The sequence below is a fragment of the Leisingera sp. M527 genome (assembly GCF_025141525.1).
Classification (GTDB): domain Bacteria; phylum Pseudomonadota; class Alphaproteobacteria; order Rhodobacterales; family Rhodobacteraceae; genus Leisingera.
Window position 1 is genome coordinate 1 of record NZ_CP081037.1, and the last position, 56591, is coordinate 56591.

Below are 56591 nucleotides of genomic sequence, written 5' to 3' on the forward strand. Positions count from 1 at the left end.
ATGACAGAAGAAAAATGGGGACAGCTCAGAAACCGGCTGTTGAAGACGGTCGGCCAGAACAATTTCACAACTTGGATTGAGCCATTGGAGTTTGACACCGTGGACGGCGGTGTTGCCGTCTTCAAGGTGCCGACGAATTTCATGGGGAACTACGTCAGCCAGAACTTTGCGGATCTGATTCTGCATGAGCTGGCCATGTCCGGTGAGCCGGTCCAGCGCCTGGCCTTCCGGGTTGCTGCCAACAGCCCGGCACGTCCTGCAGACACCGCCGGAGCGGCTGATGCCTATGGCGGCGCACAGGGCGACGTGGCGGTGATGACAGCACCCGCTGCTGTTCCGGCATCGGCGGGTGGCAAGGACACGCTTGAAGCGCTGCAGGCGGCTCCGCTGGACCCGCGCTTTACCTTCGACAGTTTTGTCGTGGGCAAGCCGAACGAACTGGCTCATGCTGCCGCGCGCCGCGTTGGCGAAGGCGGCCCGGTCACCTTCAACCCGCTGGTGCTTTATGGCGGAGTCGGTCTGGGTAAGACCCACCTGATGCACGCCATCGCCTGGGAGCTGAAGGAAAAGAACCCGTCCCTGAACGTGCTGTATCTGTCGGCGGAACAGTTCATGTACCGCTTTGTGCAAGCGCTGCGCGAGCGCAAGATGATGGACTTTAAACACCTGTTCCGCTCGGTTGACGTGCTGATGGTGGATGACGTGCAGTTCATCGCCGGCAAGGATTCCACCCAAGAGGAATTCTTCCACACCTTTAACGCGCTGGTGGATCAGAATAAGCAGATAATCATCTCTGCCGACCGCGCCCCGGGCGAGATCAAGGATCTGGAAGACCGGGTGAAATCCCGCCTGCAGTGCGGCCTGGTGGTGGATTTGCACCCGACCGACTATGAGCTGCGCCTGGGCATCTTGCAGACCAAGGTGGAGCACCAGCGCAAAACCTATCCGGACCTGTGCATCGCCGCTGGCGTGCTGGAATTCCTGGCACACCGCATCTCGACCAATGTGCGCGTGCTCGAAGGCGCTCTCACCCGCCTGTTCGCCTTTGCCTCGCTGGTAGGCCGCGAGATCGACATGGATCTGACCCAGGACTGCCTGGCCGATGTGCTGCGTGCGTCTGAACGCAAGATCACTGTCGAAGAGATCCAGCGCAAGGTGTCCGAGTACTATAATATCCGCATGTCCGACATCATCGGCCCCAAGCGCCTGCGTTCTTATGCCCGCCCGCGTCAGGTGGCGATGTACCTGTGCAAGCAGCTGACCAGCCGCAGCTTGCCGGAAATCGGCCGTCGCTTTGGCGGGCGCGACCACACCACTGTCATGCATGGTGTGAAGCGCATCGAGGAGCTGAAGACCACTGACGGCCAGATCGCCGAAGATGTGGAGATGCTGCGCCGGTCGCTTGAAGCCTGACGGGCGGTTTTAGCCCAAACTGCTCACCCCAATTTGCACTGCGGCCCCGGTTTCCGGGGCCGTTTTGTTGCGCAATGAGTCCGGAACGGCATGCCGGCAGACCCATAAAGGCAGCGAATACCCGTTATCACGGAAACAAAGTTTCAACCCGGTCAAAACCAGCCATAACAGTGTCCTGGACAGGAACTTCTGCATGACACAGCCGGTCTTCGAAAACACAGACACGCCCCGCCGGCTGGCTTTTGCCATTGCGGCCTACCTGATGTGGGGGTTTTTTGCGTTTTTCAAAGAATCGCTGCCGATCGGCCCCAATCAAGGCTTCTTGCTGGAGGTATTGATCCTGCTGTTCCCGGCGCTGGGCTATTTCGCCTATCTCGCCGCGACCGGCAGCAGCAGCTTTGGCGCCTCTTTCAGCGACACCTCGCTGCTTCTGGGGTGCGGTGTTGTCACCGCGGTGCCGTTGATCATCTAAGCCAACGGGGCCAAGCTGGTGCGGCTGTCGACCATGGGAATCCTGCAATACATCGCACCGACTATGATCATGCTGGCTGCGGTGTTGCTGTTTGGCGAGGAATTCGGACGTGCCAGGATGATCGCCTTCCCGATGATCTGGGCGGCTTTGGTTATCTACTCGATTCCGATGGTGCGGCAGATGAGAAAACGTCCGGGTTAAGAGGTCTATTCGCCGGCAGCTGCGTCCTCGACCACACCCACAACAGGCCCCATCATGAAGCCCGCATCGCTGCGGCCCAGCTCAGGCGCGTGCAGGCGCGAGATATTGCCGTCGAAATACAGCGCGTTTGGCAGCTTCAGGTAATCCCGGAACAGGCTTCCGAACTGGTGAAACGTCACCGCATTGCGCGAGATGGCAAAGACGGCGCGGCGGCCATCGGCTGAGGTGCCGACCCCGTTCCTCACATAATAACTGTCCGAATCGGGCAGGAAGCGCGGATGCAGCTCTCCATCGATCACCAGCATCGGCCCGGATTGGGTGGCATAGGCGCAGGCGGGGGCGGCTTTGCCGAAAGCAAATGTTTCGAAAACATCAGCCCGGCCCTCGCGGATGCAGAAGACGCCATTGGGAAGCAGGCCGAAGTTGCCAGGACCTGCATTGGTTACCAGCCGCATTTCCTCGGCGCCGTCTTCGACATAAAGACCCACGGGCGAGCGGTCGCGGTGATACATCCCGGCATTGGTGGCAAATACCAGCGCTTTGCCGTCTTCAGCCAGCGCCGTGTCCAGCGTGGAAAAATGCCCGTAGACTTGCCCGTCGCCATCGCGCAGGAACAGCCGCAGCTGCTCCCGTGATGCATCCACTTCGCAGATCGAATACCGGTTGCCTTCATAGGCCGCATCGCTGCATTCCACCGCGCCTGCGGTCGGGGCGGCCCAGAGCGCGGCCAGCAGCAAGGCGGCCTTTCGGATCACTCTTCCGTGTCGCGGCGCACCGCGTCCTGGGACAGCATCCGGCGGGTATCGTCCATCTGATCAAAGGTTTCATCCAGCCGGAAGCGCAGATCCGGGGCGAACTTCAACCCCAGCTTCTTGCCGACCGCGCGGCGCAGCTCACCCTTGTTCCGGGCGAGGAGCTTCAGCACGTCCTCCTGTCCCTTGCCGCCCAAAGGCAGTACAAAGGCAGTGGCGATTTTCAGATCCGGCGAGGTGCGCACCTCGCCTACGGTGATCGACATGCGGTTCAGGTCCGGGTCATGCACATCCCCGCGTGCCAGCACCTCAGAGAGAGAGCGGCGGATCAGTTCGCCGACGCGAAGCTGGCGCTGGGAAGGGCCGGGACCATCTTGGAATTTGTTCTTTGCCATATTTCCGATCTATGCCGGATTGCGGGCTTTGCCAAGCGCTGCCCGGCAATGTAGGACAAATCCAGCTTGAACCAGATTGAAAAAGGAATGGGCCAATGACCCGCAAACCAGGGATCGTGATTACCGGCGCATCAGGCCGCATGGGGCAGATGCTGATCAAGACGGTGCTGGAAAGCGATAAGGCCAGGCTGACCGGCGCGGTGGAGCGTGAAGGGCATGCCTGGGTTGGCCGCGATGCGGGCGAAGCAATGGGTGGGGCGCCCGTTGGCGTCACCGTCACGTCGGATGCGCTGGAGGCTTTTTCCAACGCGCAGGCGGTGATTGATTTCACATCGCCGGAAGCGACGTTGAACTTTTCCAAGCTGGCAGCCCAAGCGCGCGCGGTGCATGTGATCGGCACCACCGGCATGACGAATGCGCAGATCGCCCAATTGGAGCCGGCCTCCCGGCACGCAGTGATCGTGCGCGCCGGCAACATGAGCCTTGGTGTGAACCTGTTGGTACAGCTGACCAAAAAGGTCGCCGCGGCGCTGGACGAGGATTTCGACATCGAAGTGATCGAGGCGCATCACCACCACAAGGTCGATGCCCCGTCTGGCACTGCATTGATGCTGGGCGAAGCCGCAGCCGAAGGCCGCGGCGTTCATCTGTCAGATGTGCGCGATTCCGGACGTGATGGCATCACCGGCGCCCGCAAGCGCGGCGACATCGGTTTCACCGCCATCCGCGGCGGTGACATCGTGGGCGAGCATGACGTGCTGTTTGCCGCCGCTGGCGAACGCATCGTGCTGCGCCATATGGCGACCGACCGCGCCATCTTTGCCCGCGGCGCGCTGAAGGCTGCGCTTTGGGGCCAGGACAAGGCGGCGGGACAATATGACATGGTGGATGTGCTGGGGCTCTGAGGACTGAAATGCGGCCCCGAGGGGCCGCTCCTCGCCTCTCGGCGGCAAAGCCGCCTGCCGGCAGCGGGACGTGAGTATTTTTGAAAAGATGAAGGTCATTCACCTTTGGGAAAATACTCTGGGGGTGAGCAGGCAGCGCCTGCGAGGGGGCAAAGCCCCCGGCCGCGGCTCAAAAATCGACAGCGATGCCTTTTTTCTCCCAATCGCCATAGCGGGCTGGATCGGGTCCATCGCGTCCGCCCAACTCCTTAGGGAGCGGCTCCTGCAGCGCAGCGGCCTTGCGGCGCTCTTCGGCTTCAGCCAATGCGCGCAGGGCGGCGGGAGGCAGGCCATTTGTACCAAGTGGAGTATCGTCGCTCATCGCGGGTTCCTTTATGCTTGGCCCATGATATACGCCCCTGTCCCGCGCAAACAAGCCGCGCCCTGAGGAGTTGCCAGATGTCAGACGCCAATCACGCCCGCCGCACCGCGGTACACCTGCTGGATCAGGTTATGGGAGAGGGGCGGCTGCTGGCGGAATGCTATGGCGCAGGTGTCCTGGAGAAGCTGGCGCCGGAAGACCGGGCACGGGCGCAGCGTCTGGCTGGGGAAACCCTGCGCAACCTGGAACGCGCTGACCGGGTGCTGAAGAAACATCTGAAGAAAACACCGCCAATAACTGTGCTGAATGTGTTGCGGCTGGGAACGGTGGAACTGTGTTCGGGCGGCGCGGCGCACGGTGTCGTGAATGCTATGGTGGCCATCGTCTCCAAGCACCGCCGCCACGGGCAGCTCAAGGGGCTGGTCAATGCGGTCTTGCGCAAGGTGGCAGAGGACGGTCCGGCGGAATGGGCCAAGCTGCGTGTGCCGCGCCTGCCGAACTGGTTGCGCAAACCATTGGTGCAGGCCTGGGGAGCGGAGGCGATGCTGGGCATGGAGGCCGCGCATTACGCAGGTGCCGCGCTGGATGTGACGGCTAAACCCAATTCGGACTTGAGCGCTTTGTGCGGGGAAATCTTGCCCACCGGTTCTGTGCGGATCGCAAATGCCGGGCAGGTGTCGGCGCTTTCGGGATATGAGACCGGCGACTGGTGGATCCAGGATGCTGCCGCCGCGTTGCCCGCCCGCATTCTGAATGTTCGCCCAGGCGAGCATGTGCTGGAACTTTGTGCAGCGCCGGGCGGTAAAACCATGCAGATGGCGGCCGCGGGTGCCAAGGTGACCGCAGTGGATGTCTCCCAAAACCGGATGTCCAGGCTCCAGGAAAACCTGACCCGCACTGGACTGCAAGCGGAGCTGGTTGTGGGCGATGCACTGGAACAGCAGGGCCAGTTCGATGCCGTGCTGCTGGATGCCCCCTGTTCGGCCACCGGCACAATCCGCCGCCACCCGGACTTGCCGCAGGCCAAAGATGGCAGTGACTTTGGCGCCCTGATCGAACTGCAGGCGCAGATGCTGGCCCACGCCTGGACCCTGGTGAAACCTGGCGGGCGGCTGATGTTCTGCACTTGCTCCCTGCTGCCGGATGAGGGCGAATGCCAGGTGGAGGAAGCGCTGGACATGTTCCCGGAGATGTCAGTCGACCGCGAAGGATTGCAGGTGCCCGGCGTGGTTCCGGACTGGATCAGCGAAGAGGGCGGCCTGCGCTTGCGCCCCGACTACTGGCCGGAACGCGGCGGTATGGACGGGTTCTACATGGCCCTTTTGCGCAAATCCGCGTGACCCTGGGGCGTCCCCGGTATTCGCCGGTGACTTGATCCGCCCCTCGCGTTATGCTCGCGCCAAAACGCCCTGGCAAAATCCGGCGTGAGGCAAAAAGAGCATGTCCACTTTTGACAGAATGGCCGGCCGCGGCACCCGGCTGCTGAACAGCTATTACGCTTGGCGGGCGCGCAGCCAGCCGGCTGCAACCGGCTTTGTCTCGCAGCCCGAGCCGCGCACCATCGGCAGCTTTGCCCGTGGCCGTCAGCTGGTGGCTGGCAACCTGCTGTTTGCCGGGTACCTGGTCGAATCGCCTGACACCGGATTGTGGGAGGTTGCCGCCCCGGATGCGGCTTTCGATGCGGAGCGGCACGGTTTTTCCTGGCTCGATGACCTGGCAGCGGTCGGGGATTTCAAGGCCCGCGCCAAAGCGCAGAAATGGGTCTGGGGTTGGATCCAACAGCACGGACGCAGCGGCGGGCTGGCGTGGCTGCCCGATCTGACCGGGCGGCGGGTGATCCGCTGGATCAACCACGCGCTGTTCCTGCTCAGCGGCAAGGAAAAAGACGAGACCGAAGCCTTTTATCATTCGCTGGCACAGCAGACCTGGTTCCTGGCACAGCGCTGGCAGGGGGCCGCGCCGGGCCTGCCCCGGTTCGAGGCATTATGCGGCTTGATCTATGCGGGTCTTGCCCTGCAGGGGCGCGAAGAGCTGGCGGACCCGGCGGTCCGCGCGCTGGCAGCAGAATGCGGGGCGCAGATTGATGACCAGGGCGGGCTGCCAACCCGCAACCCTGAGGAACTGCTGGAGGTTTTCACCCTGCTGACCTGGGCTGCGGCTGCCCTGCATGAAGCCGGTCGCGCAGTGCCGCCTGCGCATATCAATGCGATCGAGCGGATCGCCCCCACTTTGCGCACCCTGCGCCACAGCGATGGCGGGCTGGCACGGTTCCATGGCGGCGGCCGCGGATTGGAGGGGCGGCTGGACCATGCCCTCGCGGCCAGCCATGTGGCTGAGCGCCATGCGGACGGGCTGGCAATGGGGTTTGCCCGGCTGTCTGCGCGGCGGACCTCGGTACTTGTCGATGCCTCGGCGCCGCCCAAGGGCAAGGCGTCGAACTATGGCCACGCCTCGACCCTGGCGTTTGAGCTGACGTCAGGGCGGCGGCCTCTGATTGTGAATTGCGGATCGGGCGAAACTTTTGGCGTCGAATGGCGCCGGGCCGGGCGCGCCACGCCGTCGCATTCCACGCTGTGTATTGAGGGGCACTCCAGCGCCCGGCTGGCCGCGCCGCACAAGACCACTGGCCATGAAGAATTGATCGAAGCCCCTGATGAGGTGCCGCTGGAGGTCAGCGACCTGGCAGATGGCTGCCGTTTTCAGGGCGGGCACAATGGCTATACTTCTCATTTCGGGCTGACCCATGCGCGCACCCTGGATTTGTCGTTTGACGGGCGGGCCCTGAGCGGCGAAGACATGCTGGTGGCGCTGGACGATGCTGCCAAGCGTCAGTTCACCAAGGTGCGGGATTCCAGCGCTGAGGGCGGCATCGGCTTTGACCTCCGCCTGCATCTGCACCCTGAGGTGGACGCGGCCCTTGACTTGGGCGGCGCCGCGGTATCCATGGCGCTCAAGAGCGGGGAAATCTGGGTGTTCCGCCATGACGGAATCTGCCGGCTGCGGCTGGAGCCGAGCGTTTTCCTGGAAAAGACCCGCTTGAAGCCGCGTGCGGCAAAGCAGATCGTTTTATCCGGACGCGCGATGGGTTATGCGACGCGTATCCGGTGGACGCTCAGCAAAGCGCAGGAGACTGCCGTTGCCGTGCGAGACCTGAACCGGGACGAACCCGAGACGTTTGACTGAGCCTTTGAAAAGGACCGCCCTGCCATGACCGACCTTCACCCCGTACGCCGTGCGCTGCTTTCCGTATCCGACAAGACCGGCCTGATCGAGCTGGGCAAGGCGCTGTCTGCGCGCGGTGTTGAGCTGCTGTCGACCGGCGGCTCTGCCAAGGCGCTGCGCGAGGCGGGCCTAACGGTCAAGGATGTCTCGGAAGTGACCGGTTTTCCGGAAATGATGGACGGACGCGTAAAGACACTGCACCCGATGGTGCATGGCGGCCTGCTGGCGCTGCGCGACAATGATACCCATGTCGCCGCGATGAACGAACATGGCATCGGTGCCATCGACCTGCTGGTGGTGAACCTCTACCCGTTCGAAGCGGCCCTGGCGCGCGGTGCCGGTTATGACGAGATGATCGAGAACATCGACATCGGCGGTCCCGCGATGATCCGTGCGGCCTCCAAGAACCACCTGTTCGTGAACGTTGTGACCGACGTTCAAGACTATGAGGCACTGCTGGCAGAGCTGGACGCCAACGATGGCCAGACCTCCTACGCCTTCCGTCAACGCCTGTCGCAGACTGCCTATGCCCGCACCGCAGCCTATGATGCAGCTGTGTCGAACTGGATGGCCACGGCAATCGAAGAAAAGACCCCGCGCCGCCGCGCCTTTGCCGGCGAGCTGAAGCAGACCTTGCGTTACGGTGAAAACAGCCACCAGGAAGCGGCCTTCTATACCGATGGCTCCAACCGTCCCGGCGTGGCCACCGCAGTTCAGCTCCAGGGCAAGGAACTGAGCTACAACAACATCAACGATACTGACGCAGCCTATGAGCTGGTGGCGGAGTTCGACCCGGCCGACAGCGCCGCTGTCGCGATCATCAAACACGCCAACCCCTGCGGCGTGGCCAAGGGTGCGACCCTGGCCGAGGCCTATCAAAAGGCTTTCGACTGCGACCGCACCTCCGCATTCGGCGGCATCGTCGCGCTGAACCAGCCGCTGGACGCCGAAACCGCCGCCAAGATCACCGAGATTTTCACCGAAGTGGTGATTGCGCCCGGTGCTTCGGAGGAGGCTAAGGGGGTCTTTGCCGCCAAAAAGAACCTGCGCTTGCTGCTGACGGATGGTCTGCCCGAGCCGCGCAAAGCCATCACCGCCTACAAACAGGTGGCCGGCGGTATGCTGGTACAGGACAAGGACGTGGGCTACGTCGGCATGGAGGACTTGAAGGTGGTGACCGAACAGGCTCCGTCTGATGCCCAGATGCAAGACATGCTGTTTGCCTGGAAAGTCGCCAAACACGTCAAATCCAACGCCATCGTCTATGTGAAAGACAGCGCCACCGTTGGCGTCGGCGCCGGCCAGATGAGCCGCTTGGACAGCGCCAATGTGGCGGCCGCCAAGGCAGGCCGCATGGCCGCCGAACTGGGTCTGGAAGAAAGCCTCGCCAAGGGCTGCGCAGTCGCGTCGGATGCGTTCTTCCCCTTTGCGGACGGGTTGCTGGAAGCTGCGGCTGCAGGCGGGGCCTGCGTCATTCAGCCGGGCGGCTCGATGCGTGACGACGAGGTGATCAAGGCGGCCAACGAGGCGGGCCTGGCCATGGTCTTCACCGGCATGCGCCACTTCCGCCACTAAGCAGGCAGAGCTAAGACAATGGCAGCACGTTGGATGATCTGGGGCGCCGGCCTTTCGTTTCTGGCGGATCAGGCAAGTAAATACCTGGTAATCCACTGGATGGGGCTGGACCAGCGCCACCGGATCGACGTGCTGCCGCCGTTTATTAACTTCCGCTACGGAGAGAACACCGGCATCAACTTCGGCCTGTTCGGCGGCGGAGATGACGCGTCGCGCTGGATTCTGATCGGGATGTCACTGGCGATCTGCCTGGCCCTTGTGATCTGGATTGCACGCGCACAGAATGCGTCGCGGGGCATGCAGCTCTCGGCCGGGCTGGTGATCGGCGGCGCGCTGGGCAATGTCGCAGACCGGCTGCTGTACGGATACGTGCTGGATTTCCTGAACACATCGTGCTGCGGCATCCAGAACCCGTTTGTGTTCAATGTCGCCGATATCTTCATCTTTGCAGGCGCAGCAGGGCTGATCTACTTTGACGGGCGGCGCAAAAAGCCTGCGTAGACCTCGCAGGGCAATTGCGCTAGAAGCGCTAAGAAACAGGCAGGAGTTTGGGGTAATGCGGATCCCGTTCGGAGTGATTGTTCTGGCAGGCGCGCTGGCGGTGGCCGGCTGCGGGCAAAAGGGGCTGCGCCTCATCCAGAAGCCCGGCACCGGCCCGGATGAATTCCTGGTTCTGCCCTCCAAGCCGCTAAGCACGCCGGAAAGCTACAGCAGTCTGCCGGCCCCGACGCCGGGCGGCGCCAATCTGACGGATCCCAATCCGCAGGCAGAAGCAGTTGCTGCCCTGGGCGGCAAACCTGGCGCATTGGTTCCTGGCAGCGGCATTCCGTCCAGCGATGCGGCTCTGGTGACAGCATCCAGCCGCTATGGTGTGGAACCGGGCGTGCGCGAAACGGTCGCCGAAGAGGACGCCAAATTCCGCCACCGCAACCGCCGTGTGGGCCGGATCAAACTGTTGCCGGTGGATCGCTACGAGCAGCTTTACAAAAAGCAGACGCTGGACCCGCATGCCGCCAACGAACAATTCCGCCGTGCCGGGGCTGCTACCCCATCCGCACCGCCGGTTGACGGTTTCTGATCCTCACTTTTCTGCCAGCCAGTCTTGTAAGACGCCAGCAGCAGCGTAGGTTGACAGCAGTCTTTCTGCTGGCAATGGGTGGCGAATTGTGGCTGCATTAAATAAACGAGCAGTAACCGCACTGTGCCAGGCAAGGGCAAATGTGCAGAAATTGGAGGATGCCAGATGATCCAAAGGATCACATTGGCCGCCGCAGCGCTGACTGCTGCCCTGAATGGCCCGCTATGGGCCGAAGATGAGGCGGTGACCGCGTTCACCCTGGACAACGGCATGGAAGTGGTGGTGCTTGAGGACCATCGCGCGCCGGTGGTGCAGCAGATGGTCTGGTACCGGGCCGGCTCCGCGGATGAGCCGCCGGGCCAGTCCGGGGTTGCCCACTTCCTGGAGCATTTGCTGTTCAAGGGCACCGACAAGCTAGCCCCGGGTGAGCTGTCGGCCACCGTGCGCGCCAATGGCGGCCAGGACAACGCCTTTACCAGCTATGACTACACCGCCTATTTCCAGCGCGTCGCCGCCGACAGGCTGGAGCTGATGATGCAGATGGAAAGCGACCGGATGACCAATCTGCGGCTCGGCGAAGAAGATATCGCCACCGAGCGTGAGGTCATCCTGGAAGAGCGCAACCAGCGCACCGACAATGACCCGGTGGCCCTGTTTCGCGAACAGTTGCAGGCGGTGCAATATCTGAATCACCGTTACGGCCAGCCGGTGATCGGCTGGCGCCACGAGATGGAAAGCCTGGATATGGAGGACGCGCTGTCCTTTTACCGCACCTATTATGCGCCCAATAACGCCATCCTGGTGGTCTCCGGCGATGTGGAACCGCAAGATGTTAAGGCGCTGGCTGAGCAGTATTATGGCGCGATCCCAGCCAACCCTGACTTGCCGGAACGCTTCCGCAGCCAGGAGCCGCCGCAGACGGCAGCCCGCCGCATCACCTTTCAGGATCCGCGGGTTGCCCAGCCCTATGTGCAACGCTCCTATCTGGCGCCTGAACGCGACAGCGGCGCCCAGCAAAAAGCTGCAGCACTTTACCTGCTGGCCGAACTCTTGGGCGGCGGCAGCACTTCTTACCTGGCCAATGCGCTGCAGTTCGACCAGCAGGTCGCCGTCTACTCCGGTGCCTTTTATTCGGGCAGCTCGCTGGATGATACGTCCTTCACCTTTCTTGTGGTTCCGGCTGAGGGTGTCAGCATGGATCAGGCCGAGGAGGCGCTGGATGCCACTATCGCCCGCTTTCTGGAAGCAGGAGTGGACGAAGCCCAGCTGGAGCGCATCAAGCTGCAGCTGCGCGCCGCTGAAATCTATGACCGCGATAACGTGAACGGAATTGCCAACCGCTATGGCCAGGCGCTCAGCATTGGGCTGACAGTGCAGGATGTGCAGGATTGGCCGAAGATCCTGCAATCGGTCACCGCAGATGAGATCATCGCCGCTGCCAATGAGGTTCTGCGGCCTGAAACGTCAGTCACCGGCTGGATGACGCGCGGCCAGGAGGTAACCCAATGACCTTGCTGAAACTAATCGCCGCGTCGTTGCTGGCCTGCTGCTTGGCACTGCCTGCCATGGCCGGGATCAAGATCGAAGAAGTCACCTCACCCGGCGGTATCACCGCCTGGCTGGTCGAGGACCACGCGATTCCCTTCTCCGCTCTTGAGCTGCGCTTTCGCGGCGGCACCTCATTGGATGCACCCGGCAAACGCGGGGCGGTGCACCTGATGACGGGATTGCTGGAGGAAGGCTCCGGTGATCTGCGGGCGCAGGATTATGCCCGCGCACTGGAATCTTTGGCGGCTGAGTTTTCCTATGATGCCGATAAGGATTCAGTGTCCATTTCCGCCCGCTTCCTGACCGAAAACCGCAACGATGCAGTGGCCCTTTTACGCCAGACCCTGTTTGAGCCGCGGATTGACCAGGATGCGCTGGACCGGGTCCGGGCCCAGGTGCTGGCGGGATTGCGGTCTGATGCCAAGAACCCGAACACAATCGCAGGCGAGGCTTTCTCGCGGATGGCCTTTGGCGACCACCCTTATGCCAGTGACGGCAAGGGAACGCAGGAGACTGTTTCCGCGCTTGGCCGGCAGGATATTTTTGACGCGTATGAGGCGGTTTTTGCCCGTGACAGGCTGTACGTCAGCGCGGTGGGCGATATCACCGCCGAGGAGCTTGGTGTGCTCCTGGATGAGCTGCTGAGCGCCTTGCCGGCAGAGGGCGACCCGATTCCGGGCCCGGCTGAGGTTACTATCGCGGGCGGTGTCACTGTTGTGGATTTCGACACACCGCAATCTGTGGCACTGTTCGGCCAAAAGGGGATCAAGCGCGAGGATCCGGATTTTTTTACTGCTTATGTGATGAACCAGATCCTGGGGGGCGGTTCCTTTGAAACCCGGCTGATGACCGAGGTGCGGGAAAAGCGCGGGCTGACCTATGGGGTTTACTCCTATCTGGTGCCGCGTGATCTGGCGGCGGTTTATATGGGATCGGTGGCGTCGGCTAACGGTAAGATGGCCGAAGCGGTCGAGGTGATCCGCAATGAATGGCGCCGCATGGCCGAACAAGGCGTGACGGAGAAAGAGCTGAAGGATGCGCAGACCTATCTGACTGGCGCTTATCCGCTGCGCTTTGACGGCAATGGCCGTATTGCCTCAATTCTCGCGGGTATGCAGATGGACCATTTGCCGATCAGCTATGTGGAAACCCGCAACGACCGTATCAACGCGGTCACGCTGGAGGATGTGAACCGCTTTGCCGCGGAATTCATGGATCCTGACGGTTTGCATTTCGCCATTGCCGGACGCCCTGAGGGGTTGGAATCCACCAACTGATAGCTTTCAGGCGGGGCCGCGACGCCCCGCCAAGGAACCCGCACAGCACACTGCTGCCCAGGGTGGCTGACGCTTGCCGCTTTCCCTTTCAATTTACCCCAAACTCATGTATGCGCGGGCTTGTCTGAGACGATGTGCCAGGCCCCGGCACGCGAAAGCAAGATAGAGGGGGCCGGCGGCAATGGGGCCGCCACGCAAACGGGAGACCCGGAGGGCCGGGAGTGCTCCCAATTAGGATACGCTAGATGTTTAACGTTTCGAAAAAATCGATGCAGTGGGGCGAAGAGACGCTTACACTGGAAACCGGCAAGGTTGCCCGCCAGGCTGATGGCTCTGTGATTGCCACGCTGGGCGAAACCTCGGTCATGGCCAACGTGACCTTTGCCCGTCAGCAGAAGCCCGGCCAGGACTTCTTCCCGCTGACCGTGCATTACCAGGAAAAATACTATGCTGCGGGCAAGGTGCCCGGCGGCTTCTTCAAGCGCGAAGCGCGCCCGACCGAAAAAGAAACCCTGACCGCGCGTCTGATCGACCGTCCGATCCGCCCGCTGTTTGTCCCCGGCTTCAAGAACGAAGTGCTGGTGATGTGCACCGTGCTGTCGCACGACCTGGTCAACGACCCGGACATGGTTGCAATGATCGCCGCCTCCGCTGCGCTGACCCTTTCGGGCGCGCCGTTCATGGGCCCGATTGCCTGTGCCCGCGTTGGTTTCGAGGATGGCGAATACATCCTGAACCCGACCGTTGACGACATGCAGGACCTGCGCCTGAACCCCGAGCAGCGTCTGGACCTGGTTGTTGCCGGCACCAAAGACGCCGTCATGATGGTGGAATCGGAAGCTTACGAGCTGTCCGAAGCAGAAATGCTGGGTGCGGTGAAATTTGCCCACGAGCAGATCCAGCCGGTTATCGACCTGATCATCTCGCTGGCCGAAGAAGCCGCGAAAGAGCCGTTCGATTTCCAGGCGCCGGATTACTCCGAGCTGTACGGAGCTGTCAAAGCGGCTGGCGAAACCGAGATGCGCGCCGCCTTTGCGATCAGCGACAAGCAGGAGCGCACCGCCGCTGTTGCTGCCGCCCGTGAAACCATCAAGGGTGCTCTGTCCGAAGAGCAGCTGGGCGATGCAAACCTGGGGTCCGCGCTGAAAAAGCTGGAAGCCGGCATTCTGCGCGGCGATGTTGTCAAAACCGGCAAGCGTATCGATGGCCGTAAAACCGACGAGATCCGCGCGATTGAGTCCGAAACCGGCCTGCTGCCGCGGACCCATGGTTCGGCGCTGTTCACCCGTGGTGAAACCCAGGGTCTGGTTGTGACCACGCTGGGCACCGGCGACGACGAGCAGTTCATCGACGCGCTGCACGGCAACTTCAAGTCCAACTTCCTGCTGCATTACAACTTTCCGCCCTACTCGGTGGGTGAAGTTGGCCGTGTTGGCGGCCCCGGCCGCCGCGAAATCGGCCACGGCAAGCTGGCTTGGCGTGCGCTGCAGGCGGTTCTGCCCGCGGCAACCGACTTCCCCTACACCATCCGCCTGGTCTCCGAGATCACCGAATCGAACGGTTCGTCCTCGATGGCTTCGGTCTGCGGCGGCTCGCTGTCGATGATGGATGCAGGCGTGCCGCTGAAAGCACCGGTTGCCGGTGTTGCGATGGGCCTGATCCTGGAAGACGACGGTTCTTACGCGATCCTGTCCGACATTCTGGGTGACGAAGACCACCTGGGCGACATGGACTTCAAAGTGGCAGGCACCGAAAACGGCATCACCTCGCTGCAGATGGACATCAAGGTCGCAGGCATCACGCCCGAGATCATGGAGAAAGCCCTGGCCCAGGCCAAAGACGGCCGTATCCACATTCTGGGTGAGATGGCAAAAGCCCTGACCGAAGCGTCCGACTTCTCGGTCCACGCTCCGCGCATCGAGACCATGCAGATCCCCACCGACAAGATCCGTGAAGTGATCGGCTCCGGCGGCAAGGTGATCCGCGAGATCGTTGAAGTGTCCGGCGCCAAAGTCGACATCAACGACGATGGCATCATCAAGATCGCCAGCCCGAACGGCGAAGCCATCAAAAAGGCCTATGACATGATCTATTCGATCGTGGCAGAGCCGGAAGAAGGCCAAGTCTACACTGGTAAGGTTGTGAAGATCGTCGACTTCGGCGCCTTCGTGAACTTCTTCGGCAAGCGCGACGGCCTGGTGCATGTCTCCCAGATCGAAAACCGCCGCCTGAACCATCCTTCGGACGTTCTGAAGGAAGGCCAGGAAGTGAAGGTCAAGTTGCTGGGCTTTGATGATCGCGGCAAGGTCCGCCTGTCGATGAAAATCGTCGATCAGGAAACCGGCGAAGAAATCGCGCCGGAAGCGAAAGAAAAAGCAGAGCAGGACTGATCCCAGTCTGACTGCACATAAACAACCCGGGGCGCGCGATCCGCGCCCCGGGTTTTCCATTTCCGCCGGGACGCTTATGGAACAGTCTTTGCCTCCCCGTGTGACCATCATTACGGTCACCTACAACTCTTCAGCCGTAGCTGAGAACCTGTTGCGCTCCATTCCAGCTTCGGTGCCTTGCATTCTGGTCGATAACGCCTCCCGGGATGCAGAAGACACCCGTGCGCTGGCCGCAGCACATGGCGCCCGGTTCATTGAAAACCCGGAAAACACCGGCTTTGGTCCGGCCTGCAATCAGGGGGCTGCACAGGCAGGCACTGAGTTTCTGTTTTTTGTGAACCCCGATGCCGAACTGTTCGAGGACACGCTGGAGCGTCTGTTAGAAGCCGCCGATGCACACCCCGAAGCTTCCGCTTTCAATACCCGCATTGTCAAAGGTGACGGATCGCTGTTCTTCAAGCGCCGCAGCAAGCTGATTGCAAAATCGCTGTGGCTGGGGCGGGATGCCGCGAAACAGGACGGCGAGGTGCCGGTGCTTTCGGGCGGTGCCCTGCTGGTGCGTAAATCCGCTTTTGACCAGGTCGGTGGCTTTGACCCCAAAATATTCCTGTTCCACGAAGACGACGACCTCAGCCTGCGGCTGAAGGCGGAATGCGGGCCGCTGCGTTATGTTTACGCAGCGCAGGTCCGGCATCTGCTGGGCCACTCCACCGAGCGCTCCGCCAAAACCGCGGCTTTGAAAGCCTGGTACATGGGCCAGTCGCGCGTCTATGGCGCCCGCAAACACGGCTTGCCTTTTGGGTTTCTGCGGGCCTTGGGGGAGGCGTCGCTGCAATTGATCTCACCGCTGAACCTGTTGTCGGCGCGTAAACGGTCCAAGAACTGGTATTACTTCCGTGCGGTTCTTAGCAGTGCTGTCCAGCAATCCGCAGACCTCCCTCCGCCATGGCAGCAAGACTGACCGGGCTGGCCTTCCAACAGTTTAAAGTTACAGGTGTCCCGCATGAGACGGTCCCCGTTTTGGAAAATCACCCGCGAGCTGAAACGCCCGTTTCAGCAGATCACTCAGCTGCCCAGCCGCCTCGGATCGCTGCTGCTGGGGCGCTGGTATTATGACGCGTTCCTGGCCCGCAACATCCGCTGCACCGAAGGCGCCATTCCGGCCGGTCCGCAGCCTGCGGTCTACTTGATTTTCCCCAGTCAGGGACTGCAAGCCTCGCATTTCATCGCGCTGCGCTATCTGATCGCCAGCGGCTGTGCCCCGGTTGTGGTCTCCAACATCCCGCTTAGCGAGGAAGACCGGCAACGGCTGAGCGACGTCTGCTGGCTGTGCATGGAACGCCCGAATTTCGGATATGACTTTGGCGGCTACCGCGACGGGCTGCTGGCGGCGCGCGCGCGGCTGGAACAGATTGACCGGCTGGTGCTGCTGAATGATTCCTCCTGGTTTCCGCTGCCAGGGGCAGGCGACTGGCTGACGGAAGCACAGGCGCTGGATGCGGATTTTGCGGCTGCCGCCTGCAGCTACGGTCACCCGCGGGTGGATGCAGAAAATTTCCGCAGCATCAATTGGGGGTATTCCACCGCCAGCCGCAATTTCCAGTACTGCTCTTATGCGCTGATGCTGTCAGGGCGGTTGATGGAGGATCCGGGCTTTCTCAGGTTCTGGAAGCGCTTCCCGCTGACCAACAACAAGAAATTCATCGTCCGCCGCGGTGAAACCGGCCTTACCCAATGGGTTCTGGCACATGGTTTTTCGCATGGCGCCGTGCTAAAGACTGCAGATTTGGATCAGCGGCTGGCGCAGCTGCCACGGGAGGAGATCCGGCGTATCGCCAAGGAAACCGTCATCTTTGGCCGCCCCAGCCTGGCGGCGCTGAAGGCCAGGCTGCTGTCAGACGGCGCCCAGGCAGAGGACTACCTGGCTTTCATCCTGACAGCGGTCGCAACCCAAGGGGTCAGTTATACGTTGCCCGCCTACCTGCATACCGAGTCAGGGTTCACCTTCCTCAAGAAGTCGCCGTGCTGGTTGACCCGGGACGGGTCGGACATAACCCTGCGATTTGCTGCCAGACTGAAGGGCGAGGCCGGCCAAGCCATAGCGGCAGAGGCGCGGCAATTGCGTCAAAGCCGGGCACCGGATTTTCCACCGGCACCGGACGGGCATTAGTAAGTAAAGACAAAAAACAAGCCGCCCGAAGGCGGCTTGTAATCACTGCGATGGAAAGCGCCGGTTACTCAGGTGCTTTGGTCTTGCGCAGGTAGGGGAAGATGGTCTCGAATTCGCCGAACTTCGCCTTGGCGTCTTCGTTCGACACCGTCGGCGGAATGATCACATCCTCGCCGGGCATCCAGTTCGCAGGGGTGGCAACGCCCTTGCCCAGCGACATCTGCAAGCCGTCCAGCGCCCGCAGGATCTCGGCAAAGTTGCGGCCCACGGTCATCGGATAGGTCATCGACAGTTTCAGCTGCTTGTCCGGGCCGATGATGAAAACCGACCGCACTGTGGCGCTGTCTGCAGGGGTGCGGCCATCGGGCAGATACGCCTCGGCGGGCAGCATGTCGAAAGCTTTGGAAACTGCCAGACCGTCATCAGCGATGATCGGGAAGCCCGGCGCGGCCTTGCCGTATTCCTCGATGTCCTTTTTCCATTTCTTATGGTCCTCAACCCCGTCAACCGAAACGCCAAGGACTTTGGTGTTGCGCTTGCTCCATTCCTCGCTCAGCTGCGCCACGGCGGAAAATTCGGTGGTGCAGACCGGGGTGAAATCCTTGGGGTGCGAGAACAGAATCGCCCAGCTGTCGCCGATCCAATCATGGAAGGTGATGGTGCCCTGATCCGTTTCCGCAGTAAAATCCGGGACCGTGTCGTTAATGCGCAAACCCATGGCGGTATCTCCTTGTCAGATGTGTTTTGAGTCGTCTTGGTTGCAACCTAAGTAGTCTAGCGCAACGATACAGCCCCCGTGCCGGGAAACCACGATAAATTGCTGCAAGCAGTCATGGCGAAAGATTGCAACCGGTCCAAGCGGCCATTGACAGAGCCTGCAATAATTTGATCAAATTATGCAGCAAAGACCCTTGCTCCCTGTGAGGTGCAGTGACAGAGTGACCGCAAAACCGGCAAGCCGATACCGGAAATACGTCTGAATTGGGAGTTCCCAGATGATCGAGAAACGCGAATTTTACATCAACGGCCAGTGGGTCGCCCCTTCTGCCGCCAATGACTTCGAAGTAATTGACCCCTCGACCGAGGAACCCTGCGCGGTGATCTCGCTGGGGTCCGAGGCCGACACTAACGCCGCCGTTGCCGCGGCCAAGGCAGCGCTGCCGGGCTGGATGGCGACCCCGGTGGCAGAGCGCATCGCGCTGGTGGAAAAGCTGGTCGATGTCTATGAAGCCCGCGCCGAGGACCTGGCCCAGGCGATGTCTTTGGAAATGGGCGCGCCGATCGACATGTCGCGCAGCTCGCAAGTCGGTGCCGGCAGCTGGCACCTGCGCAACTTCATCGCTGCGGCCAAAGAGTTCGACTTTGACGCGCCGCTGAACGACCGCAGCCCCAACGATCGCATCATCCACGAGGCGGTGGGTGTGTGCGCGCTGATCACGCCGTGGAACTGGCCGATGAACCAGGTGACGCTCAAGGTCGGCGCTGCAGCTGTAGCCGGCTGCACGATGGTGCTGAAACCGTCGGAGCAAAGCCCGTTGAATGCGATGATCTTTGCCGAATTGATGGACGAGGCCGGCTTCCCTGCGGGTGTGTTCAATCTGGTGAACGGTGACGGTATGGGCGTTGGCTCGCAGCTGACCACCCATCCGGATGTGGACATGATCTCCTTCACTGGCTCCACCCGAGCGGGTATTGCAATCACCCAGGCTGCCGCGCCGACCCTGAAGAAGGTGGATCTGGAGCTGGGCGGCAAAGGCGCCAATGTGATCTTTGAGGACGCCGATGAGAAGGCGGTGAAGCGCGGTGTGCTGCACATGATGCAAAACACCGGTCAAAGCTGCAACGCGCCCAGCCGGATGCTGGTGCAGAACAGCATCTACGACCGGGTGGTTGCCGAAGCCGCAGAAGTGGCAGCCAAGATCGAGGTCGGCCCGGCCAGCCAGGAAGGCCGTCACATCGGCCCTGTGGTGAACGAGATGCAGTGGACCAAGATCCAGGATCTGATCCAGCAGGGCATCGATGAAGGCGCCAAGCTGATTGCCGGCGGCACAGGGCGCCCGGACGGATTGAATAAGGGCTACTATGTAAAGCCCACGGTCTTTGCCGATGTGAACAACCAGATGACCATTGCGCGCGAAGAGATCTTTGGCCCGGTTCTGTCGATCATTCCCTTCGAGAATGAGGAAGATGCGATCGGGATCGCCAACGACACGCCTTATGGCCTGACCAACTATGTGCAGACCCAGGACGGGGCCCGCGCCAACCGCATGGCTCGCGCGCTGCGCTCTGGCATGGTCGAGATGAACGGCAAGTCGCGCTCGGCCGGTTCGCCCTTCGGCGGCATGAAGCAGTCCGGTAAAGGCCGTGAAGGCGGTAAATGGGGCATTGAGGACTTCCTGGAAGTGAAGGCCGTCGGCGGCTGGGCGGCTGAATAAGTCTGCAACCTTCGAAGTCATAGAGAGCCGCCCGCCCGGGCGGCTTTCCTTTTTGCGGCGTTGTATTTGGGGCATCGGCAGTGCTCCCGCGTCTTCAATCCCCCCGGCTGCGCCGGGCGGCCCTCAGCCTTGGGCGTGGCCCGTGCTGCGCACGGGCAGGGGGCCTGCACGGGGTTGGTCAGAAATAGGCTCTAAGCAGGCAGATTGCAGCTATTCCGGCAGCCATGGTCAGGGGCAGGCTGCGGGTGGCAAGAGCCACTGCCAGGGCCACCGTTCCGGCTGCCCATTCCTGCGGGCCGCCTTGCATCAAGAGGTAGGTGACCAGCGACAGGATCAGGCAGCCCGGCAGCGCCTGCAGACCGCGCGCCCAAGGGCCGTGATCCGGCAGCCGTTGGCCTAGGAGATAACCGGACAGCCGTACCGCAAAAGTAGCCGCTGCCAGCCCGAAAATCAGGAACCATGTTTCAGTCATTATTCAGCACTCCGGCAAGGACCGCTCCGCCCAGACCGCCCAGGATCAGTGTCCAGGTAGGGTCCAGCGGCGTTAACAGGCCGGTCAGCAAAACGATGGCCGCAGAACCGGCCCAGGGCAAAACCATGGTTGAGCCGCTCCACAGCGACCGGAGAATGGCGATGAAAGCTGCGGTGAAGGCAAAATCCATGCCCAGGGCCTTGGGTTCAGGCACAGTGCTGGCAAATCCCGCGCCTGCCACTGTGGACAGCACCCAGACTGCAATCAGCCCGATGCCGCCGCCAATCAAGTACCAGTAACCGGCTTGATGGCCGCGGGCGCGCATCGCGTGCATCAGGGCCCAATTCTCGTCGGTGGCCAGATGGACCCCTAGAAGCACTTGCCACCAGGGCCGTCCGGAATACTCATCCCGCAGCGAGGCGGTGATCAGAAGCAGCCGCAGGTTCAGTGCCAGCCCGGCCAGAATGGCGGCACCCGCGCCGGTGCCGGCAACCAGCCGCTCCACTGCGATGATCTGTGAAGATCCGGCAAAGACGATGGTGCCCATTACTCCGGTCTGCAGCCCGTCCATGCTTGCCTGTGCTGCGAGCAGGCCGAATGCCAGCCCATAGACGGCAACGCCGGCAGCCAATGGCAGGATATCCTGCAGTCCGGAAGTCAGTTGGCTGAAGGCGGGGGACCGGGCGGAGATGTTCTGGATTGCCATTGAGGGCAGTTCCTCTGGAAACGGGGCATGATTTCGCTTAAACCGAACGCGGGTTTTGTATACCGAACGACACGGTCGTTCGTCAAGTCGAACAAAAGGGTGAAATACCGAACATGTCAGCGCCCCATCAAATGATTGCAGCCGCCATCCAGCGTGAACGCAGCCGTGCGGGAATGTCGCTGTCGGGGCTGGCCGCACAGGCTGGAATTGCAAAATCAACCCTTTCGCAGCTTGAGGCCGGGAACGGGAATCCCAGTGTCGAGACGCTTTGGGCACTGGCCGCAGCGCTGGACGTCCCGCTGAGTTTGCTGTTTGAAACGGAGGCACCCGCGACCAAGCTGATCCGCGCAAGCGAAGGTGAAGTGCTGGAGTCGGAGCAGTCAGACTTCGCTGCCGTTTTATTGTCCCGCAGCCCGCCGAATGTGCGCCGGGATATCTACCGCGTGGTGATGCAGCCGGGAGAGATCCGCCGCGCCGCGCCGCACCCGCGCGGCACAGTGGAGCATATGCTGGTCTGTTCCGGGCAGATGCGGGCAGGGCTGGAAGGGCAGGAGGAGCTGCTGTGGCCGGGCGATTACTACAGCTTTCCCGGCGATCACCCGCATAGCTATGAGGCGACGCGGTCCGGCACATTGTTCCTGATGGTGATGGAGGCGCCCTGACCAGGGCCTCAGAACTCCGGCTTCACCCGGAATTTCAGCGACTCGCCGCTGTCCGGGTGTTTGATCCGCAGCTCCTGGGAATGCAGCATGAGCCTGGGATACTCCATTGCTGCACCGCTGGCATAAAGCGGGTCGCCCAGGATCGGGTGGCCCAGCGACAGCATATGCACCCGCAGCTGATGCGTGCGCCCGGTCTTCGGTGTCAGCCGCACCCGCGTCGCACCGTCCTCGTATTTCATGACCCGCCAGCCGGTGACGGCAGGCTTGCCGCTCTCATTGCAGACCATCTGCTTGGGCCGGTTCGGCCAATCCACAATCAGCGGCAGATCCACCGTGCCGCTGCGCGGCTCCAGCCTGCCAGCCACCCGCGCCACATAGGCCTTTTTCGCCGTGCGCTTTTCAAACTGCATTGACAGATGCCGCTGCGCATGCGGGGTGAGGCCGAACACCATCACACCTGACGTATCCCGGTCCAGCCGATGAACCAGCAGCGCCTCGGGGAATACGGCCTGAATGCGGGTGATCAGGCAATCGGCCAGATGCGCGCCGCGGCCAGGTACCGACAACAGCCCGGCAGGCTTGTTTACTGCCAGCAGCTCGGCGTCGTGGTGCAGGATCTCCAGCGGGTCCTGCGGCGGGGTGTATTCGCTTGAAACGGCCATGACCGCCTGCCTAGCGCCACTGGCTGGCAGGGGCAAGCTCTGGCCTGTACCGGTCTCTATCGTACTTCTTTCCGGGCTTTCCTTCGGGACCTGGCATTTGCTAAATTGACACTGTCCCGGCGATCCGGTAACTGGCGCGCCTCACATACACATGGGGACTAGGCATGGCACGCAAACGCAAAGGGCGCGATATTTCCGGCTGGCTGGTGGTGGACAAGCCCGCGGGGCTGACCAGCACGGCAGTTGTGAACAAGGTGCGTTGGGCGCTGGATGCCAAGAAGGCAGGCCATGCGGGCACCCTGGACCCCGAGGCAACCGGTGTTCTGGCCGTGGCGCTGGGCGAGGCAACCAAGACTGTGCCCTATATAACCGACGCGTTGAAGGCCTATACCTTCACTGTGCGGCTGGGTTCTGCAACCAATACCGACGATGCCGAGGGCGAGGTGATTGCCGAAAGCGCCGAGCGCCCCACAGACGAACAGATCAAGGATGCGCTGTTGCCGTTCCTGGGCGAGATCATGCAGGTGCCGCCCAAGTTCTCCGCGGTGAAGATTGATGGCCAGCGTGCCTATAAACTGGCGCGTGACGGCGAAGAGGTAGAGCTTTCTGCCCGCCCGCTGTGGGTCGAAGAGCTGATCCTGCTGGACCGTCCCGACGAAGACCACGTGGTGCTGGAGATGACCTGCGGCAAAGGCGGATATGTGCGTTCAATCGCCCGCGATCTGGGTGCGGCGCTGGGCTGCCATGGCCATGTGAAACAGCTTCGGCGGACCTGGTCCGGCCCGTTTGATGCCGAAGACGGCGTCTCGTTGGAACTGGTGGATGAGTTGGCGAAATCCACTGATCTGGACCAATATTTGCGGCCTCTGGAAGAAGGGCTTGCCGACCTGCCCGAGCTGAAATGCACCCCGCAGGGTGCAGTGCGCTTGCGCAATGGCAACCCGGGCATGGTGATGGCCGCAGATGTGGAGTACGGCGATGAAGCCTGGGCTTCGCTGGACGGGCAGGCGGTGGCTGTGGGGATCTACAAGGCTGGTGAATTGCACCCGAGCCGGGTGTTTGTGCAGCCGGAATGACCTGCCTGCAACCGGTCCAGACCGCTAGGGTCAGGACCCATTGATTTCGATTGATCGTCATGATTCACCGGTCGAAAAATCGAGCGGTGACATGTCTGATCTCTTTTGGCTGAGCGATGCGCAGATGGCCGGCTGGAGCCTTATTTCCCGAAGTCCCATAGAAAGCCATGTGTTGATGACCGGCGTGTCTTGAGTGGAGTTATCTTCATAAACCGCAATGGCTTAGGGTGGATGGATGCACCAGAGGAATACGGCCCGCACAGTGAGGCAGGACCGTCGCCCCAGTGGGGCGGCGTAAGCCCGGGGAACGCTTTACAACCGTTGGAAACGCTGGAGTGACAAGGGTATCTTTGCGCAGCAATGTCCCGAGAGGGGCCGGACCAAAGATGGCATGAATACCAAGCTGCATGCCATCTGCGACAGCCAGGGCTACCCGCCGAGCCTGTTCGTCACCGCTGGACAGGTCAGCGACTGCATCGGGGCACGGGCGCTGCTCAGCTGTTTGCCGGATGCCGACTGGATGCTTGGAGATCGCGGCTATGACGCCGATTGGTTCCGGGAAGCATTGAAAGACAAAGGGATACGCGCCTGCATCCCGGGCCGGAAGCAGCGCAAGACACCGGTCAGATACGACAAAGGCCGCTACAAACGGCGCAACCGCCCCTCTCGTGACATTGCTGCGCAATGCACTGCTGGGCAGTGATCGAGATCATGTTTGGCAGGCTCAAAGATTGGAGGCGTGTGGCAACGCGATACGGCAGATGCCCGAAGGTCTTCCTCTCCGCTATCGCTCTCGCCGCAACCGTCATCTATTGGCTATGAGGCCTGACCCTAGGCTTGCGTCTTTGCGAACAGCGCGAGCCCGCTGCGGCGCCCGCGCAATTGCTCCGCCGGCAGCGCGGTCCAGCCGCCGCGCGCGGGTTCTGTGCCGGCTTCCTGCAGCAAGGTTGCAGACGTGATCAGCGCCATGCCACTTGTCTTGGTCAGCTGCTCCAGCCGCGCCGCTGTGTTTACCGTGTCTCCGAACACGGAATACTCCAGCCGAGCCGGTGTGCCGGTGACACCCGAAAACACCTCACCCCAATGCACACCGATCCCTGCGGCCAGACCGGTCTCTCCAGTAGCCTCCCGTTCCTGGCGCCAAGCCTCCATCTCCACAAGCAGCCCTTCGGCGCAATCCAGCGCCCGCGCTGCAGCCCGCTCACCCTCAAACAGGATCATCGCTGCGTCGCCGATGTATTTGTCGATCAGACCGCCAGTCCGGCCCGCCACCAATTCGACACGGGTACGGAACTCGGTGATCAGTCTGCTGACATCTTGCGGCTCGCGGCCCTCGCACCAGCTGGTAAAACCGCGGATATCAATGAATAGGATCGCCATTTTCTGCTGGCGGCCTTCCTGCAACGCCTCCAGCCCGCCGCCGGCAAGACGGCCCGCCATCTGGGCCGGCAGATAGCGGGTCAGATTGGCCTTCTGCCGCGTTTCTTCTATGGAGCGGTGCAGCAGTCCCCGCATCCGAAGCGCTGCAACCATCAGCACCAAACCAGCCAGCGCCACCATCAGCACCCGCATCAGATTGGGGGGTGTGGCCATGGCCAGATGCACCCGCTGCATGGCAGCGTCAGAGACGATCGCCGGTTCCCAAAGAACCAGCCACAAAAGTCCGGCCGCAACCAGCAGCACTTGGTATCCCAGCAGCAGCGGGTTGAAACGCAACACGCCAAAAGCCAGGATCAGCGGTGCCATCCAGGCCGAAGGCATGGCAAAGACAACTTCGCCGGACAGCCCGGAATTCACCAAAGACAACCAGGAATTCAGGAAAAGAAAAACACCGTCCGCGGTCACTGCTGCCCAGATCATCCAGTGCCGGAACACGCCTTTGCGGATAGCCGCAAAACTCAGGACACCAACCGTAAGATAGGCAAGTAGAGTTGCCGCCGCCAGGCCGACTTGGTGCCAAAGGTAGTCCTGGCCCACCGTCTGCACTGCATCAACCGCAAGAACCAAGGCCGCCAGCAGCCCGGCAGACACGGCAATCCGCAACAGTGCCACAATGCGCTCGGCTTCTAATTCCGCCGCACGCAGCAGCACCGCCCCGCCGGGGTTGATGTTGCCCGCGCCTGAAACCAGCGGCAACCGCATCTACTCCTCCGCCAGCAGCGCCACCTGGCGCGGCTCGACTTCCACCTGGCCAGGATCTTCCAGTTCCGCGCCGTTGGCCACCACGCCCATCGCCTCGAACCGGCGGGCCGAGGGCAGCACCCGGGCTTCCAGCGAGCCAACGGCCTTGTTGTAGTTGTTCACCGATGACGACAGTGACTTGCCGACGGAGGCGAGGTTCTTGGAAAACGTCGCCAGCCGGTCATAGAGCTCCTTGGCAGTCTTTTGCACTTCGATTGCGTTTTCCGCCATCTTCTCCTGCTGCCAGCCATAGGCTATGGACTTGACCAGCGCCATCAGGGTGGTCGGCGTGGCGATCAGAACCTTGTTTTCAAAGGCATATTCAATCAACCCCGGATCCGCCTCCACTGCCGCGGACACAAACGTCTCACCGGGGATGAACATCACCACAAAATCCGGTGTCTCTCCCAGCGCGCTTTGATAGGATTTCGAGGCAAGCTGGCGCACATGGGTTTTGACATGGCCCGAATGGCGCAGCAGTGCCTGCTGCTGCTGATCGGGCGTCTCGGCCTCCAACGCGTCCAGATAACCCTCCAGCGGGGTCTTGGCGTCCACTACGATGCTCTTGCCGCCAGGGATGCGCACTATTGCGTCGGGGCGGCGCAGACCGTCATCGGTGCCGACGCTTTTCTCCAGCTCATAGTCAACATGCTCGGCCATCCCGGCCATCTCAAAAACCTGGCGCAGCTGCATCTCGCCCCAGCGGCCGCGGGTCTTGGGCGCGCGCAGGGCCTGCACCAGTTTGCGGGTCTCGCCGCCCAACGCCGCCTGGCCATCGGCCAAATGTTTCACCTGCGTCTGGATCGCGCCATAGGCCTCGTTGCGGGCCTTCTCGATTTCCTTGATCCGCTCACCAAACTGACCCAGCTTTTGATCCAGCGGCTTTACCAAGCCTTCAATCGCTGCGTGGCGCTTGGCCAGATCCGCATCAGCGGTTTTGCTATGTGCCTGAAACCGTTCGCTGACCAGGCTCAGGAAACTTTCCGAGTTCTGCTTCAGCACGCCCGAGGCCAGCGCCGCAAATTTGTGCTCCATCTGCGCATTCATCTGCTTGAGCTCTTCCAGCCGCGCCGCATGTTCTGCCTTCAGCGCTTGTACTTGTGCCTCAGCCTGATACCGGGCGGCACGTTCATTATCGCTGGTGCGGCGCAGGGTTGCCAGCTCATCGTTCAGCTCCGGCAGCCGCTTGACCTCCGCCCGAAGCCCGGCCGCCTCCTGGTTCAGACCTGCATTGGCCTGTTCCAACTGCCGGGCCGCGCCTCGCAGCCGCAGTCCAGCCATGGCAATAACAGCGGCCAAACCGGCCAGCGCGTAAATGGCCCATTGGGCCTGTTCCAGTGTCACTGCTCGTCCTCCCTTTTTCGGGGGTTCTTGTTCAGGTGCGCCCGAACAGGCGCTCGATATCTGCCAGTTTCAGTTCCACATAAGTGGGACGGCCGTGGTTGCACTGGCCGGAATGGGGCGTTGCCTCCATCTCGCGCAGCAGAGCATTCATTTCCTCGCCCCGCATCCGCCTTCCAGAGCGGATCGAGCCATGGCAGGCCACCCGGCTCAGGATCGCCTCGATCTTGGCTTGCACCAGCTGGGTTCCGCCCTGGTCGGACAGTTCGTCCAGAATATCCTTGATCATCGCTTCAGCGTTGACCTCGCCCAGGATCGCGGGGGTTTCCCGCACTGCAACAGCCGTGCCGCCAAAGGCCTCAATGCCAAGGCCGAATTTCGCAAGCTCATCAGCCACGCCCAGCAGGCAGGCACAGTCATTGTCGCTCAGCTCGACAATCTCCGGTATCAAGAGTGCCTGGGCCGCAACGCCATTTTCTGCCATCTGATGTTTCAGCTTTTCATAGACCAGCCGCTCATGTGCTGCGTGCTGGTCGACGATCACCATGCCGTCGGCAGTCTGGGCGATGATGTAATTCTCATGCACCTGGCCGCGCGCCGCCCCCAACGGCAGCTGTTCGGCCCCGGGGGCGGTGGCCCCGGACGCATCCGAGGCCTGACCCGGGGCCATTGGAGCCACTGGCACCTCTGTGACCCGCCCGCTGTATGACCCCTGCAATTCGGCAAAACCTGGCGATGGCGGCGCATCGAAGGAAGACATTTGCGGCAACCCGGGGGCTTGCGCCGCGTAGGCGCTGCTGCGTGCGCCCATGGACGGCCGGTCCATCTGATAGATCCGCGGCGCACCGGTAGCAGTAGGTTGTTCCGGTTTCATTGCCCCCAGCGTGGCGCCTGCCACTGTGGTTGATGCGCGGTGTCCGGCCTCTGCCAGCGCATGGCGCAGGGCAGACACGATCAGCCCGCGTGCCAGTCCGGGGTCGCGGAACCGCACCTCGGATTTGGCAGGATGCACATTCACATCCACCAGCTGCGGGTCGCAATCTATGAACAGCGCTGCTGCCGGATGCCGGTCGCGGCTGAGGAAATCAAAATAGGCGGCCCGAAGCGCCCCGGTCAGCATCTTGTCCTTCACCGGGCGCGTGTTCACGAACAGGAACTGCGCCACCGCAGCGCCGCGCGAATAGGTCGGCAGTGCTGCATAGCCAAAGAGGCGGATCCCCTCGCGGGCGGAATCAATCTTCAACGCGTTCTCGGCAAAATCACGCCCCAGAACCGAAGCCAGCCGCCCGTGCAGCGCATCAAACAAATCGCCCGGCAAAGGATCGGCGCGGAAGTTTACCCGCCCCTCACCGCCGCCCGATACATCGCGCAGCGTGAATCCTACCGAAGGCTCTGCCATTGCCAGCCGTTTCACCGTGTCTGAAATCGCCTGGCTCTCGGCCCGGTCGGTGCGCATGAATTTGAGCCGCGCCGGTGTGGCAAAAAACAGATCGCGCAGCTCGACTATGGTGCCTGCCCGCAAAGCGGCGGGTTTCACCGGCTCCAGCCTGCCGCCGGAGACCCGGATCTGCGCCGCCTCATGCCCTGCAGCGCGGCTGGTGATTGTCAGCCGCCCAACAGCCCCCAAAGAAGGCAGCGCCTCGCCGCGGAACCCGAAGGTATGGATATTGAGCAAGTCCGAGCCGTCTATCTTGGACGTCGCGTGGCGGGACAATGCCAACGGCAAGTCCTCCGGCGTCATGCCGCAGCCGTCATCACTCACCCGGATCAGCGTTTTGCCGCCATCGGCGATTTCTACTGTAATGCGGGCGGCGCCGGCATCAATGGCGTTTTCCACCAGCTCTTTGACCGCTGAAGCGGGGCGTTCCACCACCTCGCCAGCGGCAATCCGGTTGATGGCGCTGTCATCCAGCTGGCGGATGATTGGTCGCGTTTTATCGCTGATATGGGGTTCTGCACTGCTCATACCGCTAAATTTAGCATGCGGAGCTGATTCTGCCACTGGAATGCGCGCGGCTTTGGCAGGAGACCCGTAAAAGAAGATTTTCGCACCAAACCACCTGTATCCACCCGGTTTTCAGAGCGTCATTGCAGCCCGCGCACCAATATTTTGTCCAATCAGTCAAAAAAGCCGCCTGCAATCCTTGGCCTTGCTTGCCAATATGCCGCACCCGTGCGAATTTCGCACGGAACTCTGCTGAGGACTCCCCGAATGGAAAGCCAAATCGCTGAACGAAGCGCGCAGCTGCCGCAGCTGGCCGAGCCGCGCAATCCGGGCATGGCGCTGGACCTGGACTGGGTCGCCGCCGTGCAGGCCAATACGTCGGCCATCGAACGCCGCTGCGCCACCCTGCCGGGCCGCCGCAGTGTAAAGAAAGATCATCAGGCTGCCTGGCTTTTGAAAGCCATCAGCCTCATTGACCTCACCACGCTGTCCGGTGACGACACCGAGGGCCGTGTCCGCCGCTTGTGCGCCAAGGCACGGCAGCCGGTCAGCGCCGGTGTTCTGCGCACTTTGGGCATGGAAGGCCTCACCACCGGGGCGGTCTGCGTCTATCACGAAATGATCCCCACCGCTGTTGCCGCATTGCAAGGCACCGGTGTTCCGGTTGCCGCGGTCTCCACTGGCTTTCCGGCCGGCCTGTCGCCCTTCCACCTGCGGTTGGCGGAGATTGAGGAAAGCGTCAAGGCAGGCGCCGGGGAAATCGACATCGTGATCTCGCGCCGCCATGTTCTGACCGGCAATTGGCAGGCGCTTTATGACGAGATGAAGGCCTTCCGCCAGGCGTGCGGCGACGCCCATGTGAAGGCGATCCTGGCGACCGGCGAATTGGGCAGCTTGCGAAACGTCGCCCGTGCCTCGCTGATCTGCATGATGGCAGGGGCCGATTTCATCAAGACCTCCACCGGCAAGGAAAGCGTCAACGCTACTCTGCCTGTCAGCCTGGTGATGATCCGCGCAATCCGCGACTATTATGACCGTACGGGCCACCGCGTCGGCTATAAGCCAGCGGGCGGCATTTCCAAGGCCAAGGATGCACTCGTCTATCTGGCGCTGATGAAGGACGAACTGGGCGACCGCTGGCTGCAGCCTGATCTGTTCCGCTTTGGCGCCTCGTCACTGCTGGGCGATATCGAGCGTCAGCTGGAACACCATGTCACCGGGGCATACTCCGCCGGCTACCGCCATTCCATGGGCTGAGGGCTGAACACATGACCATCAAAGAGATTTTCGACACCATGGAATACGGCCCAGCCCCCGAAAGCGCTGCCGAGGCACTGGCCTGGCTGGTCGATCAGGGCAGCCGGTTCGGCCATTTCATCAACGGTGAGTTCACCGCCCCTGGCGAAGGATTTGACAGTAAAAACCCAGCCACCGGTGAAGTTTTGGCGACCCTGACCCAAGCCACGCAAGCAGACGTCGACAGCGCCGTTGAAGCAGCCCGCAAGGTGCAGGGCAGTTGGGCCGGTCTTGGCGGGCCGGGCCGCGCCAAATACCTCTATGCCATTGCCCGGCTGCTGCAAAAACATTCCCGCCTGTTTGCAGTGCTGGAAACACTCGATAACGGCAAGCCGATCCGCGAATCCCGCGACATCGATATCCCGCTGGCCCAGCGGCATTTCTACTATCACGCAGGCATGGCCCAGCTGATGGAAAGCGAACTGCCGGATGCCGAGGCCCTGGGCGTCTGCGGCCAGATCATCCCGTGGAATTTCCCCCTGCTGATGCTGGCCTGGAAGATCGCGCCTGCAATCGCCATGGGCAACACGGTGGTGCTGAAACCGGCAGAGTACACCTCTCTCACTGCGCTGCTGTTTGCCGACATCTGCCATCAGGCGGGCCTGCCCAAGGGCGTTGTCAACATCGTCACCGGCGACGGTGCCGTGGGCGAAATGATCACTGCGGCAGATGTGGATAAGGTCGCCTTCACCGGTTCCACCTCCGTTGGCCGCCGGATCCGCGAGGCCACCGCAGGCAGCGGCAAAGCGCTGACGCTGGAGCTGGGCGGCAAGTCCCCCTATATCGTGTTTGACGACGCCGATATTGATTCAGCTATCGAAGGGCTGGTCGATGCGATCTGGTTCAACCAGGGCCAGGTTTGCTGTGCCGGCTCGCGTCTGCTGGTGCAGGAAGGCATCGCCGGGCGGTTCCACACCAAGCTGCGCGCCCGGATGGACGGGCTGCGTATCGGCAACCCGCTGGATAAATGCATCGACATCGGCGCCGTCGTCGACCCGGTACAGCTGGACACCATCAGCAGCATGGTCGCGGCCAATACCGCCGGCACCATGCACCAGGCCCAGGTGAAAATGCCAGAAGGCGGCTGTTTCTACCCGCCGACGCTGATTGAAGGCCTGTCGCCTGCCGATCCGCTGATGCAGGAGGAGATCTTTGGCCCTGTGCTGGTCTCCTGCACCTTCCGCACTCCCGAAGAGGCGGCGGAGCTAGCCAATAACACCCGCTACGGCCTTGCTGCGACGCTTTGGACCGAGAACGTGAACCTGGCCCTGGATATGGCGCCGAAACTGGCGGCCGGCGTTGTTTGGATCAACGGCACCAATATGTTTGACGCCGCTGCGGGTTTTGGCGGTGTGCGTGAGAGCGGCTTTGGACGCGAAGGCGGCTGGGAGGGCCTGACCGCCTATACCCGCCCCAAGACCGCAGCCAAACCGCTGGCCAGGGTGGAGCCGTTTGAGGGCGTTGGCGCCCCGGCAGACCCGCTGGACCGTACCGCCAAGATGTATGTCGGCGGCAAGCAGACCCGCCCGGACAGCGGTTATTCCCAGGCGGTCTATGGCAAATCCGGCGCGCTGCTGGGCCACGTCGGCCTCGGCAGCCGCAAGGATGTCCGCAACGCGGTTGAAGCCGCCGCCGGCGCCGGAAAATGGTCCAAGACCACCGGCCATCTTCGGGCACAGATCCTATACTATATCGGCGAGAACCTCTCGGCCCGAGCGGCGGAGTTTGCCACCCGCATTGACGCAATGACCGGCAAGAAGACCGGCGCCGCTGAGGTCGAGGCCTCGATCCAGCGCCTGTTCACTGCGGCTGCATGGGCCGACAAATATGACGGTCAGGTCCATGGCGTACCGATCCGCGGCGTGGCGCTTACAATGAAGGAACCCGCCGGTGTGATTGGCGTGCTCTGCGCCGATGAGGCACCGCTGCTGGGACTGGTCTCGGCAATGGCGCCTGCCATCGCCATGGGCAACCGGGTGGTGCTGGCGTCCTCCGAACCCTACCCGCTGGCGGCAACTGATTTTTACCAGGTGCTGGACACCTCAGACGTACCCGGCGGTGTGGTGAACATCCTGACCGGCAGCCATGCAGAGCTGGCGAAACCACTGGCCTCGCATCTGAACGTGGACGCGGTCTGGAGCTTCTCCTCCTCAGATCTGTCGGCATCAATCGAGGCAGCTTCCGCAGGCAACCTGAAGCGCACCTGGGTCAACAACGCCACCGCGATGGACTGGACGCAGGATCACAGCAAGCGTTTCCTGCAAGAAGCCACCGAGATCAAAAATATCTGGGTGCCCTACGGCGAGTGAAACAGGTCCCCAGGGCTTTCCCGCTTCTGGTCAAGATATACAGCGCCGCTCCATCCGGGGCGGCGTTTTCTTTTTGGCCCTGCCGGTGTCCCAGGCCCAAGACGGGGCTTGCAAGCAAAAGAAAACGCCCGCTCCTTTCGGAACGGGCGTAAAAAATCCGGGATAAGCGCGGATTAGCGGCGGATACCCAGGCGCTTGATCAGGTCCTGGTAACGGGACACGTCCTTGCCTTTGGTGTAGTCCAGCAGCTTGCGGCGCTGAGCAACCATCTTCAGAAGGCCACGGCGGCCGTGGTTGTCCTTCTTGTGGGTTTTGAAGTGCTCAGTCAGGGTGTTGATGCGCGAGGTCAGGATTGCAACCTGGACTTCCGGCGAACCGGTGTCGCCGTCCTTGGTTGCGAATTCTTTCATCAGGCGGGTTTTTTCTTCTGCAGTGATCGACATCGGGGTCTCCTTAAAAGGTTAGAGTGGATGGCTCAGGCCGGGATGTCGTCCAGCACAGGCCCATGGAGATATCTGCCGCAGAATCGCAGCAGATGCGGGCGTATATGATGTTTTCATGTTAAAGGCAAAGATTAACTGCCAGAGGGTGGATCCGCGCGGGCCTACTGCGGCAGCAACCCGGTCGCTGCGGCCGAAGCTGTGTCGATCAGTACCAGATCCGCCGCCGTCAGCCCGCTGGCTCCGGTGACCCGCAAGGCAGGCTCACCGTCGACAAGGATAACCTGCTCGTCACCTGCCTCGGGGTTTTGTTGCAACTCTATAGAAGGTTCTTCGCCGTCCTCAAAATCCCAAACCAGAACCAGCTTATCTTCATCTGTATCGAAATCCATCAGCTGCACCGCCTCTTCGGTCCCGGTCCAGTTGCCAGCCATGAACTGATCCTCGCCGGCACCGCCGGTCAGCACATCCCCTGCCCCGGCAATCAGTGTATCCTCACCGGCACCGCCATTAAGATAATCCTGATCCGTGCCGTCCCCGGCGCCGGACACCACATCATTTCCATATCCGCCAAACAACGCGTCGGCGCCGCTGCCGCCCACTAGGCTGTCATCGCCGTCGTTGCCATGCAGTGTGTCCCGGCCTTCACCGCCTTCCAGCCAGTCCTGCCCTTGGCCGCCATGCAGCAGGTCCGCACCGCCGCCGCCCTGAAGCGTGTCATCCCCGAAATGCCCAAAGAGACTGTCCTCTCCGGCGGCGCCCTGCAGCACGTCATCACCGTCTTCGCCGTGCAGCAGGTCCTGGCCATTGCCGCCGGACATGCTGTCATCGCCGCTACCGCCATGCAGAACATCGCTGCCCGCCCCCCCGTCGATCCAGTCATGGCCGCTGTACCCGCCAAGCTGATCATCGCCATCACCGCCGCTAAGGCTGTCAGCCGCCCCGGCTCCCGCGATGACATCATTGTCATCGGTTCCAATCACGGTACTGCCGCCCGGCTCGATAAACCCGCCATCCAGCCCATCCCCGCCAGTGTCTGCTTCCGGATCGGGGCCGGAGGCCGGATTCGCCTCATCCGGGGAATCTGTATCAACCAGGACTGCGCTGCCTACCGCAACAAGGCCCAGAACACTTGCCAGCCACAACATTGCCCGCTCAACCTCAACAAAAACATACACCCACCTGAACGGTCACACGCCTGGATTGAAAAGGCAAAACAAATGGGGAACATGAGTTAACAGGCGTTGAAGAACCCGCTAACGCTGCTGCCAAAGCGCCGGTTGCTGGGAGTAGGCGATGTAAAGCGGATGCTTCGGATGGCCGGCCTTGCTGAGGCCAAGGTGGTGCAGCGGCTTTCCAGTTGCGCGCAGCGCCGCGGCAACCCGGGCCCCTTGCCCGCGGTGCTCACCATGGGTGCCCCAGGCGCAGATCACCATGTCAGCCCAATCAACACCGTTTAAAATGGCCGCCATGTTGCCCGGGCCTTCCGGCTCTGCCAGCTGCCGCATCCCGCGCGGATCGGTGACCCGGCAGGCAAAGATGTTGGTGGCCCGGAAACCGCCGAACCCCAATGCCCGTGCGCGGCGCTCGCAGCGTTCAATGGTCGGATCATTCTGTACTTCGGTTGCGGTTGACGGGTTCAGCATCACAAACATCACCCGCGGCCCGGCAGGATCCCATACCCGGGTCAGGCTGTAGCGATAGGTTTCGCAATCGGAATAGACGGCGGTTGAGGGCGCATCGCCCTTGGTGTGGCTGCGGGTGATCATCAGCCGCTTGTAGCAGGGCTTGTTCGACTGCCCAAGCTTGCGGTCCAAGTTTCAAGATCACCCCAAGAAGTGCCCTTTATGTGCATTGCCGGGCACCACGACACATTGCAGCTGTTGGCGTTATATTTCTTTCGGACAGGTTTTTGCATGGAATTGTTGCTGCTCACCAAAGTGTTCAGTCCCGGCTTCTGGTGGATCGGATCCACAAGGAAACTGTCTGGCTCTGAAGTCCGGATCTTGCAGATGTATTTGTACGGCGCGCGTCCACTGAGTGCCTTGAGAGGGCGGGTGCAAAGGCCGTCGTCCAGCGGTCGGAGAGCAGGCCATCTGAAAGCAACGATCATGGCTTCATCTTCTTCACCAGGGACGATTGAGCGGGACTCATTGGGACGGGTCTTCTGATCCTCAGCAGCCCGCCGCTCCGCAATTGGCTTTGGGGTGATGCCAGGTTCCTGGTTCAGCTCCGCGATTGACGCCTGCACTTCTCGGGACATTACTGCGCAATGCGCTGCCGGGTGACAGGACCGACGCAGAGGTGGCATGTCTGTCCCATAAGGCGTCCTTCCATTCCAATGAATGGATCGCACTATCAAACTCTGGAATCAAACAGCTAAGCAGCGCTTCATTTGCCACAGATCAAAGACTTAGGCGTTTGGCCTGCTGTTTGCTATGCTGAGGCAGCGAACAGAAGGATTGGAGCAATGCTGGAGATTTCAGCCCGTAAGGTGGCACAAGTGGCGATGATGGCCCGTGAACTGGGCCGGGCTGAAGGGGAATTGCGCGCCTTCATCGACCGGATGGGGGAAGATCAGCAGTCGGAATTGGTTGGTATCATGTGGGTCGGCCGCGGCAGTTTTGAGCCGGAAGAACTGGGTGAAGCGATCTATACCGCCCGGCAGGAAGCGACCACGCCGACCGTCGATTACTTGCTTGGAACGCCGCATCTGGCTGACAATCTGGAGGCTGGCATGGAAGCGCTGGGCATTGATGTGAACGATGTTGAGGACGATGTGATCGGCCGCTAGGGGCCGCACCGGTTTGGAATGCAAAAGGGCGCCGCAATCCGGCGCCCCTTGTTGTTTCCAGCAGTCCTCAGGCCTTGCTGTCGACGACGTCAAGGTGCTGGGCCAGCTTGCCGATCCCGCCCATCCACTTTTCGACCAGGCCCAGGTCGCTGGGCGCGGCGTGTACACCGGCGGCGATCTTGCCGTTCATGGCCGCCTCGATTGCGAAGGACACCGGATAGGAGACCAGGCGTGCCATTGCGGTGCCGCGGTCGTCGCCCCAGGCGTCCATCACATAGGTCTTATGCCAGGCCTCGGTGCCGTCTTTTTCCGCCTTCAGGCCAACACAGAGCACCACCCGGTCCGGCTCGCCCTCGTCATAGGCGTTCTCGGTCCAGAACTGGTCCGACATTTCCTTAAGCCGGGCGTCGCCTTCGGGACCGCTGAGGGTTTCGACCTCCTTGAAGACATCCGCCCAGGCATCGGCCCAGCCGTTGAGGCGCAGGGTGCCGCGGACGAATTCCTTCACCTTCCAGTCCTCGCCGAACTCATACTGCGCCATGAACGGGATCGAGTCGCGGTTCGGGTAGACCTCAAAGCTTTCGGGTGCGGGCAGCGGCGCCTCGTAGGAGGAGATCGCATCCCAGGGGCGGGCGACGTCCAGCTCCTTGAAGCCGCGGATCGATTTTGAGGGCGAACGCAGCGCCTTCAGCACGCCCAGCGGCGACCAGCTGAACTTGTAGCGGAACGGGTTCGGGGTCTTGGGGATGCCGCCGCAGTAGGAGATGAAGCTGATTTCGTTTTCCGCGTCAAAGGCATCCGACGCCTTGTAATCCGCCACCAGCGCATGCGCCATCAGGTGGTCGATGCCCGGATCCAGGCCCACCTCGTTGATCAGGCAGACGTCTGCATCCTTGGCTTTTTGGTCCAGTGCGCGCATTTCCGGCGCGATGTAGGAGGAAGAGACGAAATGCGCGCCGTGCTCTATCGCCAGCTCGGCCAGCGGCACGTGCCAGTCGCCGGGCAGCATGGAGACGATAACGTCCTTTGGGCTGAGCATCCGGCCCAGGTTGGCGATGCTGAAGACATGGATGTTAGTGGTCAGATCACCGACGGCCTCACGCGCCTTGTCGGTGGTCCGGTTCCAGACCGCCACGTCATGGCCCGCTTCGAGCAGGCGGCGGAGGCCGGGGATGGCAGAGAGGCCGGTGCCGCACCAGTGAATTGTCATGAGAGTTCTCCCTTGCGATTATTGCGAGGGCAGAAGAAACCTCTTGCCCGGCCGAAAGCCGGGCAGCGCCCGTCCGCCCCCATGGGCGGGCGCTTTGCTTCCGCCCGCGGACGGGCGCTGCCCTCTCCGTGAACGGACAAACCTGTCATTTGGGCAGATGCTCCAGGAAGGTGGCCTTGGCCCGGCCCCAGACGCCGCTGTCCAGATCGGTCAGGGTCAGCAGCGAGGGAAGCAGCTGGGCTGCGTAATCCTCGGAGCTTTCCACCGGCAGCATGGAGGGCAGGTTGTCGATTGCCATCACATCCAGCACCGGGTGTTCGGCGACACGCAGAGCAGGTTGCTCCCATGATGTCGCGCGGTCATAGACCGGCACCGGATTGTAGTCACTGTCAGGGTCGCAAGCGACATCGCCGATGGCGGTCAGCTTGCGGTCCGCAGCCAGCGCCTCGCGCGGGACAAAGACCGGAGTGCCGGGACGGGCGAAGATACAGTTGAGAAACAGGTCATGGTCCAGGATCTCCGGGAAAGGGCCGCCGCTTGCGGTTTCGTCCATGTCCCATTTGGTGACTTTGACCCCCATCGCTTCGCAGAGATCAGCCGCACCCGTGCCGACCCGGCCAAGCGCGCCGATCACGATAGCAGAGGGGCGGTCTTTGTTCAGGGCATCAAGTTCCGCACCCAGATCCGTCAGCAGCGCATCCTTGCCGCCATAGACGCCAACCGGGCCGCAGATTCCGCCGCGCTGCTGGGCGGTCCAGGACTTCAGTGTTACCGCGGCGCCGGCATAGCCCGCCCAATACCCAAAGGCAGCAACCCGGCGGGCGCTTTCATCCACCAGATATTCCAGATCATAAAGGGTGCCGCCGCCGGCCTTGAAACGCTCCAGCAGTGCCTTGCCGGAATGCTGGCCCTTGAAGGCATGGCCGAACATGATGTGACGGTGGGGCAGCGGGGTGCCGTCCTCGGGCAGTTCCTTGAGGCCAAAGATAATCGCGTCCGCGGGGGCCTGGGGCCAGGAGTTTTCCGGTGCAATGCCGCAGCCTGCATCAATGTAACCCTGCAGCGGCAGCGCCCTGACCGAGCTTTCCTCAACCGTGACCCTGATGCCGCCTGACAGCAGCGCCTTGGCGCCTTCGGGGGTCAGGCCGACCCGCTCCTCATTCGGGCGCTGTTCGGCCCGTACCCATAGATGCGTCATCGTCATGTCCTTCAAAGCATTCCCTTGGCATAGATTGCGCGGATCGACTCGCGCTGCTCCATTGCCGTCATGAAAGTCTGGATTTTGGGGAAGCCGTCGACTTTCACCCCGTCACCCGCCAGCCAGGTGCAGATCACATAGAGGTAGCAATCGGCGAGGCTGACCGTATCGCCCAGCACAAAGGGTCCGCGCAGGCCCGCCTGGCTGATGTACTCGCAGGAGGCCGTCATCGTCTGCGGCACCTTGGCCTGCATGTCCTTGTAGCTGGAGGTCTTGCTGGCCCAGCGGGCGCCGCGCCGCATATGGGCATGGTTCACGTGCATGGTTGAAGCGAGGTAGAACATCACCTCGCGCATCCGCGCCTGCAGTACCGGATCCTGCGGGCGCAAGCCGGCCTCGGGCGCCATATCAGCGATATATTCCAGCAGCGCGCCGGTCTCGGTCAGGATGCCGCCGTCAACCGCCAATGCGGGCACCCGGCCCTTGGGGTTGATCTGGGCATAGGCCGGGCCGGTCTGTTCCTTGGCGGCAAAGTCGATCTTTACTGCTTCATATTCGATCCCGGCTTCTTCCAGTGCGATGGCCACAGCCACGGAGATCGTGTTGGGGGCGTAATAAAGCTGCATGTCTTTTCCTCCCTCTCGGTCGTTCAAAGATGTGTCTGGGCAAAATGCCGGTCCGGCGCTTCCAGATGCGGCACTGCGTTGAACAAAACCGGGCTCAGGTGGCCGCCGATGGGGAACAGACGATGTATCGAGGTGTTCATGATCGCCAGCGTAACCCGGGCCATGGCTGCGGAGTCCAGCCCCATCGCTTGCCGCAGGGCCATCGAGATCAGCCCGCCGGAGGTGACAACCATTGCGGGGCCGTCGCCTGCGGCGATTTCCTCCAGACAGGCCTGGGTGCGGGTTTCGAAACTGGCCCAGCTTTCGTAGGGATCGGCGATTTCGTCCTTGGCCCAAGCGGCGAAAACCTTGGGTAAATGGTCGACAAAGCCCTCGCGCTCTTCCGGAATTGGCAGGCCGTGCTGATCGCGCATCGCCTCGGCGAGAGTGAAATACTCCATCTCGTTCAGCCGCGCGTCCTGCTCCGGATCGGCAAAGCCCATAGAGGCCGCGGTTTCGATATGCCGCCTAAGGGTCCCGCAGTAGACGCGCGGGTGGTGGCTGCCGGTGCTGCGCAGATGGTCCCCCAGCCAGGCCGCCTGCTGATGACCCAGATCGCTGAGACGGTCATAGCTGGCCTCGTCCCGGGCGCCGGTATTGGCCTGGCCGTGGCGGATCAGCGTTATGTGGGACATGGGCGGCGGCTCCGTTGTTACCGGGGAAGTCTTAGGGGAGGTTCAGGGCAGAGGGAAGACCAGGCCGGGTGCAGGTTTGATCAATTTGATTGAGGGCAGGGGCAAAACTGGAGCAATGTGCATCTGTCAATAGGGAGATATGCGATGCCCCTTAACCCTCAGCGTTTTCTGGATGACCTTCATAAACTGCGCAGCTTTGGTGCCTCGGGTGCAGGCAAGGGAGTGGTGCGGCAGGCGTTTTCAGAAGCAGATATCGCGGCGCGGAAATGGCTGGCCGAACGGATGGCAGAGTGCGGGTTAGAGCCGCATTTCGACCCGCTTGGCAATCTGTTCGGGCTGGCCGGGGAGCGCAGCCTGCTGGTTGGGTCGCACAGCGACAGCCAGCCCGAGGGCGGCTGGCTGGACGGCGCGCTGGGTGTGGTGGCCGGGCTGGAGATTGCCCGCGCAGCCAGGGAGGCCGGCGGGCCGCTCATTTCCTGCGTCAGCTTTCAGGATGAGGAGGGGCGGTTCGGGGTGCTGACCGGATCGGATGTTTGGACCGGCAAGCTGGCGCTGGATGAGGCGGATAGGTTCACTGACAACGCCGGCAATACCCTGGCCGGGATGCGGGCGCGGATGGCGGGGCTTTCGGGGGATTTCTTGCCGCTTGAACGGTTCTGCGGTTTTCTGGAAGTGCATATCGAGCAAGGCCCCTATCTGGAAGAAACCGGGCTTAAGCTTGGGGTGGTGACTGATATCGTCGGCATCCGGGACATGAGGATCACGTTTTTGGGCCGGCAGAACCACGCAGGCACCACGCCGATGCACCTGCGACGGGATGCGTTTCAGGCGCTGTCTGCCTTCAACGCGGCGCTGAACAGCCGGTTTGCCAATGTGGTGACGCCTGCCACGGTCTGGACTATCGGTCATGTTGCGTTGCACCCCAATGCGTCCTCTGTTGTGCCCGGACGCGTCGGGTTTTCAGTGCAATGGCGCGATGCTGATGCAGACCGGCTGGTGCGGATGGAAACGCTCATCAAGGAGACAGCGCGGGAGATAGCGGCCGAATACGGTGCGGCATCGGAGCTTGGCCCGGTGATGGGCATAGAACCGGTGGCGATGGATGCGCGGTTTCAGGCGGAGTTGGGGGCCGCTGCAGAGGCGTTGGCACCGGGCAAGTGGCAAAATATGCCGTCGGGTGCTTTGCATGATGCGGCTAATCTTGCGACGGTGATGCCTGCGGCAATGCTGTTTGTGCCTTCGATCGGCGGCATAAGCCATGCCTTTGACGAAGATACAGCGGAAGCAGATCTGGTGCTGGGACTGCAGGTGCTGGACTGCGCGGCCCGGGCGCTGGCGGGATGAATTGCAGGCGGGTTCTCCCGCCTGTTCCCGGACATCCTGCGGGATGCCCTCTCACAGTTGGGCCGGGCGCCGCTGGCGCGGCGCGGTCAGCCCCGTCCGTAGCCGCGTTTGAGCATCCGGTTGCGGTGCCTGTCGGCAGCCAGGGAAGCCTCGCGCAGATTGCCGTAGATGTTGATGACGCTTTGCCCGTTGCCGCCGGCTATGCCCCATTCGCGCAGCACGGAGACCTCGGAAAACAGGTTCATCGCCAGCTCAATCCGGTAGAACCGGGACGGGCGCGAAGGGGCTTGGCGGTAGAGCAGACAGGTGGCCATGGATTGATTCTATGCTAAGCGATTCGCCGCGGCAAGAATCTCTATGCTGCGCTGACAAAAGTGAGGCCCCAGAGCGCGGAAGACAGCGCCGCCGCGGCGAACACCAGCTTAGCCAGAATGGACAAGGCCGGCAAATTACTGCAGCTGCGTTTTCTTTCGCTCTTCTTATCTGGAAGAAAGAGCGTCCTGCGGGAAAGTTGGTTTTGTCCCGGAACAGGGTCAGCCCCAGTCGACATCGCCCAAGAAGATGTAGCCCGCGCCATAGATCGTCTTGATCAGACGTGGATTCTTGGGGTCTTCGCGCAACTTGGTGCGCAGGCGGGAGACGCGCACATCCATTGCCCGGTCAAAGCTCTCTCCAGCCGCACCGCCAAGTGCCTCCTGCATCTGGGCGCGGGAGATCAGCCGCTTGGGGCTGTCGAGGAACAACCGCAGAACTTCGCCCTCGGCATGGGAAAACGGAGTTTCGCTGCCTGTTTCATCTTCCAGCAAATAGCGGTCGAAATGCGCGGTCCAGCCGGAGAACCGGGCGGTATCGCTGGCAGGGGCCGCTGTGCGGGGGGCGCTGCGCAGGCGGGCGCGGACCCGGGCGACAACTTCGGCCGGATCAAACGGTTTGGTGATGTAATCATCAGCTCCCAGCTCCAGCCCCGTCACCCGGTCCTGCACCTGGGCACGGCCGGAGATGATGATGACCGCCGCGCCTTGTTCCAGTGCAAGCCGGTGCACCAACGCCAGCCCGTCAGTATCGGGCAGTGACAGATCGACCAGGCAAACATCGGGTGTCATCCGGTTCAGAGCCGCCTCGAATTCGCGTGCGCGCGCGAAACTTTGGGTGCGGAAACCTGCGTCCTCCAGCGTGCTGGTCAGGATCCGGCGGATTTCCGGCTCGTCATCCAGGATGGTGACCAAGGGCGATGTCATGCGGCGGGCTCCGGTTTGATCAGCGCGGACAGTTGATGCGTGGTGAATGGTTTGCGCAAAACCGGCCCGCATTTCAAGGCCTTGCGGAACAACGGGTCGCTGACGGGAAGGGACGTCATCAGGATGCAAGGCAGGTTTGAGCCGTCAAGCCGGGTGGCCAAGTCGATGCCGGTGGCAGTCCCCTCCAGTTTGATGTCGGAGAGCACCAGCGCGATGTCTGGCAAGTCGGCGGTGAGCGCACTGGCTTCGTCCACGCTGGCTGCTTCGATGACAGAATAGCCAAGATCAATCAGCATATCGCGAAAGGCGGCACGCAGTTCTTGGCTGTCCTCGACCAGCAGGGCCATGCCGCCCTTGGCATCAGGTGCCAGCCGGTAGGGCAGCCGCAGGGTCACCGAAGCGCCGGTTTGGGTGTTGCTGATCCGCATGTCGCCGCCGGTCAGTTTGGCCATGTCGTAAACCATTGGCAGGCCAAGACCGGAGCCTTCGCTGCCTTTGGTGGTGAAGAAAGGGTTCAACGCCTTGTCCAGCGCTTCGGGAGAGAAACCGGGGCCGCTGTCGGTCACCGTGATTTCCACCCAGGTCTGCCCGACCGCATGGGCGCTGACAGTTATCTGGCCCGAAGTCCCGCAAGCGTCGCGGGCGTTCAGGATCAGGTTCAAAAGCGCATCCTGCAGCTTGCCGCTGTCCAAAAGCAGCACCTCGTCCGGCATGTTATCAAGGATGCTTAGCCCAATTCCCTGCGGCAGAGAGGGAGAGGCGAGGATCTTCAATTCACCCAGCAGCGCATGCATGTCGGCCGCCTGCGGGCGCAAGGTGCGCTGGCCCGTCATTTCAGCTATCCGGTTTAGCAGCCGGCCGCCGCGCTTGGCGGCGGAAAGCGTGCCTTGGACCAGTTCGGTTGCCTCGCTGCTCAACCCCATTTTCTCCAGCTTGCTTTGCATGCCGAGTATTATGGTCAAGAGATTTGAGAAATCATGTGCCAGGCCGCTGGTCATCTGCGCCGCCATCTCGCGGCGGCGGGCCTGCTGCAGGGCAACCCGGGCCTGGGTTTCCTCAGTCACATCCATTGACAGGATATAGACGCCGCCGTGCTGGTCCGGGGTAAAGGCCACCCGGATGCGGCGGCTGCCGTGGCTTTCGGTGAACTCGAATACCGGGCTGCTGCCCTTGTAGGCGGCCAGCAAATGCGGCTCAATCCGGTCAAAGGCAGTCTCTCCCAGTGCGTCCGCAATATGCATGCCGAGGATATCGGAGGGGCGGCTGGGAAACACCGAGCTGAGGCGGCGGTTGGTATAGGTGTAATAGCCGTCCGCATCGACGTGGGCGATATGGGCGGGCATCATCTCGGTCGTCAGCCGGGTACGGCCTTCGATCTCGGTCAGCTGGCGCTTGGTCTCTTCCAGGGCAGTATTTGTGGCTTCCAGCTGGCGGTTGGCGGCGGATAGTTCCTCGGTATGAGTGATCAGCTTTTCTGACAGTTCCTCGGACCGGGAACGTAGCAGCTGTTCAGCCTGTTTGGCACGGGTGATGTCGGTATAGACAGTGACCCAGCCGCCCTGCGGCAATGGCGAGCCTTCAATCGAAATCATCTGCCCGTTGGGCCGTTCACGCTCCAGGTAATGCGGCACAAAATCCAGTGCCTGAGCAACCCGGCTTTGCACGATGTCCTTGGTATCTGTTTCCGGCGCGTATTCACCGGCCTCCGCAAGAAAGCGGATAGTGTCGGCAAAGGACGCCCCCGGCTGCACCAGATGATCAGGCAGTGAGAACATCTCTTGGAAACGCCTGTTGCAGACCGCCAGGCGCAGATCGTTGTCATAAATCGACAGCGCCTGGGCGATCAGGTTCAGCCCGGCGGTGGTCATGGCGGCGTGCGGCTTGCTTATTCGGTTCATGGTTCTCCCCGCTTCATGGCTAGCACCGCGGCGGGTGCGGGGCAAATCGCCATTCAGCCGCGGGAGAAGGCCATGCCGTGGCGTCAGACCGGCGATCTCCTTAGGGTTGCCGGACGCGGTGAGCGGAAGATGGTGCAAGTGATGCGAAACTTGAAACGACTGCCCGCTGCGTTTGATTCGAATTCCGGCCAATTCGTGCGCATCCCGCGCGCTTTGCCCCGGTGTCGTTGCAAAGGCTGCAGGATTTTGTATGCCCGGTGGCTCGGCAGCTTGCGTAACAGCCCGTAAAACAAGGGGAACAGCTTTGTTACAATTCGTAAGATTTGGGAAAACATCAGGAAAAAGTTGACGGGCTATTCTTTGCACGTCCCTACTCGGGGCCAGAACCGCGGGCAGCGGTCAGGTCCGGCAGCAACGCCGGAAAGGGAGGAAAGAAAGTTGGCTCAGATGCAGATGGGCGCCGAAGGGATGTTATCCCTGCCGGCGCTGCTTCAACGCAATGCGGTGCAATTCGCTAATGCACCGGCCTACCGGGAAAAGGAATTCGGCATTTGGCAATGCTGGACCTGGGCCGAGGCGGCAAAGGAAATCGAGGCGTTGGCGCTGGGCCTCATCAACCTTGGCGTGAATGAAGGCGATTTTGTCGCTATTATCGGCCGCAACCGTCCTTATCTCTACTGGTCGATGGTTGCTGCGCAGGCGGTGGGTGCCGTGCCGGTACCGCTCTATCAGGACGCGGTGGCCGAAGAGATGGCCTATGTGCTGGGCCATTGCGGCGCACGCTTTGTGATCGTGGGCGATCAGGAGCAGGCCGACAAGGTGATCGAGATCCAGGATCAGCTGCATCAGTTTGAGCATATGATCTATCTCGACCCGCGCGGGATGCGGAAATACGAACATACCCAGCTGCACCAGTTCAGCCATATCCAGGATCAGGGCCGCGCGGCGCGCGACGAACTGACCGGTGAGCTGCAGGCGCGCCAGGCCAAGCTGACCTACGACAGCACCTGCGTAATGCTTTATACCTCCGGCACCACCGGCAAGCCCAAGGGCGTGGTGCTGTCGAACCGGAATGTGATCCAGAGCGCCAAGAACTCGGCTGAGTTCGACCATTTGACTTTGGGTGAGAACATCCTTTCCTACCTGCCGATGGCATGGGTGGGCGATTTCATTTTCTCAATCGGTCAGGCCTACTGGTGCGGTTTCTGCGTGAACTGCCCGGAAAGCGCCGACACAATGATGACCGACCTGCGAGAGATCGGTCCGACTTACTTCTTTGCACCGCCGCGGGTGTTTGAGGGCCAGCTGACCAATGTGATGATCCGGATGGAGGACGCGGGCGCCCTGAAGCGCAAGATGTTCCACCATTTTCTGGCCCATGCCAAGAAAGTCGGAGGCGACATTCTGGACGGCAAGCCGGTGGGTCTGATGGACCGGCTGAAATACGCATTGGGCAATGTGCTGGTTTACGGCCCGCTCAAGGATACGCTTGGCTACGGCCGCATCCGTGTGGGGTATACCGCGGGGGAGGCAATCGGGCCGGAGATCTTTGATTTCTACCGCTCTCTGGGTATCAATCTGAAACAGCTTTACGGCCAGACCGAAGCCACCGTGTTCATCACCGTGCAGCCGGATGGCGAGGTTCGCGCCGATACCGTGGGTGTTCCTGCACCGGAAGTGGAGATCAAGATCGGCGACAACGGTGAAATCTACTACCGCTCGCCGGGCACGTTTGTGGAGTATTTCAACAATCCGGAGTCCACGGCCTCGACCAAGGACGCAGAGGGCTGGGTGGCCACTGGCGATGCCGGTTTCTTTGAGGAAGGCTCCGGCCACTTGCGGATCATCGACCGTGCCAAGGACGTGGGCAAGATGGCTGATGGTGCGATGTTTGCGCCCAAATATGTAGAAAACAAGCTGAAATTCTACCCGGACATTCTGGAAGCAGTGTTGTTTGGCAATGGCAAGGACCGCTGCGTGGCCTTCATCAATATTGACCTGACGGCTGTCGGAAACTGGGCAGAGCGCAACAATATCGCCTATGCATCCTATCAGGAACTGGCCGGGCATCCGCAAGTCCTGGAATCACTCCGCGGGCATGTGTCGGCGGTGAACCAATCGGTAGCGGAAGACCCGATGCTGTCAGGCTGCCAGGTCCACCGATTTGTAGTTCTGCACAAGGAACTGGACGCCGATGACGGCGAAATGACCCGCACCCGCAAAGTGCGCCGCCGCATCGTTGAGGAGAAGTTCGGCGACATCATTACCGCGCTGTACGACGGTTCGGAGCAGGTCTCGACCGTAACGGAAGTGACCTATGAAGACGGCCGCAAAGGGTCCATCAGCGCGACGCTGACTATTGTCGATGCGGACGTGAAACCGGCTGCGGTTCACAAGGTGGCCGCGGAATGATGCACGTATTTCCGGAAAAAAATCTGCCCCATGCCGGGCAGGCCGGGCGGATCTCAGATCAAGTCGGGATTGAGGCCGGGATTGAAGGCCGTGTTGACCACCTGCTGGATCTTGAAGGGAGAGCTGAACCCGTGTGTCTGCTCGATAATCGAGGTCAGGCTTTCGGATTGGCTGAGGCCCATCTGCTTGCATTCGACGGCCATCTTCAGAAGGCAGGAATGTTCAAGTTCGCCAAACATTGTTTTGGTCTCCTTGCTGCTCGTTTTTTTCAAGTATCGCATGGAAACCTTAAAATTTCTATGTGGCAGAATAATGGAGGCCGTTGTTATGCTTGACAATTCCTTAAGCTTTGTGACTGACGACGGCCGCACCATCGGCGGTGTGGTGATGGAGATGAAGAACATCACCCTGCGGTTCGGCGGTGTGGTGGCGATCAAGGATATCTCCTTTGACATCCGCGAGGGCGAGATCCGCGCGATCATCGGTCCCAACGGGGCTGGCAAATCCTCGATGCTGAACGTGATCTCAGGCTTCTATGTGCCGCAGGAAGGCGAAGTGCTGTTTCACGGCAAGAAGCGCCCGCAGATGCGCCCCTATGAGGTGGCCCGCCAGGGCATCGCCCGCACCTTTCAGAACATTGCGCTGTTCGAAGGCATGAGCGTGCTGGACAATGTGATGACCGGACGTCTCAACTATATGAAAACAGGACTGTTTTCGCAGGCTCTGTGGAAGGGCAAGGCGGAAAAGGAAGAGACAGAGAACCGCGAGGTTGTGGAGCGGATCATCGACTTTCTGGAGATCCAGCACATCCGCAAGACCCCGGTGTCACGGCTGCCTTATGGCCTGAAGAAACGGGTTGAATTGGCACGTGCCCTGGCTGCCGAACCAAAGCTATTGCTGCTGGACGAACCGATGGCCGGCATGAACGTCGAGGAGAAGGAGGACATGTCCCGCTTCATCCTGGATGTGAACGATGAATTCGGCACCACCATCGCCCTGATCGAGCACGACATGGGGGTGGTGATGGATCTGTCGGACCGCGTCGTGGTGATGGATTACGGCAAGAAAATCGGTGACGGCACCCCGGATGAGGTGCGCAACAACCAGGATGTGATCGACGCATATCTGGGGGTCAGCCATGACTGAGTTGCAATGCAGCAACACCCAGCCCCGGCGGGGTGACACCCGTACATCCCCTGTACAGCCCCTGAGCACCGCCGCAGTGCAGAATTCCGTGGAGAGCCTCTAATGCCCGAACAACTCGTCTTTGCGATGGAAGTGACGCTGAACGGCCTGATGGCAGGCGTTCTGTATGCGCTGGTCGCGCTGGGTTTTGTGCTGATCTACAAGGCTTCCGGCATTTTCAACTATGCCCAAGGCGTGATGGCGCTGTTTGCCGCAATGACGCTGGTGGGGATCATGCAGGGACAGGTTCCCTTTGCGCATATCATAAATGCGGTCTTTGGCGGCCATATCACCCATTTCGGCTGGAACGTTCCAGGCGTGCTGGCAATTGCCCTGACTGTCGGGGTGATGGTGCTGCTGGCCTGGCTGGTGCAGGTGCTGGTGATGAAGCATCTGGTAGGGCAGGAGCCGATCATCCTGTTTATGGCCACTATTGGTCTTGCCTATTTCCTGGAAGGCGTTGCCGACCTGATGTGGGGTTCCGAGATCAAGACGCTGGATGTGGGCCTGCCGCAGGGCATCAACCTGTGGATTGACGAAACCACCTTTAACATTTTCGGCTACGGCTTCTTTATCGACAATCTTGATATCGTGGCGACGGTGATTGCGGCGCTGCTGGTGGCCGGGCTGGTCTGCTTTGCCCAATACACCAAGCAGGGCCGGGCGATGCGCGCGGTGGCGGATGACCATCAGGCGGCGCTGTCGGTCGGCATCTCGCTGAACTTCATCTGGGTGCTGGTCTGGTCTGTCGCAGGGTTCGTGGCGCTGGTCGCGGGCATCGTCTGGGGCACCAAGTCCGGTGTGCAGTTCTCGCTGTCGCTGATCGCGCTGAAGGCGCTGCCGGTGCTGATGCTGGGCGGCTTCACCTCGATCCCCGGGGCCATTGTCGGCGGGCTGATCATTGGTGTGGGCGAGAAACTGTTCGAGTTTGCCATCGGTCCGATGGTTGGCGGCGCCACCGAGAACTGGTTTGCTTATGTGCTGGCACTGCTGTTCCTGGTGTTCCGTCCGCAGGGTCTGTTCGGGGAGAAGATCATTGAACGGGTCTGACGCTCATATGACCTGCTCCCGGCCTGTTCAGCTTTCCAGCTTGCGGAATGCAGCGATGACAATGGCGGCGAATACCGTGGCGACCAGCGTGAAGGCAATGGTCAGATCGCCGATCAGCTGCCCGGCCAGGAGCGTTAGCAGCCCGGCCCCGAGAAGCCCCATCAGCATCAGCCCCCAAGGGCCGGGTGCGGTCCCAGAGGTTTCCCTGCGTGCCTCCCGGCGCGGCGACTCGAATTCGAACGGCGGCAGCACTGTTGCGTCTTCCACCGTTGCCAGCAGGCGGCCCTTGGCCTCTGCAAATTCGGCTGCTGAAATGTCACCCTTCTTCCGCGCGGCCTCCAGCCGCCGGATTTCCTCAAAAATCGCGGTCATTGATCCCACTCACTTTACCCAAGAACAGGGTGGCAGAAAGAAATGGGCAAAATGTGGCCATGCACGGATTTCTGACAAATTGGTTAACGCCGGCGGTGCGGCATGACCAAGGCGATTGCCGTCATCAACGTGATTGCCTGGGCGGGCTTTTGGGCGTTCGGCTATCTGGCGCTGACCGCGGAAGGGTTCACCGAAACCCAGATTGTCACCGCGTCGCTGCTGGCAGCCTCAGGACTGATTACCGGCATCATTGCATATCTGCGTCTGGTGCGCGGCAGTGAGCGCAGCGGCTATGCCAAACCGTCAAACCGGATAACCCGCGCGCAGCGCGACGCGGCACAGGCGCAATGGGGGCAGATCGAATGATTGCCGCTGCTGAAACATTCAAGACAAACACCCGGACCGGGCCCTGTTTGCAACAGAAAGGGAGCATCTGAGACATGTTCTACCGTGAAGCCGGAGACTTCAAAACCTCCTATGCCGATGACAGCCAGACCTTCCCGATCAAGTTCGACCGTGTCCGCTATTATGTGGTGTTGGCGGTGGCCTTTGGCATCATTCCGTTCCTGGTTAACGATTACTGGGCCAATGCGATCCTGCTGCCGTTCCTGATCTATTCAATTGCGGCGATCGGGCTGAACATTCTTGTCGGATACTGCGGGCAGGTGTCCCTGGGCACCGGCGGGTTCATGGCGGTGGGGGCCTATGCCTGCTACAAACTGATGACGGCCTTTCCCGAGGTCAGCATGTTCATCCATGTGATCCTGGCGGGCGGCATCACCGCGGTGGTCTGCATGGCCTTCGGCCTGCCCTCGCTGCGCATCAAGGGCTTCTATCTGGCGGTGGCGACGCTGGCGGCGCAGTTCTTCCTGGTGTGGCTGTTCAACCGGGTGCCGTGGTTCTACAACTATTCGGCTTCGGGCCAGATCAACGCACCGGAGCGCGATACCTTTGGCATCCTGATCACCGGCCCCAATGCGCCGGCCTGGGCCACCTATCTGTTCTGCCTGGTTTTCCTGACGTTCTGCGCGCTGGTGGCCCGCAACCTGACCCGCGGTACCGTGGGCCGCAGCTGGATGGCGATCCGCGACATGGATATCGCGGCTGAAATCATCGGGGTGAACCCGCTCAAGGCCAAACTCACAGCTTTTGCCGTGTCCGGCTTTTTCATCGGGATTTCCGGCGCGCTGTTCTTTGCGGTCTACCTGGGTGCGGTCGAGGTCGGCGAGGCCTTTGGCATCAACAAGTCGTTCCTGGTGCTGTTCATGGTGATCCTGGGCGGGCTGGGGTCGATCTTCGGCTCCTTTGCCGGCGCGGCCTTTCTGGTGCTCTTGCCGGTGGTGCTGAAGGTGGTGGGCGTCGATCTTCTGGGCTGGCCGACTGATATCGTGGCGCATTTCCAGCTGGTGATCGTGGGGGCGCTGATTGTGGTGTTCCTGATCGCCGAGCCGCACGGCATGGCGCAGCTGTGGCGCGTCGCCAAGGAAAAACTGAGACTGTGGCCCTTCCCGCACTGATGCGGGCACGGCCTGGAAACCGGCGGGGAGAAAAGCAAGACCACCCCCGTTTTAAGAAACAATCGGATAAGACCATAGGGAGGATTTAAGCCGATGAAAAAGACACTGACCACACTGGCGCTGGGCGCCGCGATGGCAGCCGGGCCGGCAATGGCGGACCTGGTGTTCCCGGACCTCAGCTACCGCACCGGGCCTTATGCGGCCGGCGGCATTCCGTTCTCGGACGGCTATAACGATTATTTCACCCTGCTGAACGAGCGCGATGGCGGCATCGGTGGTGTTCCGGCCAAGGTGATCGAATGCGAGACCGGCTATAACACCGAGAAAGGTGTGGAATGCTACGAGTCGACCAAGGGTCAGGGCGCGCTGATATATCAGCCGTTGTCCACCGGTATCACCTATCAGCTGATCCCCAAGGTGACCGCAGATAACATCCCGCTGCACACCATGGGCTATGGCCGAACCTCGGCGGCGAACGGCGAAGTGTTCAGCCATGTGTTCAACTATCCGGCCAACTACTGGAACGGTGCTTCGGGCGTTGTGAACTACCTGCTCGAAGCCAACGGCGGCGACATCAGCGGCAAGAAGATCGCGCTGATCTATCATAACTCTGCCTATGGCAAGGAGCCGATCCGTACCCTGGAGGAGCTGTCCAAGAAACACGGTTTCGAGCTGATCGCCCTGCCGGTGGACCACCCGGGCCAGGAGCAGAAGTCGCAGTGGCTGCAGATCCGCCGCGAGCGTCCCGACAATGTCGTGATGTGGGGCTGGGGTGTGATGAACCAGGTGGCAATTCAGGAAGCTGCCAACATCCGTTTCCCGATGGAGAATTTCATCGGCGTGTGGTGGTCTGGTGCAGAGCATGACGTGATGCCGGCAGGTGACAAGGCGGACGGCTACAAGGCGGTGACCTTCCACAATGTGGGCCGCGATTTCCCGGTGTTTGACGACATCCAGAAGTATGTCGTGGACGCGGGCAAGGCCGCAGGTGCCGGCGATCAGGTGGGCAACGTTCTGTATAACCGCGGCATGTACGCGGCGATGCTGGCTGCCGAGGCCGCTAAAACCGCGCAGGAGATCCACGGCACCGGGGATATCGACGCTGCGATGATGCGGGACGGCATGGAAGCGCTGGTTATCGACGAAGCCAAAATGGCTGCGCTGGGGATGCCGAATTTTGGCCCGAGCTTCAATGTTTCCTGCGACAACCACGGCGGCCCTGGCCTGGTGGGTGTGACCCAGTGGGATGCAGAGAGCAAAACCTGGTCGCTGATTTCGGACTTCAAACCGTCCGATACCGAAGTGATCGGTACGCTGATCGAAGAAGATTCGGGCGCCTATGCGGCTGAAAACAACATTGAGTCCCGCTGCAAGTAAGGGCTTTGGCCGGCCCCTGCCTTGGCGGGGCCGGAAACAACCGGCGCGGCAGAGAGCTGCCGCGCCACTCAACAGCGTTCCGGTTCAGGTCCGGGACAGTCATGAGGACACGCTTTGATGCTGGATGCAGCGAATACCGCCGCCGACACCTCTGATGTGCAGGCCGAGACCCTGCTGGAGGTCAACAATATCGAGGTGATCTACAATCACGTGATCCTCGTTCTGAAGGGCGTCAGCCTGAATGTCCCCAAGGGCGGCATAACCGCGCTGCTGGGCGGCAACGGGGCTGGCAAGACCACCACGCTGAAGGCGATCTCGAACCTGCTGCATTCGGAACGCGGCGAGGTCACCAAAGGCTCGATCAAGTACCGCGGCGCGCATGTCCATGAGCAGGACCCGGCCGGGCTGGTGAAGAAGGGCGTCATTCAGGTGATGGAAGGCCGCCATTGTTTTGAGCATTTGACGGTGGAGGAAAACCTGCTGACCGGTGCGTATACCCGTTCGGACAGCAGTGCCAAGATTCAGGACGATCTGGAGATGGTCTATCACTATTTCCCGCGTCTGAAGGAGCGCCGCAAAAGCCAGGCCGGCTATACCTCGGGCGGCGAGCAGCAGATGGTGGCGATGGGCCGTGCGCTGATGTCCCGGCCAGAGACGATTCTGCTGGACGAGCCCTCGATGGGGCTGGCGCCGCAGCTGGTGGAGCAGATTTTCGAGATCGTGAAGTCGATCAACGAGAAGGAAGGGGTGACCTTCCTTTTGGCCGAGCAGAACACCAACGTGGCCCTGCGCTATGCACATTACGGTTATATCCTGGAGTCGGGCCGTGTGGTGATGGACGGGCCTGCGGCTGAGCTGCGGGAGAACCCGGATGTAAAGGAATTCTACCTCGGGATGTCGGATGAAGGGCGCAAGAGTTTTCGCGATGTGCGGTCTTACCGGCGCCGCAAGAGGTGGCTGAGCTGATGCGGGGAGATGACGTGATGACCTATTTTGACACGCTTGAGACCCGCAGCGCCGATGAACGCGCCGCAGATCTTGCCAAGGCCTTGCCGGAGCAGATCGCCCGTGCGCAGTCTGCCTCCGGATATGCGGAATTGCTGGACGGTGTGGATCCGGCGGCGGTGGTCTCGGCGGAGGCCTTGGCGGCGCTGCCGGTGCTGCGCAAGTCGGAGTTGAGCCGGGCGCAGGCCGGGAACCCGCCCTTTGGCGGTTTCACCGTGAAGCCCGCGACCGGCTTTGCCCATGTTTTCCAAAGTCCCGGCCCGATCTATGAGCCGGGCGGGGTGGATGGCGACTGGTGGCGGATGGGGCGGTTTCTGAACGCTGCCGGGATCGGCCGGGGCGATGTGGTGCAGAACTGTTTCGGCTACCATCTGACACCTGCGGGCATGATCTTTGAAAACGGTGCGCGGGCGGTGGGCGCGGCGGTGTTGCCTGCCGGCACCGGCCAGACAGAGCTGCAGGTGACGGCTGCGCGTGATGTCGGTGCCACCTCCTATGCCGGCACGCCGGATTACCTGAAGGTGATCCTGGACAAGGCCGGCGCCATGGGTGTGGAGCTGGCCTTTACCAAGGCGGCGGTGGGCGGCGGCGCGCTGTTTCCTTCCCTGCGTCAGGAGTATGCCGATCGCGGGATTTCCTGCCTGCAGTGCTACGCCACCGCTGATCTGGGCAATATCGCCTATGAAAGCCCGGCTATGGAAGGGATGATCGTCGACGAGCATGTGATCGTCGAGATTGTCACCCCCGGCACCGGCAATCCGGTGGCACCAGGTGAGGTGGGTGAGGTTGTGGTGACAACGCTGAACCCGGATTATCCGCTGATCCGTTTTGCTACCGGCGATCTGTCGGCAGTGATGCCGGGCGTTTCGCCCTGCGGCCGCACCAATTTGCGGATCAAGGGCTGGATGGGCCGGGCGGATCAGACCACCAAGATCAAAGGCATGTTTGTGCGGCCCGAGCAGGTGGCGGCGCTGGTCGACAAACATGACGAGATCGTCAAGGCGCGTGTGGTTGCCAGCCGCGATGGCGAGATGGATGCAATGACCGTGCAGATTGAGGCGCAGGGCGGCGACGAGGCAGCCTATGCCCGCTCTGTGATCGAGGTGCTGAAGCTCAAGGGCAAGGTTGAAGTTGTGGCACCGGACGCATTGCCCAAGGACGGGCTGGTGATCGAGGATCAGCGGACTTACGACTGATTTCTTCGCGGAATCCAAGAGGTACGGGCGCCGGCATCAGGCGCCCGTTTTCTGTTCAGCAGGCAGGCAGAGCGCAAGCAGTGCTTTCTGGCTGGAATTTCTGACTGGAATAGTCGTAATAGGGCAACGCGAAACATCAGCCGGACCTGTGACTGCCGTAAAATGACTGCCGCGAATGACCCCATAAAGTATGCCCCCAACGGGCGCCGCAGCGGTGGAAGGAGCCGCGGTGGTGTTTTTGCAGTTCTGGCCTGGGCGGTGGCCCTGTCTTGCGTGCTGCCGATGCTGGCGGTGGCGCTGGCAGCGGCATTCGGCGGGACGGAGACGATCAGCCATCTGGCGGCCACGGTGCTGCCAGGATATTCGCTGACGACTCTGGCACTGGTCGCGCTGGTCGCGCTTGGCACATTTGCAATCGGCACCGGTGCAGCCTGGCTGGTGACCATGACACGCTTTCCCGGCGCACGGTTTCTGGAAATCGCTCTGGTCCTGCCGCTGGCGTTTCCGGCCTATGTTCTGGCCTATGCCTATACCCATATTCTGGACCACCCCGGTTTCGTGCAGGCCACGCTGCGGGATGTCACCGGCTGGGGGCCGCGGGACTACTGGTTCCCTGAGATCCGCTCCACAGGCGGGGCAGCGGCGATGCTGGTTCTGGTGCTTTACCCTTATGTTTACCTGCTAGCGCGGGCGGCGTTTCTGCAGCAGAGCGCGGGCGCTTTTCTGGCGGCACGGGCGTTGGGCAAGAACGCCTGGCAGGCATTCTGGATGGTCAGCCTGCCGATGGCGCGGCCGGCGATCGCCTCGGGCGTGCTGCTGGCAGTGATGGAGACCATCGCGGATTTCGGCACGGTCTCCTATTTCGGCGTGCAGACATTTGCCACCGGGATTTACACCAGCTGGTTTTCGCTGGGCGACCGGGGCGGCGCGGCGCAGCTGGCTCTGTGCCTGTTGGGCTTTGCTCTGACGCTCGCCGTAGCGGAGCGGGCGACACGGGGGCGGGCGAAGTATCATCACGCGGGCAAGCATCATAACCAGATGCCGCCGGCCGAGCTGAAGGGGCTCCAGGCAGCGGTCGCGGCCTTCTTCTGCGCGGTGCCGGTGGTGCTGGGATTTTCGCTGCCTGTGGCGGTGCTGTTCCTGATGAGTTTTGAGTCTGAGCAGAACCTGTTCAGCCGGCGCTACATCGATTTCACTGCCAACTCGATCACTTTGGCGGCAATTGCTGCAGTTCTGACCGTGGCAGCCGCAGTGTGCCTTGGCTTTTACCAGCGGCTGCGGCCAGGGCAGGTGTCCTCAACCGCGGCCTATTTTGCGCGGCTGGGCTATGCGGTCCCGGGCGGGGTGATCGCGGTGGGGCTGATCGTGCCTTTTGCCGCCTTTGACAACGCGCTGGATGCCTGGGTTCGGGAGAGTTTCGGCATCCGCACCGGGCTGCTGGTGACAGGATCGATCTGGCTGCTGGTCGCGGCTTACGGCGTGCGGTTCATGGCCGCCGCGCTTGGCGCTTATGAGGGCGGTCAGGCCACTATGCATTCCAATATGGATGCGGCGGCGCGCTCCTTGGGGCAGGGGCCGCTGGGGATGCTGCGCCGGGTGCATCTGCCGATCCTGACGCCCAGCCTGCTGACCGCGCTGCTGATTGTGTTTGTCGATGTGATGAAGGAGCTGCCCGCGACGCTGATAATGCGGCCGTTCAATTTCGACACGCTGGCGGTGCAGGCGCACCGGCTCGCGGCGGATGAGCGGCTGGAGGGCGCCGCGGTGCCTTCGCTGGTGATCATGGCGGTAGGACTGCTGCCGGTGATACTGATCTGCCGTCAGGTGGGCCGGCGGCGCTAGGCGCAAGAATTTTGGAAAATTCTTGCTAAGAAAATTTGAATTTTCTTAGCCCGGGTGCAGCTTAGGCTGCCCACCAGGCCTCAATCTCATCGCGGGAAATCCGGTTTGCCAGACCCAAGCCCACCAGCACGGTTTCCTCAGCCTCACAGCGTTTGGCTTCAACATGGCGGCCTACGACATGCAGCTCATATGCGCCGCCGGAGGTCAGCACAAAGCCTTTCATCCGGTAAAGCCCCGCTGGCCGGGCCGCCAGCTTGTTTCCCAGTACTCGGCGGTCCAGCACATCTCTGCTGCGGTGCTGCCAGGTGGTATAGGCGGGATGTGCGGCAACAGCGGCGCCCTTGGGCAGCGGCACCACGTCGAACAGCA

Annotated in this window: 51 protein-coding genes and 2 pseudogenes (1 of these 53 running past the window's edge); 30 read left to right on the plus strand and 23 right to left on the minus strand. The window is 61.6% G+C overall.

What is annotated here, in order from left to right:
* On the plus strand, positions 1-1413 hold the full coding sequence (dnaA, locus tag K3555_RS00005) for a chromosomal replication initiator protein DnaA (protein WP_259995439.1): 1413 nt from the start codon (positions 1-3) through the stop codon (positions 1411-1413).
* A 244-nt stretch (positions 1414-1657) separates the two neighbouring features.
* Positions 1658-2086: pseudogene (locus tag K3555_RS00010) on the plus strand (EamA family transporter RarD); the annotation flags it as partial.
* A gap of 5 nt (positions 2087-2091) precedes the next feature.
* Here K3555_RS00010 and K3555_RS00015 read toward each other — a convergent pair.
* Entirely contained in the window at positions 2092-2841 is a 750-nt protein-coding gene (locus tag K3555_RS00015; protein ID WP_260006940.1) for a phosphodiester glycosidase family protein, read from the minus strand.
* Positions 2838-3233, minus strand: a complete 396-nt coding sequence (gene rbfA / locus K3555_RS00020; protein WP_259988948.1) for a 30S ribosome-binding factor RbfA — start codon at positions 3231-3233, stop codon at positions 2838-2840. Before rbfA ends, K3555_RS00015 begins: the two co-directional genes overlap by 4 nt.
* Before the next feature lie 95 nt (positions 3234-3328).
* On the opposite strand from rbfA, the gene dapB reads away from it, so the two are divergent.
* Positions 3329-4138, plus strand: coding sequence for a 4-hydroxy-tetrahydrodipicolinate reductase (gene dapB, locus K3555_RS00025; protein WP_260006942.1), 810 nt, complete (start codon positions 3329-3331; stop codon positions 4136-4138).
* 169 nt (positions 4139-4307) lie between these two features.
* On the opposite strand, the gene K3555_RS00030 is transcribed toward dapB, so the two are convergent.
* Positions 4308-4499 (minus strand): DUF1674 domain-containing protein, encoded by a 192-nt coding sequence (locus K3555_RS00030; RefSeq protein WP_260006944.1) that lies wholly within the window; start codon positions 4497-4499, stop codon positions 4308-4310.
* A gap of 77 nt (positions 4500-4576) precedes the next feature.
* Between K3555_RS00030 and K3555_RS00035 the strand changes: the two genes are divergently transcribed.
* The 10 genes from K3555_RS00035 to K3555_RS00080 all read left to right on the plus strand — a co-directional run bounded on the left by K3555_RS00035 (position 4577) and on the right by K3555_RS00080 (position 17759).
* On the plus strand, positions 4577-5839 hold the full coding sequence (locus tag K3555_RS00035) for an RsmB/NOP family class I SAM-dependent RNA methyltransferase (protein ID WP_260006946.1): 1263 nt from the start codon (positions 4577-4579) through the stop codon (positions 5837-5839).
* A 100-nt stretch (positions 5840-5939) separates the two neighbouring features.
* On the plus strand, positions 5940-7682 hold the full coding sequence (locus K3555_RS00040; protein ID WP_260006947.1) for a heparinase II/III family protein: 1743 nt from the start codon (positions 5940-5942) through the stop codon (positions 7680-7682).
* A gap of 24 nt (positions 7683-7706) precedes the next feature.
* A complete protein-coding gene (gene purH, locus K3555_RS00045; protein WP_260006948.1) occupies positions 7707-9296 on the plus strand; it encodes a bifunctional phosphoribosylaminoimidazolecarboxamide formyltransferase/IMP cyclohydrolase in 1590 nt (529 codons plus the stop codon).
* 18 nt (positions 9297-9314) lie between these two features.
* Positions 9315-9797 (plus strand): signal peptidase II, encoded by a 483-nt coding sequence (lspA, locus tag K3555_RS00050; protein WP_260006949.1) that lies wholly within the window; start codon positions 9315-9317, stop codon positions 9795-9797.
* Positions 9798-9852: 55 nt separating this feature from the next.
* Complete coding sequence (locus tag K3555_RS00055) at positions 9853-10374, plus strand: DUF3035 domain-containing protein (RefSeq protein ID WP_129369217.1); 522 nt, start codon at positions 9853-9855, stop codon at positions 10372-10374.
* A gap of 165 nt (positions 10375-10539) precedes the next feature.
* On the plus strand, positions 10540-11883 hold the full coding sequence (locus tag K3555_RS00060; protein WP_260006951.1) for a pitrilysin family protein: 1344 nt from the start codon (positions 10540-10542) through the stop codon (positions 11881-11883).
* Entirely contained in the window at positions 11880-13199 is a 1320-nt protein-coding gene (locus K3555_RS00065) for a pitrilysin family protein (RefSeq protein ID WP_260006952.1), read from the plus strand. Before K3555_RS00060 ends, K3555_RS00065 begins: the two co-directional genes overlap by 4 nt.
* 245 nt (positions 13200-13444) lie before the next feature.
* On the plus strand, positions 13445-15589 hold the full coding sequence (gene pnp / locus K3555_RS00070) for a polyribonucleotide nucleotidyltransferase (protein WP_260006953.1): 2145 nt from the start codon (positions 13445-13447) through the stop codon (positions 15587-15589).
* Positions 15590-15665: 76 nt separating this feature from the next.
* Complete coding sequence (locus K3555_RS00075; RefSeq protein ID WP_260006954.1) at positions 15666-16550, plus strand: glycosyltransferase family 2 protein; 885 nt, start codon at positions 15666-15668, stop codon at positions 16548-16550.
* Between the two features lie 42 nt (positions 16551-16592).
* Positions 16593-17759 carry a rhamnan synthesis F family protein gene (locus K3555_RS00080; protein WP_260006955.1) on the plus strand — a complete coding sequence of 389 codons (1167 nt, stop codon included), beginning with the start codon at positions 16593-16595 and terminating at the stop codon, positions 17757-17759.
* Between the two features lie 64 nt (positions 17760-17823).
* Here the strand turns inward: K3555_RS00080 and K3555_RS00085 are convergent, their stop codons facing one another.
* Complete coding sequence (locus tag K3555_RS00085; protein WP_134830944.1) at positions 17824-18477, minus strand: peroxiredoxin; 654 nt, start codon at positions 18475-18477, stop codon at positions 17824-17826.
* A gap of 277 nt (positions 18478-18754) precedes the next feature.
* Here K3555_RS00085 and K3555_RS00090 point away from each other — a divergent pair, with 277 nt between their 5' ends.
* A complete protein-coding gene (locus tag K3555_RS00090; RefSeq protein WP_259988975.1) occupies positions 18755-20194 on the plus strand; it encodes an aldehyde dehydrogenase family protein in 1440 nt (479 codons plus the stop codon).
* Positions 20195-20372: 178 nt separating this feature from the next.
* On the opposite strand, the gene K3555_RS00095 is transcribed toward K3555_RS00090, so the two are convergent.
* Together K3555_RS00095 and K3555_RS00100 are read right to left on the minus strand one after the other, a co-directional pair.
* Positions 20373-20666, minus strand: a complete 294-nt coding sequence (locus K3555_RS00095; protein WP_260006956.1) for an AzlD family protein — start codon at positions 20664-20666, stop codon at positions 20373-20375.
* On the minus strand, positions 20659-21372 hold the full coding sequence (locus K3555_RS00100) for an AzlC family ABC transporter permease (RefSeq protein WP_260006957.1): 714 nt from the start codon (positions 21370-21372) through the stop codon (positions 20659-20661). Before K3555_RS00100 ends, K3555_RS00095 begins: the two co-directional genes overlap by 8 nt.
* 113 nt (positions 21373-21485) lie before the next feature.
* On the opposite strand from K3555_RS00100, the gene K3555_RS00105 reads away from it, so the two are divergent.
* A complete protein-coding gene (locus K3555_RS00105) occupies positions 21486-22034 on the plus strand; it encodes a helix-turn-helix domain-containing protein (RefSeq protein ID WP_260006958.1) in 549 nt (182 codons plus the stop codon).
* A gap of 8 nt (positions 22035-22042) precedes the next feature.
* Here the strand turns inward: K3555_RS00105 and K3555_RS00110 are convergent, their stop codons facing one another.
* Positions 22043-22696, minus strand: a complete 654-nt coding sequence (locus K3555_RS00110; protein WP_260006959.1) for an RluA family pseudouridine synthase — start codon at positions 22694-22696, stop codon at positions 22043-22045.
* A gap of 164 nt (positions 22697-22860) precedes the next feature.
* Between K3555_RS00110 and truB the strand changes: the two genes are divergently transcribed.
* Both truB and K3555_RS00120 read left to right on the plus strand, forming a co-directional pair.
* On the plus strand, positions 22861-23772 hold the full coding sequence (gene truB / locus K3555_RS00115) for a tRNA pseudouridine(55) synthase TruB (protein WP_134830941.1): 912 nt from the start codon (positions 22861-22863) through the stop codon (positions 23770-23772).
* A gap of 91 nt (positions 23773-23863) precedes the next feature.
* Positions 23864-24594, plus strand: a pseudogene (locus tag K3555_RS00120) (IS5 family transposase).
* A gap of 9 nt (positions 24595-24603) precedes the next feature.
* Here K3555_RS00120 and K3555_RS00125 read toward each other — a convergent pair.
* Genes K3555_RS00125 through mutL form a run of 3 tightly spaced genes read right to left on the minus strand, consistent with a single transcriptional unit; the run spans position 24604 to position 29260 of the window.
* A complete protein-coding gene (locus tag K3555_RS00125) occupies positions 24604-25914 on the minus strand; it encodes an adenylate/guanylate cyclase domain-containing protein (RefSeq protein WP_260006961.1) in 1311 nt (436 codons plus the stop codon).
* Positions 25915-27297 (minus strand): DNA recombination protein RmuC, encoded by a 1383-nt coding sequence (gene rmuC, locus K3555_RS00130; RefSeq protein WP_260006963.1) that lies wholly within the window; start codon positions 27295-27297, stop codon positions 25915-25917.
* Positions 27298-27328: 31 nt separating this feature from the next.
* Entirely contained in the window at positions 27329-29260 is a 1932-nt protein-coding gene (gene mutL, locus K3555_RS00135; protein ID WP_260006964.1) for a DNA mismatch repair endonuclease MutL, read from the minus strand.
* Between the two features lie 246 nt (positions 29261-29506).
* Between mutL and deoC the strand changes: the two genes are divergently transcribed.
* Together deoC and K3555_RS00145 are read left to right on the plus strand one after the other, a co-directional pair.
* Complete coding sequence (deoC, locus tag K3555_RS00140) at positions 29507-30496, plus strand: deoxyribose-phosphate aldolase (RefSeq protein WP_260006965.1); 990 nt, start codon at positions 29507-29509, stop codon at positions 30494-30496.
* An 11-nt stretch (positions 30497-30507) separates the two neighbouring features.
* Positions 30508-32844 (plus strand): aldehyde dehydrogenase family protein, encoded by a 2337-nt coding sequence (locus K3555_RS00145; RefSeq protein ID WP_260006966.1) that lies wholly within the window; start codon positions 30508-30510, stop codon positions 32842-32844.
* A gap of 173 nt (positions 32845-33017) precedes the next feature.
* Here the strand turns inward: K3555_RS00145 and rpsO are convergent, their stop codons facing one another.
* From rpsO to K3555_RS00160, 3 genes are all read right to left on the minus strand, one after another.
* Positions 33018-33287, minus strand: coding sequence for a 30S ribosomal protein S15 (gene rpsO, locus K3555_RS00150; RefSeq protein WP_129369234.1), 270 nt, complete (start codon positions 33285-33287; stop codon positions 33018-33020).
* A gap of 161 nt (positions 33288-33448) precedes the next feature.
* Positions 33449-34432: a calcium-binding protein gene (locus K3555_RS00155; RefSeq protein ID WP_260006968.1), complete on the minus strand. Its 984-nt coding sequence runs from the start codon at positions 34430-34432 to the stop codon at positions 33449-33451.
* Positions 34433-34540: 108 nt separating this feature from the next.
* Positions 34541-35053 carry a DUF1643 domain-containing protein gene (locus tag K3555_RS00160; RefSeq protein ID WP_259992719.1) on the minus strand — a complete coding sequence of 171 codons (513 nt, stop codon included), beginning with the start codon at positions 35051-35053 and terminating at the stop codon, positions 34541-34543.
* Between the two features lie 701 nt (positions 35054-35754).
* Between K3555_RS00160 and K3555_RS00170 the strand changes: the two genes are divergently transcribed.
* Positions 35755-36078: a DUF3775 domain-containing protein gene (locus K3555_RS00170; RefSeq protein ID WP_027257190.1), complete on the plus strand. Its 324-nt coding sequence runs from the start codon at positions 35755-35757 to the stop codon at positions 36076-36078.
* A gap of 67 nt (positions 36079-36145) precedes the next feature.
* Here K3555_RS00170 and K3555_RS00175 read toward each other — a convergent pair whose 3' ends face one another.
* From K3555_RS00175 to K3555_RS00190, 4 genes are all read right to left on the minus strand, one after another.
* Positions 36146-37288, minus strand: coding sequence for a saccharopine dehydrogenase family protein (locus K3555_RS00175; protein ID WP_260006969.1), 1143 nt, complete (start codon positions 37286-37288; stop codon positions 36146-36148).
* A gap of 145 nt (positions 37289-37433) precedes the next feature.
* Positions 37434-38486 carry a saccharopine dehydrogenase gene (locus K3555_RS00180; protein ID WP_260006970.1) on the minus strand — a complete coding sequence of 351 codons (1053 nt, stop codon included), beginning with the start codon at positions 38484-38486 and terminating at the stop codon, positions 37434-37436.
* Positions 38487-38497: 11 nt separating this feature from the next.
* Complete coding sequence (locus tag K3555_RS00185; RefSeq protein WP_260006971.1) at positions 38498-39112, minus strand: glutathione S-transferase family protein; 615 nt, start codon at positions 39110-39112, stop codon at positions 38498-38500.
* A 23-nt stretch (positions 39113-39135) separates the two neighbouring features.
* Positions 39136-39786: a histidine phosphatase family protein gene (locus K3555_RS00190; protein WP_260006972.1), complete on the minus strand. Its 651-nt coding sequence runs from the start codon at positions 39784-39786 to the stop codon at positions 39136-39138.
* 144 nt (positions 39787-39930) lie between these two features.
* On the opposite strand from K3555_RS00190, the gene K3555_RS00195 reads away from it, so the two are divergent.
* On the plus strand, positions 39931-41130 hold the full coding sequence (locus tag K3555_RS00195; RefSeq protein ID WP_260006973.1) for a hydantoinase/carbamoylase family amidase: 1200 nt from the start codon (positions 39931-39933) through the stop codon (positions 41128-41130).
* Positions 41131-41216: 86 nt separating this feature from the next.
* Here the strand turns inward: K3555_RS00195 and K3555_RS00200 are convergent, their stop codons facing one another.
* From K3555_RS00200 to K3555_RS00210, 3 genes are all read right to left on the minus strand, one after another.
* Positions 41217-41444, minus strand: coding sequence for a WGR domain-containing protein (locus K3555_RS00200; RefSeq protein WP_129369241.1), 228 nt, complete (start codon positions 41442-41444; stop codon positions 41217-41219).
* Between the two features lie 219 nt (positions 41445-41663).
* Positions 41664-42368, minus strand: a complete 705-nt coding sequence (locus K3555_RS00205; RefSeq protein ID WP_260006975.1) for a response regulator transcription factor — start codon at positions 42366-42368, stop codon at positions 41664-41666.
* Complete coding sequence (locus K3555_RS00210; protein WP_260006976.1) at positions 42365-44266, minus strand: PAS-domain containing protein; 1902 nt, start codon at positions 44264-44266, stop codon at positions 42365-42367. Before K3555_RS00210 ends, K3555_RS00205 begins: the two co-directional genes overlap by 4 nt.
* 447 nt (positions 44267-44713) lie before the next feature.
* On the opposite strand from K3555_RS00210, the gene K3555_RS00215 reads away from it, so the two are divergent.
* Positions 44714-46678, plus strand: a complete 1965-nt coding sequence (locus K3555_RS00215) for an AMP-binding protein (RefSeq protein ID WP_260008577.1) — start codon at positions 44714-44716, stop codon at positions 46676-46678.
* Between the two features lie 53 nt (positions 46679-46731).
* Here the strand turns inward: K3555_RS00215 and K3555_RS00220 are convergent, their stop codons facing one another.
* Positions 46732-46917, minus strand: a complete 186-nt coding sequence (locus K3555_RS00220; protein ID WP_027257200.1) for a hypothetical protein — start codon at positions 46915-46917, stop codon at positions 46732-46734.
* Between the two features lie 88 nt (positions 46918-47005).
* On the opposite strand from K3555_RS00220, the gene K3555_RS00225 reads away from it, so the two are divergent.
* Together K3555_RS00225 and K3555_RS00230 are read left to right on the plus strand one after the other, a co-directional pair.
* Entirely contained in the window at positions 47006-47824 is an 819-nt protein-coding gene (locus K3555_RS00225; protein WP_259989016.1) for an ABC transporter ATP-binding protein, read from the plus strand.
* Positions 47825-47926: 102 nt separating this feature from the next.
* Complete coding sequence (locus K3555_RS00230; protein ID WP_027257202.1) at positions 47927-48913, plus strand: branched-chain amino acid ABC transporter permease; 987 nt, start codon at positions 47927-47929, stop codon at positions 48911-48913.
* Between the two features lie 27 nt (positions 48914-48940).
* Here the strand turns inward: K3555_RS00230 and K3555_RS00235 are convergent, their stop codons facing one another.
* Positions 48941-49285, minus strand: a complete 345-nt coding sequence (locus K3555_RS00235) for an SHOCT domain-containing protein (protein ID WP_260006977.1) — start codon at positions 49283-49285, stop codon at positions 48941-48943.
* Between the two features lie 102 nt (positions 49286-49387).
* Here K3555_RS00235 and K3555_RS00240 point away from each other — a divergent pair, with 102 nt between their 5' ends.
* The 6 genes from K3555_RS00240 to K3555_RS00265 all read left to right on the plus strand — a co-directional run bounded on the left by K3555_RS00240 (position 49388) and on the right by K3555_RS00265 (position 56222).
* Entirely contained in the window at positions 49388-49651 is a 264-nt protein-coding gene (locus tag K3555_RS00240; RefSeq protein WP_129369245.1) for a hypothetical protein, read from the plus strand.
* 74 nt (positions 49652-49725) lie between these two features.
* On the plus strand, positions 49726-50802 hold the full coding sequence (locus tag K3555_RS00245; protein ID WP_260006979.1) for a branched-chain amino acid ABC transporter permease: 1077 nt from the start codon (positions 49726-49728) through the stop codon (positions 50800-50802).
* A 93-nt stretch (positions 50803-50895) separates the two neighbouring features.
* The gene (locus tag K3555_RS00250) at positions 50896-52179 is read left to right on the plus strand and encodes an ABC transporter substrate-binding protein (RefSeq protein WP_260006980.1); all 1284 of its coding nucleotides are present in this window, start codon (positions 50896-50898) and stop codon (positions 52177-52179) included.
* A 117-nt stretch (positions 52180-52296) separates the two neighbouring features.
* Entirely contained in the window at positions 52297-53145 is an 849-nt protein-coding gene (locus K3555_RS00255; protein WP_260006981.1) for an ABC transporter ATP-binding protein, read from the plus strand.
* Between the two features lie 17 nt (positions 53146-53162).
* On the plus strand, positions 53163-54380 hold the full coding sequence (locus K3555_RS00260) for a phenylacetate--CoA ligase family protein (protein ID WP_259989025.1): 1218 nt from the start codon (positions 53163-53165) through the stop codon (positions 54378-54380).
* Between the two features lie 162 nt (positions 54381-54542).
* Positions 54543-56222, plus strand: a complete 1680-nt coding sequence (locus K3555_RS00265) for an iron ABC transporter permease (RefSeq protein WP_260006982.1) — start codon at positions 54543-54545, stop codon at positions 56220-56222.
* Between the two features lie 61 nt (positions 56223-56283).
* Here the strand turns inward: K3555_RS00265 and K3555_RS00270 are convergent, their stop codons facing one another.
* Positions 56284-56591, minus strand: the 3' portion of a protein-coding gene (locus tag K3555_RS00270) for a GTP-binding protein (protein ID WP_260006983.1). Its footprint extends 553 nt past the window's final position; only the last 308 of its 861 coding nucleotides appear in the window; the start codon falls outside the window, past its right edge; its stop codon occupies positions 56284-56286.

Bases quoted from the DNA above. Each gene is read 5' to 3' on its own strand.
- dnaA (WP_259995439.1), top strand. From the start codon at position 1: ATGACAGAAGAAAAATGGGGACAGCTCAGAAACCGGCTGTTGAAGACG.
- rbfA (WP_259988948.1), bottom strand. From the start codon at position 3,233: ATGGCAAAGAACAAATTCCAAGATGGTCCCGGCCCTTCCCAGCGCCAG.
- dapB (WP_260006942.1), top strand. From the start codon at position 3,329: ATGACCCGCAAACCAGGGATCGTGATTACCGGCGCATCAGGCCGCATG.
- K3555_RS00030 (WP_260006944.1), bottom strand. From the start codon at position 4,499: ATGAGCGACGATACTCCACTTGGTACAAATGGCCTGCCTCCCGCCGCC.
- K3555_RS00035 (WP_260006946.1), top strand. From the start codon at position 4,577: ATGTCAGACGCCAATCACGCCCGCCGCACCGCGGTACACCTGCTGGAT.
- K3555_RS00040 (WP_260006947.1), top strand. From the start codon at position 5,940: ATGTCCACTTTTGACAGAATGGCCGGCCGCGGCACCCGGCTGCTGAAC.
- purH (WP_260006948.1), top strand. From the start codon at position 7,707: ATGACCGACCTTCACCCCGTACGCCGTGCGCTGCTTTCCGTATCCGAC.
- lspA (WP_260006949.1), top strand. From the start codon at position 9,315: ATGGCAGCACGTTGGATGATCTGGGGCGCCGGCCTTTCGTTTCTGGCG.
- K3555_RS00055 (WP_129369217.1), top strand. From the start codon at position 9,853: ATGCGGATCCCGTTCGGAGTGATTGTTCTGGCAGGCGCGCTGGCGGTG.
- K3555_RS00060 (WP_260006951.1), top strand. From the start codon at position 10,540: ATGATCCAAAGGATCACATTGGCCGCCGCAGCGCTGACTGCTGCCCTG.
- K3555_RS00065 (WP_260006952.1), top strand. From the start codon at position 11,880: ATGACCTTGCTGAAACTAATCGCCGCGTCGTTGCTGGCCTGCTGCTTG.
- pnp (WP_260006953.1), top strand. From the start codon at position 13,445: ATGTTTAACGTTTCGAAAAAATCGATGCAGTGGGGCGAAGAGACGCTT.
- K3555_RS00075 (WP_260006954.1), top strand. From the start codon at position 15,666: ATGGAACAGTCTTTGCCTCCCCGTGTGACCATCATTACGGTCACCTAC.
- K3555_RS00080 (WP_260006955.1), top strand. From the start codon at position 16,593: ATGAGACGGTCCCCGTTTTGGAAAATCACCCGCGAGCTGAAACGCCCG.
- K3555_RS00085 (WP_134830944.1), bottom strand. From the start codon at position 18,477: ATGGGTTTGCGCATTAACGACACGGTCCCGGATTTTACTGCGGAAACG.
- K3555_RS00090 (WP_259988975.1), top strand. From the start codon at position 18,755: ATGATCGAGAAACGCGAATTTTACATCAACGGCCAGTGGGTCGCCCCT.
- K3555_RS00095 (WP_260006956.1), bottom strand. From the start codon at position 20,666: ATGACTGAAACATGGTTCCTGATTTTCGGGCTGGCAGCGGCTACTTTT.
- K3555_RS00100 (WP_260006957.1), bottom strand. From the start codon at position 21,372: ATGGCAATCCAGAACATCTCCGCCCGGTCCCCCGCCTTCAGCCAACTG.
- K3555_RS00105 (WP_260006958.1), top strand. From the start codon at position 21,486: ATGTCAGCGCCCCATCAAATGATTGCAGCCGCCATCCAGCGTGAACGC.
- K3555_RS00110 (WP_260006959.1), bottom strand. From the start codon at position 22,696: ATGGCCGTTTCAAGCGAATACACCCCGCCGCAGGACCCGCTGGAGATC.
- truB (WP_134830941.1), top strand. From the start codon at position 22,861: ATGGCACGCAAACGCAAAGGGCGCGATATTTCCGGCTGGCTGGTGGTG.
- K3555_RS00125 (WP_260006961.1), bottom strand. From the start codon at position 25,914: ATGCGGTTGCCGCTGGTTTCAGGCGCGGGCAACATCAACCCCGGCGGG.
- mutL (WP_260006964.1), bottom strand. From the start codon at position 29,260: ATGAGCAGTGCAGAACCCCATATCAGCGATAAAACGCGACCAATCATC.
- deoC (WP_260006965.1), top strand. From the start codon at position 29,507: ATGGAAAGCCAAATCGCTGAACGAAGCGCGCAGCTGCCGCAGCTGGCC.
- K3555_RS00145 (WP_260006966.1), top strand. From the start codon at position 30,508: ATGACCATCAAAGAGATTTTCGACACCATGGAATACGGCCCAGCCCCC.
- rpsO (WP_129369234.1), bottom strand. From the start codon at position 33,287: ATGTCGATCACTGCAGAAGAAAAAACCCGCCTGATGAAAGAATTCGCA.
- K3555_RS00155 (WP_260006968.1), bottom strand. From the start codon at position 34,432: ATGTTGTGGCTGGCAAGTGTTCTGGGCCTTGTTGCGGTAGGCAGCGCA.
- K3555_RS00160 (WP_259992719.1), bottom strand. From the start codon at position 35,053: ATGATCACCCGCAGCCACACCAAGGGCGATGCGCCCTCAACCGCCGTC.
- K3555_RS00170 (WP_027257190.1), top strand. From the start codon at position 35,755: ATGCTGGAGATTTCAGCCCGTAAGGTGGCACAAGTGGCGATGATGGCC.
- K3555_RS00175 (WP_260006969.1), bottom strand. From the start codon at position 37,288: ATGACAATTCACTGGTGCGGCACCGGCCTCTCTGCCATCCCCGGCCTC.
- K3555_RS00180 (WP_260006970.1), bottom strand. From the start codon at position 38,486: ATGACGCATCTATGGGTACGGGCCGAACAGCGCCCGAATGAGGAGCGG.
- K3555_RS00185 (WP_260006971.1), bottom strand. From the start codon at position 39,112: ATGCAGCTTTATTACGCCCCCAACACGATCTCCGTGGCTGTGGCCATC.
- K3555_RS00190 (WP_260006972.1), bottom strand. From the start codon at position 39,786: ATGTCCCACATAACGCTGATCCGCCACGGCCAGGCCAATACCGGCGCC.
- K3555_RS00195 (WP_260006973.1), top strand. From the start codon at position 39,931: ATGCCCCTTAACCCTCAGCGTTTTCTGGATGACCTTCATAAACTGCGC.
- K3555_RS00200 (WP_129369241.1), bottom strand. From the start codon at position 41,444: ATGGCCACCTGTCTGCTCTACCGCCAAGCCCCTTCGCGCCCGTCCCGG.
- K3555_RS00205 (WP_260006975.1), bottom strand. From the start codon at position 42,368: ATGACATCGCCCTTGGTCACCATCCTGGATGACGAGCCGGAAATCCGC.
- K3555_RS00210 (WP_260006976.1), bottom strand. From the start codon at position 44,266: ATGAACCGAATAAGCAAGCCGCACGCCGCCATGACCACCGCCGGGCTG.
- K3555_RS00215 (WP_260008577.1), top strand. From the start codon at position 44,714: ATGCAGATGGGCGCCGAAGGGATGTTATCCCTGCCGGCGCTGCTTCAA.
- K3555_RS00220 (WP_027257200.1), bottom strand. From the start codon at position 46,917: ATGTTTGGCGAACTTGAACATTCCTGCCTTCTGAAGATGGCCGTCGAA.
- K3555_RS00225 (WP_259989016.1), top strand. From the start codon at position 47,006: ATGCTTGACAATTCCTTAAGCTTTGTGACTGACGACGGCCGCACCATC.
- K3555_RS00230 (WP_027257202.1), top strand. From the start codon at position 47,927: ATGCCCGAACAACTCGTCTTTGCGATGGAAGTGACGCTGAACGGCCTG.
- K3555_RS00235 (WP_260006977.1), bottom strand. From the start codon at position 49,285: ATGACCGCGATTTTTGAGGAAATCCGGCGGCTGGAGGCCGCGCGGAAG.
- K3555_RS00240 (WP_129369245.1), top strand. From the start codon at position 49,388: ATGACCAAGGCGATTGCCGTCATCAACGTGATTGCCTGGGCGGGCTTT.
- K3555_RS00245 (WP_260006979.1), top strand. From the start codon at position 49,726: ATGTTCTACCGTGAAGCCGGAGACTTCAAAACCTCCTATGCCGATGAC.
- K3555_RS00250 (WP_260006980.1), top strand. From the start codon at position 50,896: ATGAAAAAGACACTGACCACACTGGCGCTGGGCGCCGCGATGGCAGCC.
- K3555_RS00255 (WP_260006981.1), top strand. From the start codon at position 52,297: ATGCTGGATGCAGCGAATACCGCCGCCGACACCTCTGATGTGCAGGCC.
- K3555_RS00260 (WP_259989025.1), top strand. From the start codon at position 53,163: ATGACCTATTTTGACACGCTTGAGACCCGCAGCGCCGATGAACGCGCC.
- K3555_RS00265 (WP_260006982.1), top strand. From the start codon at position 54,543: ATGACTGCCGCGAATGACCCCATAAAGTATGCCCCCAACGGGCGCCGC.